General features: G+C 64.5%; 56 protein-coding genes, 1 tRNA gene and 1 other RNA gene (1 of these 58 running past the window's edge). 34 read left to right on the top strand and 24 right to left on the bottom strand.

Features of this window, described 5'->3' with window-relative positions; all coding sequences use genetic code 11:
- The first annotated feature begins 135 nt into the window (after window positions 1-135).
- The 4 genes from rplM (at window position 136) to BLV04_RS12455 (ending at window position 2,980) form a co-directional block, all read left to right on the top strand.
- Complete coding sequence (gene rplM / locus BLV04_RS12470; protein WP_007192299.1) at window positions 136-573, top strand: 50S ribosomal protein L13; 438 nt, start codon at window positions 136-138, stop codon at window positions 571-573.
- An 11-nt stretch (window positions 574-584) separates the two neighbouring features.
- Window positions 585-974 (top strand): 30S ribosomal protein S9, encoded by a 390-nt coding sequence (gene rpsI / locus BLV04_RS12465; protein ID WP_093032335.1) that lies wholly within the window; start codon window positions 585-587, stop codon window positions 972-974.
- Between the two features lie 146 nt (window positions 975-1,120).
- Window positions 1,121-1,194: transfer RNA gene (locus tag BLV04_RS12460), tRNA-Gln, on the top strand.
- Window positions 1,195-1,699: 505 nt separating this feature from the next.
- Entirely contained in the window at window positions 1,700-2,980 is a 1,281-nt protein-coding gene (locus tag BLV04_RS12455; protein WP_093032332.1) for a porin, read from the top strand.
- A 355-nt stretch (window positions 2,981-3,335) separates the two neighbouring features.
- Here BLV04_RS12455 and rpiA read toward each other — a convergent pair whose 3' ends face one another.
- Complete coding sequence (gene rpiA / locus BLV04_RS12450) at window positions 3,336-3,995, bottom strand: ribose-5-phosphate isomerase RpiA (protein ID WP_093032329.1); 660 nt, start codon at window positions 3,993-3,995, stop codon at window positions 3,336-3,338.
- A gap of 608 nt (window positions 3,996-4,603) precedes the next feature.
- On the opposite strand from rpiA, the gene ilvA reads away from it, so the two are divergent.
- The gene (gene ilvA, locus BLV04_RS12445; protein ID WP_093032326.1) at window positions 4,604-6,136 is read left to right on the top strand and encodes a threonine ammonia-lyase, biosynthetic; all 1,533 of its coding nucleotides are present in this window, start codon (window positions 4,604-4,606) and stop codon (window positions 6,134-6,136) included.
- Between the two features lie 213 nt (window positions 6,137-6,349).
- On the opposite strand, the gene BLV04_RS12440 is transcribed toward ilvA, so the two are convergent.
- The 4 genes from BLV04_RS12440 to BLV04_RS12425 form a co-directional block, all read right to left on the bottom strand.
- Complete coding sequence (locus tag BLV04_RS12440) at window positions 6,350-6,946, bottom strand: 5-formyltetrahydrofolate cyclo-ligase (protein ID WP_245731865.1); 597 nt, start codon at window positions 6,944-6,946, stop codon at window positions 6,350-6,352.
- Window positions 6,947-7,016: 70 nt separating this feature from the next.
- A non-coding RNA gene (gene ssrS, locus BLV04_RS12435) (6S RNA) lies at window positions 7,017-7,202 on the bottom strand.
- 15 nt (window positions 7,203-7,217) lie between these two features.
- Complete coding sequence (locus BLV04_RS12430; RefSeq protein ID WP_093032319.1) at window positions 7,218-7,547, bottom strand: cell division protein ZapA; 330 nt, start codon at window positions 7,545-7,547, stop codon at window positions 7,218-7,220.
- Window positions 7,544-7,753, bottom strand: a complete 210-nt coding sequence (locus BLV04_RS12425) for a TIGR02449 family protein (protein WP_093032316.1) — start codon at window positions 7,751-7,753, stop codon at window positions 7,544-7,546. The genes BLV04_RS12430 and BLV04_RS12425 overlap by 4 nt, the downstream gene beginning before the upstream one ends.
- A gap of 71 nt (window positions 7,754-7,824) precedes the next feature.
- Here BLV04_RS12425 and BLV04_RS12420 point away from each other — a divergent pair, with 71 nt between their 5' ends.
- From BLV04_RS12420 to yihA, 9 genes are all read left to right on the top strand, one after another.
- Window positions 7,825-8,457, top strand: coding sequence for a UPF0149 family protein (locus BLV04_RS12420; RefSeq protein WP_093032313.1), 633 nt, complete (start codon window positions 7,825-7,827; stop codon window positions 8,455-8,457).
- Window positions 8,454-9,758: a Xaa-Pro aminopeptidase gene (pepP, locus tag BLV04_RS12415; protein WP_093032310.1), complete on the top strand. Its 1,305-nt coding sequence runs from the start codon at window positions 8,454-8,456 to the stop codon at window positions 9,756-9,758. Before BLV04_RS12420 ends, pepP begins: the two co-directional genes overlap by 4 nt.
- 204 nt (window positions 9,759-9,962) lie before the next feature.
- Window positions 9,963-11,201, top strand: coding sequence for a 2-octaprenyl-6-methoxyphenyl hydroxylase (gene ubiH / locus BLV04_RS12410; RefSeq protein ID WP_093032307.1), 1,239 nt, complete (start codon window positions 9,963-9,965; stop codon window positions 11,199-11,201).
- Window positions 11,188-12,450, top strand: coding sequence for a UbiH/UbiF/VisC/COQ6 family ubiquinone biosynthesis hydroxylase (locus tag BLV04_RS12405; RefSeq protein ID WP_175534612.1), 1,263 nt, complete (start codon window positions 11,188-11,190; stop codon window positions 12,448-12,450). The genes ubiH and BLV04_RS12405 overlap by 14 nt, the downstream gene beginning before the upstream one ends.
- A gap of 279 nt (window positions 12,451-12,729) precedes the next feature.
- A complete protein-coding gene (locus BLV04_RS12400; RefSeq protein ID WP_093032303.1) occupies window positions 12,730-13,983 on the top strand; it encodes a 6-phosphofructokinase in 1,254 nt (417 codons plus the stop codon).
- 341 nt (window positions 13,984-14,324) lie between these two features.
- Window positions 14,325-14,873 (top strand): inorganic diphosphatase, encoded by a 549-nt coding sequence (gene ppa / locus BLV04_RS12395; RefSeq protein ID WP_093032299.1) that lies wholly within the window; start codon window positions 14,325-14,327, stop codon window positions 14,871-14,873.
- 135 nt (window positions 14,874-15,008) lie between these two features.
- On the top strand, window positions 15,009-15,584 hold the full coding sequence (gene moaC / locus BLV04_RS12390; protein ID WP_093032296.1) for a cyclic pyranopterin monophosphate synthase MoaC: 576 nt from the start codon (window positions 15,009-15,011) through the stop codon (window positions 15,582-15,584).
- A complete protein-coding gene (locus BLV04_RS12385; protein ID WP_175534611.1) occupies window positions 15,581-16,066 on the top strand; it encodes a bacteriohemerythrin in 486 nt (161 codons plus the stop codon). Before moaC ends, BLV04_RS12385 begins: the two co-directional genes overlap by 4 nt.
- A 23-nt stretch (window positions 16,067-16,089) precedes the next feature.
- Entirely contained in the window at window positions 16,090-16,734 is a 645-nt protein-coding gene (yihA, locus tag BLV04_RS12380; protein ID WP_093032290.1) for a ribosome biogenesis GTP-binding protein YihA/YsxC, read from the top strand.
- A 72-nt stretch (window positions 16,735-16,806) separates the two neighbouring features.
- Here the strand turns inward: yihA and BLV04_RS12375 are convergent, their stop codons facing one another.
- A complete protein-coding gene (locus BLV04_RS12375; RefSeq protein WP_139191924.1) occupies window positions 16,807-17,679 on the bottom strand; it encodes a hypothetical protein in 873 nt (290 codons plus the stop codon).
- 400 nt (window positions 17,680-18,079) lie between these two features.
- On the opposite strand from BLV04_RS12375, the gene BLV04_RS12370 reads away from it, so the two are divergent.
- Window positions 18,080-19,567, top strand: coding sequence for a phosphomannomutase (locus tag BLV04_RS12370; protein ID WP_093032284.1), 1,488 nt, complete (start codon window positions 18,080-18,082; stop codon window positions 19,565-19,567).
- 373 nt (window positions 19,568-19,940) lie between these two features.
- Here BLV04_RS12370 and ptsP read toward each other — a convergent pair whose 3' ends face one another.
- The 13 genes from ptsP to BLV04_RS12295 all read right to left on the bottom strand — a co-directional run bounded on the left by ptsP (window position 19,941) and on the right by BLV04_RS12295 (window position 30,779).
- On the bottom strand, window positions 19,941-21,683 hold the full coding sequence (ptsP, locus tag BLV04_RS12360; protein WP_093032278.1) for a phosphoenolpyruvate--protein phosphotransferase: 1,743 nt from the start codon (window positions 21,681-21,683) through the stop codon (window positions 19,941-19,943).
- Window positions 21,680-21,949 (bottom strand): HPr family phosphocarrier protein, encoded by a 270-nt coding sequence (locus tag BLV04_RS12355; RefSeq protein ID WP_093032275.1) that lies wholly within the window; start codon window positions 21,947-21,949, stop codon window positions 21,680-21,682. The genes ptsP and BLV04_RS12355 overlap by 4 nt, the downstream gene beginning before the upstream one ends.
- A complete protein-coding gene (locus BLV04_RS12350; RefSeq protein WP_093032272.1) occupies window positions 21,946-22,353 on the bottom strand; it encodes a PTS sugar transporter subunit IIA in 408 nt (135 codons plus the stop codon). The genes BLV04_RS12355 and BLV04_RS12350 overlap by 4 nt, the downstream gene beginning before the upstream one ends.
- Window positions 22,350-23,219, bottom strand: coding sequence for an RNase adapter RapZ (gene rapZ / locus BLV04_RS12345; RefSeq protein ID WP_093032407.1), 870 nt, complete (start codon window positions 23,217-23,219; stop codon window positions 22,350-22,352). The genes BLV04_RS12350 and rapZ overlap by 4 nt, the downstream gene beginning before the upstream one ends.
- Before the next feature lie 56 nt (window positions 23,220-23,275).
- Window positions 23,276-24,238, bottom strand: coding sequence for an HPr(Ser) kinase/phosphatase (gene hprK / locus BLV04_RS12340; RefSeq protein ID WP_093032270.1), 963 nt, complete (start codon window positions 24,236-24,238; stop codon window positions 23,276-23,278).
- A gap of 22 nt (window positions 24,239-24,260) precedes the next feature.
- A complete protein-coding gene (locus tag BLV04_RS12335) occupies window positions 24,261-24,710 on the bottom strand; it encodes a PTS sugar transporter subunit IIA (RefSeq protein WP_093032267.1) in 450 nt (149 codons plus the stop codon).
- A 247-nt stretch (window positions 24,711-24,957) separates the two neighbouring features.
- Window positions 24,958-25,293: a ribosome hibernation-promoting factor, HPF/YfiA family gene (gene hpf, locus BLV04_RS12330; protein WP_093032264.1), complete on the bottom strand. Its 336-nt coding sequence runs from the start codon at window positions 25,291-25,293 to the stop codon at window positions 24,958-24,960.
- Window positions 25,294-25,323: 30 nt separating this feature from the next.
- Window positions 25,324-26,808: an RNA polymerase factor sigma-54 gene (locus BLV04_RS12325; RefSeq protein ID WP_093032262.1), complete on the bottom strand. Its 1,485-nt coding sequence runs from the start codon at window positions 26,806-26,808 to the stop codon at window positions 25,324-25,326.
- A gap of 253 nt (window positions 26,809-27,061) precedes the next feature.
- Window positions 27,062-27,826, bottom strand: coding sequence for an LPS export ABC transporter ATP-binding protein (gene lptB / locus BLV04_RS12320; RefSeq protein WP_093032259.1), 765 nt, complete (start codon window positions 27,824-27,826; stop codon window positions 27,062-27,064).
- A gap of 89 nt (window positions 27,827-27,915) precedes the next feature.
- The gene (lptA, locus tag BLV04_RS12315; RefSeq protein ID WP_093032256.1) at window positions 27,916-28,437 is read right to left on the bottom strand and encodes a lipopolysaccharide transport periplasmic protein LptA; all 522 of its coding nucleotides are present in this window, start codon (window positions 28,435-28,437) and stop codon (window positions 27,916-27,918) included.
- On the bottom strand, window positions 28,434-29,060 hold the full coding sequence (lptC, locus tag BLV04_RS12310; RefSeq protein WP_093032253.1) for an LPS export ABC transporter periplasmic protein LptC: 627 nt from the start codon (window positions 29,058-29,060) through the stop codon (window positions 28,434-28,436). The genes lptA and lptC overlap by 4 nt, the downstream gene beginning before the upstream one ends.
- A complete protein-coding gene (gene kdsC, locus BLV04_RS12305) occupies window positions 29,057-29,578 on the bottom strand; it encodes a 3-deoxy-manno-octulosonate-8-phosphatase KdsC (protein WP_093032250.1) in 522 nt (173 codons plus the stop codon). Before kdsC ends, lptC begins: the two co-directional genes overlap by 4 nt.
- A 181-nt stretch (window positions 29,579-29,759) precedes the next feature.
- The gene (locus BLV04_RS12295; protein ID WP_093032244.1) at window positions 29,760-30,779 is read right to left on the bottom strand and encodes a KpsF/GutQ family sugar-phosphate isomerase; all 1,020 of its coding nucleotides are present in this window, start codon (window positions 30,777-30,779) and stop codon (window positions 29,760-29,762) included.
- Between the two features lie 175 nt (window positions 30,780-30,954).
- Between BLV04_RS12295 and BLV04_RS24440 the strand changes: the two genes are divergently transcribed.
- The 11 genes from BLV04_RS24440 (at window position 30,955) to BLV04_RS12240 (ending at window position 40,103) form a co-directional block, all read left to right on the top strand.
- The gene (locus BLV04_RS24440; RefSeq protein WP_175534610.1) at window positions 30,955-31,518 is read left to right on the top strand and encodes a DUF72 domain-containing protein; all 564 of its coding nucleotides are present in this window, start codon (window positions 30,955-30,957) and stop codon (window positions 31,516-31,518) included.
- Between the two features lie 92 nt (window positions 31,519-31,610).
- Window positions 31,611-32,543: an ABC transporter ATP-binding protein gene (locus BLV04_RS12285; RefSeq protein WP_093032238.1), complete on the top strand. Its 933-nt coding sequence runs from the start codon at window positions 31,611-31,613 to the stop codon at window positions 32,541-32,543.
- Window positions 32,540-33,322 carry a lipid asymmetry maintenance ABC transporter permease subunit MlaE gene (mlaE, locus tag BLV04_RS12280; protein WP_093032235.1) on the top strand — a complete coding sequence of 261 codons (783 nt, stop codon included), beginning with the start codon at window positions 32,540-32,542 and terminating at the stop codon, window positions 33,320-33,322. Before BLV04_RS12285 ends, mlaE begins: the two co-directional genes overlap by 4 nt.
- 5 nt (window positions 33,323-33,327) lie before the next feature.
- The gene (gene mlaD / locus BLV04_RS12275; protein ID WP_093032232.1) at window positions 33,328-33,792 is read left to right on the top strand and encodes an outer membrane lipid asymmetry maintenance protein MlaD; all 465 of its coding nucleotides are present in this window, start codon (window positions 33,328-33,330) and stop codon (window positions 33,790-33,792) included.
- Complete coding sequence (locus BLV04_RS12270) at window positions 33,792-34,409, top strand: MlaC/ttg2D family ABC transporter substrate-binding protein (protein WP_093032229.1); 618 nt, start codon at window positions 33,792-33,794, stop codon at window positions 34,407-34,409. The genes mlaD and BLV04_RS12270 overlap by 1 nt, the downstream gene beginning before the upstream one ends.
- A complete protein-coding gene (locus BLV04_RS12265) occupies window positions 34,406-34,720 on the top strand; it encodes an STAS domain-containing protein (RefSeq protein WP_093032226.1) in 315 nt (104 codons plus the stop codon). Before BLV04_RS12270 ends, BLV04_RS12265 begins: the two co-directional genes overlap by 4 nt.
- 307 nt (window positions 34,721-35,027) lie before the next feature.
- Complete coding sequence (gene murA / locus BLV04_RS12260; RefSeq protein WP_093032223.1) at window positions 35,028-36,308, top strand: UDP-N-acetylglucosamine 1-carboxyvinyltransferase; 1,281 nt, start codon at window positions 35,028-35,030, stop codon at window positions 36,306-36,308.
- A 32-nt stretch (window positions 36,309-36,340) separates the two neighbouring features.
- Window positions 36,341-37,027: an ATP phosphoribosyltransferase gene (gene hisG, locus BLV04_RS12255; RefSeq protein WP_093032220.1), complete on the top strand. Its 687-nt coding sequence runs from the start codon at window positions 36,341-36,343 to the stop codon at window positions 37,025-37,027.
- A 6-nt stretch (window positions 37,028-37,033) separates the two neighbouring features.
- Window positions 37,034-38,362 (top strand): histidinol dehydrogenase, encoded by a 1,329-nt coding sequence (gene hisD / locus BLV04_RS12250; protein WP_093032217.1) that lies wholly within the window; start codon window positions 37,034-37,036, stop codon window positions 38,360-38,362.
- 23 nt (window positions 38,363-38,385) lie between these two features.
- Window positions 38,386-39,462 carry a histidinol-phosphate transaminase gene (gene hisC, locus BLV04_RS12245; RefSeq protein WP_093032214.1) on the top strand — a complete coding sequence of 359 codons (1,077 nt, stop codon included), beginning with the start codon at window positions 38,386-38,388 and terminating at the stop codon, window positions 39,460-39,462.
- Window positions 39,463-39,506: 44 nt separating this feature from the next.
- Complete coding sequence (locus tag BLV04_RS12240; protein ID WP_093032211.1) at window positions 39,507-40,103, top strand: Uma2 family endonuclease; 597 nt, start codon at window positions 39,507-39,509, stop codon at window positions 40,101-40,103.
- Window positions 40,104-40,158: 55 nt separating this feature from the next.
- Here BLV04_RS12240 and BLV04_RS12235 read toward each other — a convergent pair whose 3' ends face one another.
- On the bottom strand, window positions 40,159-40,650 hold the full coding sequence (locus BLV04_RS12235) for a DUF192 domain-containing protein (RefSeq protein WP_093032207.1): 492 nt from the start codon (window positions 40,648-40,650) through the stop codon (window positions 40,159-40,161).
- Window positions 40,651-40,892: 242 nt separating this feature from the next.
- On the opposite strand from BLV04_RS12235, the gene BLV04_RS12230 reads away from it, so the two are divergent.
- On the top strand, window positions 40,893-41,537 hold the full coding sequence (locus BLV04_RS12230; RefSeq protein ID WP_245731864.1) for a CIA30 family protein: 645 nt from the start codon (window positions 40,893-40,895) through the stop codon (window positions 41,535-41,537).
- Here BLV04_RS12230 and BLV04_RS12225 read toward each other — a convergent pair.
- From BLV04_RS12225 to trxA, 3 genes are all read right to left on the bottom strand, one after another.
- Window positions 41,483-42,601: a hypothetical protein gene (locus tag BLV04_RS12225; protein WP_093032204.1), complete on the bottom strand. Its 1,119-nt coding sequence runs from the start codon at window positions 42,599-42,601 to the stop codon at window positions 41,483-41,485. The genes BLV04_RS12230 and BLV04_RS12225 overlap by 55 nt on opposite strands.
- A gap of 193 nt (window positions 42,602-42,794) precedes the next feature.
- Complete coding sequence (gene rho, locus BLV04_RS12220) at window positions 42,795-44,051, bottom strand: transcription termination factor Rho (protein ID WP_007192252.1); 1,257 nt, start codon at window positions 44,049-44,051, stop codon at window positions 42,795-42,797.
- Between the two features lie 220 nt (window positions 44,052-44,271).
- Window positions 44,272-44,598: a thioredoxin TrxA gene (gene trxA / locus BLV04_RS12215; RefSeq protein WP_007192251.1), complete on the bottom strand. Its 327-nt coding sequence runs from the start codon at window positions 44,596-44,598 to the stop codon at window positions 44,272-44,274.
- A 231-nt stretch (window positions 44,599-44,829) separates the two neighbouring features.
- Between trxA and BLV04_RS12210 the strand changes: the two genes are divergently transcribed.
- Entirely contained in the window at window positions 44,830-46,464 is a 1,635-nt protein-coding gene (locus BLV04_RS12210; RefSeq protein ID WP_093032201.1) for a DEAD/DEAH box helicase, read from the top strand.
- 34 nt (window positions 46,465-46,498) lie between these two features.
- Here BLV04_RS12210 and yrfG read toward each other — a convergent pair whose 3' ends face one another.
- Window positions 46,499-47,164 carry a GMP/IMP nucleotidase gene (gene yrfG, locus BLV04_RS12205; RefSeq protein ID WP_093032198.1) on the bottom strand — a complete coding sequence of 222 codons (666 nt, stop codon included), beginning with the start codon at window positions 47,162-47,164 and terminating at the stop codon, window positions 46,499-46,501.
- A gap of 69 nt (window positions 47,165-47,233) precedes the next feature.
- Here yrfG and nudE point away from each other — a divergent pair, with 69 nt between their 5' ends.
- The 6 genes from nudE to BLV04_RS12175 all read left to right on the top strand — a co-directional run.
- A complete protein-coding gene (gene nudE, locus BLV04_RS12200) occupies window positions 47,234-47,779 on the top strand; it encodes an ADP compounds hydrolase NudE (RefSeq protein ID WP_093032195.1) in 546 nt (181 codons plus the stop codon).
- A gap of 268 nt (window positions 47,780-48,047) precedes the next feature.
- On the top strand, window positions 48,048-49,094 hold the full coding sequence (locus BLV04_RS12195) for a thioredoxin family protein (protein ID WP_093032192.1): 1,047 nt from the start codon (window positions 48,048-48,050) through the stop codon (window positions 49,092-49,094).
- A gap of 329 nt (window positions 49,095-49,423) precedes the next feature.
- Window positions 49,424-51,562, top strand: a complete 2,139-nt coding sequence (gene pta, locus BLV04_RS12190; protein WP_093032189.1) for a phosphate acetyltransferase — start codon at window positions 49,424-49,426, stop codon at window positions 51,560-51,562.
- Between the two features lie 13 nt (window positions 51,563-51,575).
- Window positions 51,576-52,796, top strand: a complete 1,221-nt coding sequence (locus BLV04_RS12185) for an acetate/propionate family kinase (protein WP_093032185.1) — start codon at window positions 51,576-51,578, stop codon at window positions 52,794-52,796.
- A 246-nt stretch (window positions 52,797-53,042) separates the two neighbouring features.
- The gene (locus BLV04_RS12180; RefSeq protein WP_093032181.1) at window positions 53,043-54,968 is read left to right on the top strand and encodes an OmpA family protein; all 1,926 of its coding nucleotides are present in this window, start codon (window positions 53,043-53,045) and stop codon (window positions 54,966-54,968) included.
- A protein-coding gene (locus BLV04_RS12175) for an urease accessory protein UreD (RefSeq protein ID WP_093032178.1) crosses the window boundary here: on the top strand, window positions 54,952-55,463 show its 5' portion. 358 nt of this gene lie beyond the right edge of the window; only the first 512 of its 870 coding nucleotides appear in the window; its start codon is at window positions 54,952-54,954; its stop codon lies beyond the right edge, outside the window. The genes BLV04_RS12180 and BLV04_RS12175 overlap by 17 nt, the downstream gene beginning before the upstream one ends.

The following is a 55,463-nucleotide window of genomic DNA, read 5'->3' as shown; positions in this document are numbered from 1 at the left end:
TTCGCGGTCTTTCTCGACACAGAAAACGAAATCGACGGCCCGCGCGCGACTCGTCACTCGAACCATACCGGCTCAATGCCGTAACGTGAATTCGATGTCGGGGCAACGCGAGCACGGCATCCCGGAGCGAAGGACATGACGACGACAGTGAGTGCAAAACCGGCGGAAGTCCGCCGTGCCTGGTATCTGGTCGATGCCGACGGCAAGACCCTCGGGCGGCTCGCGAGCGAGTTGGCCCTTCGCTTGCGCGGCAAGCACAAGCCGCAGTACACCCCCCATGTCGACACCGGCGACTATATGGTCGTCATCAATGCCGAGAAGGTGCGGGTGACCGGGAACAAGCGCGAAGACAAGATGTACTACCACCACACCGGCTACATCGGCAATCTCAAGTCGACGAATCTTGCCAAACTGCTCGATTCCAAGCCCGAGCGGGCCATCGAGATCGCCGTGAAGGGGATGCTGCCGCGTGGGCCGCTCGGGCGGGCCATGTTCAAGAAGCTGCGTGTCTACGCCGGGCCGGAGCACGGTCATCAGGCGCAACAGCCGCAAGTCCTTGAGCTCAACGTTTAGGAATCAGACGCATGTCCGAGAGACAACACGCCATCGGTCGACGCAAGACGTCCGCCGCCCGTATCTTCCTGACCCTCGGGTCGGGCAACATCACGGTCAACGATCGCCCGCTCGATCAATTCTTCGGCCGCGAGACGGCTCGGATGGTCGTTCGTCAGCCGCTCGAGACCGCCGGGTTGCTCGACCGAGTCGACATCAAGGCTACCGTGGCCGGTGGCGGCAACACGGGGCAGGCCGGCGCGATTCGCCACGGCATCGCCCGGGCGCTGGTGCTGTTCGACGAGAACCTCCGTTCGCCGATGCGACGCGCCGGGTTCTTGACCCGCGACGCTCGCGAGGTCGAGCGTAAGAAGGTCGGCCTCCACAAGGCCCGTAAGCGTCCTCAGTTCTCGAAGCGTTAACAGATCGACCGAAGAGCGTTTGGTCCTTGTCGCCGGCTCGGCACGTCCGAGCCGCCTTCGCTGGGTACTGCAACAGCTTCACGCTCTCTCGGCGCTCTGCTCGCCGTGCATCGTGTTTCCCCGATGCCTGCGACACGTCCCGATTTTGGGGGATCGTCTAGTGGTAGGACAGCGGACTCTGACTCCGTCAACCTAGGTTCGAATCCTAGTCCCCCAGCCACATCCTGCTCGGCCTCATACCTGGTCCGGCACGCATCCAGAATGCTGCCGCTTCGCTGTCTTTCGCCGCTGTACACCTTACGCGACACCCTGTCGCTGTGGCATCGATGTCAGTCGCGGCCTTGCGGCCACGCTGCCCCGCCGGTTTAGGCGAGAATCGGGTGTTGTGCTTTTTCGATGCTTTTTCGAGCGTTCGATGCATGCAGAGCGCTCGCGGTGCTTGTCGCTGCGCCTGAGCACGGCAGTCAAGTGGAATCAAGTATTCAGGCTGGCCTCGTCGCCGGAATCAAAGCGACATTCTCACCGGCCGATCCCTTATGAGCATGCCGAAATGCGCCCGCCTCGCGTCGGGTCGATGCTAAAAAGCAACACATTCCCTGCGTGTGTCTTTTTTTGTCCCACTCTGTTGCAAAACACTCCGCCTTACACTATAGTTCAGTGCGCAAAGCATGATTGCGTTTGGTTTCTGCAGTCTACCTGACAAATTCACAACAGCGGAGAAGAGTATGAACAAGAAGATCCTTAGCCTCGCGGTCGCTGCCGCGATGGTCGCCCCGGGTGCCGCGATGGCCGAAGCTATCCTGTACGGCAAGCTGAACATGTCCATCGACTGGGCCGACGTCACCAACGTCATCTCCCAGGGCTCCGTGGTTCCCGAGATTATCGATCCGGAGACCGGGCAACAGCTCGTTGCTCCAATCCCCGATCGTGATCAGAACTTCCAAGGCTGGGGTCTGAACGGCGGCGGTTACATCCCCGGCGAGAAGCGCGCCAACCGCATCGGTGTCAAGGGCTCCGAGGATCTGGGCAACGGCCTGAAGGCGATCTACCAGGTCGAGTTCGGCATCCAGATGACGGAAGAGTCGCGTCAACTGGCCGCAACCGGCTCCAACAACTCGCCGACCATGCGTAACAGCTTCCTGGGTCTGGCCGGCGACTGGGGTACCTTCCTGGTCGGTCGTCACGACACCCCGGTGAAGATCTCCACCGGCAAGCTGGATCTCTTCTCCGACACCATGGCCGACTACAACGGCACCGTCGGCTTCAACGATGTCCGTGCCGACAACGTGGTCGCCTACATCAGCCCGAGCCTGAGCGGCTTCCAGCTGATGGCTGCGGTGCACGCGGGTGGTGGTTCGACCATCACCCCGAGCAACGGCAACATCTTCGCCGACAGCATTGCTGAAGGCTGGTCGGCTGCAGGTATCTACAGCAACGGCCCCTTCTACGTCTCGGCCGCTTACGAGATGTTCGGGAACGACCTGTACATGGATTCGACCACCGTGCTCCTCGGTGATCCGCTCTTTATCGATCCGGACACCGGCGAGGCCGTCGCAAATCCGAACTTCGTCGCCGATGATTTCAGCGTCTGGCGTATCGGCTTGGGCCTGCTCGACTGGAACGGCTTCACCTTGACCGCGATCTACGAAGACCAGGCCGATCGTCCGGCAGGTCAGTTGTGGAACCAAGGCAGCGGTGCTCCTGCTCCGGATGGCCTGAAGCTGTGGCAGGTGCAGGCCGGCTATGCCTTCGGCAACAACATGGTCAAGGCCATGTACGGCAGCGGCACGCGTGACAGCGACTTCGACACCTCCTTGCCGGAGATCGAGAAGTACAAGAACACCCTCGACGGCGATTACTACACTTGGGCGATCGGTTTCGATCACAACTTCAGCAAGCGCACCAAGGCGTATGTGCTGTACACCCAGGTGGACGACGATGCGTCTCAGGAGATCCGTGGCTCGCAGTGGGACGGCTTCTCGCTCGGTATGATGCACAGCTTCTAAGCCGATTCCGGCTTGGCATGGAACGCATGACGGGGCCTTCGGGCCCCGTTTTTTTGTCTCTCGGGAGCGCCGGGCTCGGATGTTGCCGAATGGTCTGCTTAGCCTGGATCCGGCCGTTGACCGCAGAAGCCGGCGTGACGGTCGGCGTGCGTGCCCGAGCCGTGGCGCAGGCTGCTCGATGAGCGACTCAGGGCCAAAAGATCGGGCTCAGCTCCGCATCCTGTTTCGATCAAGTCGTAGAGCGAACAATCGTAGCGCAGTCCATCAGCGTCGGCGCAGGGATCGGTGGACTTCGCTCTCGCTCGTCCATTGCCCTACCGGCCAGCGCTCCGAACAACGCCGAATGACCCTCGGATCAGGCCCGCAAGGTTTTGGGTCCATCCGGAGTGCCGAGGATCAAGACATCCGCCGGGCGCAGGGCAAAGATGCCGACGGTGACCACCCCGGCGATATTGTTGATCTGTTGCTCCAGCTTGGCCGGCTCCATAATCTCGAGATGCTGTACGTCCAGGATCAGATTGCCGTTGTCGGTCACGAAACCCTCGCGCCAGACCGGGGTACCGCCCAATTGGACCAGCTCGCGCGCGACATAGCTGCGCGCCATCGGAATCACCTCGACGGGCAGCGGGAAGGCACCCAAGACCCTGACCAGCTTGCTCTCGTCGGCGATGCAGACAAACTGCCGGCTCGCCGCGGCGACGATCTTTTCGCGGGTGAGTGCACCGCCGCCGCCCTTGATCAACTGGAGCTGCGCGTTGGACTCGTCCGCCCCGTCGACATAGAGCGAAAGCTCACCGACGGCATTGAGATCGTAGACCGGGATCCCGTGCCCCTTGAGTCGTTCTGTCGAGGCGACCGAGCTCGACACCGCGCCCTCGATCCGTCCCTTGATACCGGCGAGTGCATCGATGAAGTGATTCACGGTCGAGCCTGTGCCTACCCCGATGATACCGTCCTCGACATAGGCAAGCGCAGCCTCGGCGGCCTGTTTTTTCATCGCGTCTTGTGTGTTCATGTGTCCTCCGGTGTGTTGGTCGAGTGTGAGGCGTTAAACCGCGCTCAGAGCGATATGCGATGTTTTTCGATGGGATCGGCCCCGGCAGACTTGACGACCGCCGGAGTCGGCGCGCTTTAAGATATTAAAAAACAGATCATTTTAAACCGCGTCCCCGCTAAGGGCCGTGGATGCACCAATCGTCGAACTCACTCGAAAACGAGCATCTCGCTCTGGACGCGGTTTAGCTTCCAGTCGCCAGCCACCCAGCCAATGGCTGATGACCGAAAGCTGCTAGCTGGAGGCAGACGGCTGGCGGGCGGTTCAGCGCCGACGGTTGGTTGTGCCTCGTACGGTTCGGCACCTCCAGCTCCGCTCTTTTCCAGCTCCGGCAGTATCATAACAGAGCGCCGAAACCCCGCAGATCTGTCCGGAGCTAAACTGTGTCGAGAGCGAGATGCTTGGTTTCGAGTGCGTTCAGCACGGAGTTACCTTCCGGCCCTCGTCCGAGATACGGTATAAACGTTCATATTCTTAAAACTCTAAACCGCGTCAGCTCCGACGCTCCTGCATTCAATCGACACGGCTCCAATCCAAGAACAATGTATATCACTCCGGACGCGGTTTAGATGCCCGACGCCTATATCGAACGGATCCTGCGTGCTCGCGTCTACGATGTGGCGCACGAGACACCCCTGACGCATGCGCCGCAGCTCTCCTCGCGGCTCGACAACGCGGTCTTTCTCAAGCGCGAGGACTTGCAGCCCGTGTTCTCGTTCAAGCTGCGGGGCGCGTACAACAAGCTGATCCACTTGGATCCGGAGGTGCGCGCACGCGGCGTGATCGCGGCCAGCGCGGGAAATCATGCACAGGGCGTTGCGCTTGGCGCTGCCAAGCTCGGGGTGCCGGCGATCATCGTGATGCCGCGGACCACGCCTGCGATCAAGGTGCGCGCGGTGCGTAGTCTCGGCGGCAAGGCCGTCCTGCATGGCGACTCCTACGACGAAGCCTTCGCCCATGCGATGACCTTGGTCGCGGAGAAGGGACTGACCTTCCTGCACCCCTTCGATGACCCCGACGTCATCGCCGGTCAGGGGACGATCGGGATGGAGATCCTGCGCCAACATTCGGTCCCGCCCTATGCGATCTTCGTCCCGGTGGGCGGCGGCGGACTGATTGCGGGCGTTGCGGCCTACGTCAAATGGTTGATGCCGGAGGTGCGCATCATCGGTGTGGAGCCGCAGGATGCGCCCACGCTGCATGCGGCGCTCGCCGCAGGGCGGCGCGTCGAGCTGGCGCAGGTTGGGCTCTTCGCCGACGGCGTGGCCGTAAAACTGATCGGCGAGGAGACCTTCCGTATTGCCCGAGAGCGTGTCGACGAGGTCGTGCTCGTGAGCACCGACGAGATCTGCGCCGCGGTCAAAGACATCTTCGACGACACCCGCGGGATCGCCGAACCGGCCGGTGCACTCGCAGTCGCCGGCATGAAGCGGTATGTGGAGACGCACAAGATCAAGGGCGAGCATCTGATCGCGATCGAGAGCGGCGCCAACGTCAACTTCGATCGGCTGCGCCACATCGCCGAGCGCGCCGAGCTCGGCGAGCGGCGCGAGGCATTGCTTGCGGTGGAGATCCCGGAGCGCCCGGGCAGCTTTCTGGCTTTCTGCCGAGTGATCGGACGGCGTCAGATCACCGAGTTCAACTATCGCTACTCGGATGCGTCACGCGCGCAGGTCTTTGTCGGCGTGGAGCTGGCGCGCGGCGACGACGAGCGTGCCGAGCTGATCGGCCGCCTTGTGGAGAAAGGTTTCGGCGTGCTCGACATGACCGAGAACGAGACGGCAAAGCTGCATATCCGCTACATGGTCGGCGGGCACGCCGAAGGGATCGAGTGCGAGACCCTCGTGCGCTTCGAGTTTCCCGAGCGCCCGGGCGCGTTGCTGGATTTTCTCTCGGCACTGGGAAAGCGTTGGAACATCACGCTGTTTCACTACCGCAACCACGGCGCGGCCTACGGGCGCGTCCTGATGGGTGCCCAGATTCCGCCGGACGAAGCGGATGACTTTCGCGAGGCGCTCGATACCTTGGGTTATCAGTACTGGGAAGAGACCGAGAATCCGGGGTATCGGCTCTTTGCGGGATCTAAACCGCGCTTGGAGTGATTTGTGTGGGTGCGGCTGGAGCGCTGCGTCGTCGCGAACAATGGCCTCGGCGGGGCGCGGTTTAGATGATAAAAACGAAAAGGCGATTCAGGCGATTTCCGGGAACAAACTGCCTGCAAGGCATGTAGAGGCGACTTCAGTCGCCCCGATCATGGTGGTCGAAGCTTTCCGGTAAATCACCCGTAAAGAGCGTGTTCCGCAAGGCGATCAGGCTCAAGAGAGGTGCGAACGGTCCCGAAGCCAGATTTGTCGGTCGGGAGGCGATCCGACGTAGATGCGCCGCTCGGTCACGACGGCGTCGAGCGGGATATCCCAGGGGCGAGGCTCGATCCTCTCGATGCGCTGGCACTCATGCGCGAGGCCGATCAGTCGGGGTCGCCGCCAGTATCGGCGCGCCTTCAGAAAGGCCAGGGTGCGGTCGTAGTAGCCGCCACCCATGCCGATGCGGTTGCAGGCACTGTCGAATCCCACGAGCGGGACCAGGATCAGGTCGAGATGGCGAGCGGGGCGGATGTGCCGGCCGCGTCGCGTTGGCTCGGGGATGCCGAAGTGATTGGGACGCATCGTCTCGCCGGCGATCCAGCGCACGAAGCGGAGTTTGACCCGGGATCGCCCCCCGATCCTTTTGCCCAAGACCGGGAAATAGACGGCTTTTCCGTCCGTGAACGCGTCTTCCAGCAAGGGGCGTGGATCGAGCTCGCCATCGGCCGGCCAGTAGGCTGCGATCCGGCGGGCGCGCCGAAAGCGTATCTCGCGACGAAGCAGTCGGGCGACGAGACGCGAATGGTTGCGTTGCGACCGGCTGCTCAAGGCTCGGCGGCTAGCGCGCAGTGCTCGGCGGAGGAGTTTCGGATGTGGCATTGCGGGAGGAAAAAAGGGGACACCCCCCGCCTGTGCCGTTGCAGACCTTTGTTCTTGAACCAAGAGGTTCAAGTGGGGACACTCGGTTCGGCTTCAGGCTTCCCGCTCGAAGGCGGACTTGCACAACAGCCTCACTTCTATGTCCCCAGGGCAGCGATTAGGCTCAAGAAAATACCCAGGCCACGATCGGTCACTGCAGGGGGTGTCTTGAGAAAGGAGGCTATACCCTTTCGCCCGACGCGTCCAGCGCCTGTTCGGCTGCCAGCGCTTGCGCGACGCGCTCCTGCAGGAGCGTAAGCCGCGGGTCGATCTCGCCACCGTCGACGGTGCGGGATTTCTGAAGCTGAAACAGCTCATGGGCAATATTCAGAGCCGCCATCACGGCGATGCGGTCGGTGCCGATGACGCGTCCGGTCTTGCGGATGTCGCGCATCTTGCCGTCGAGAATGCGCGCGGATTCGCGCAGTCCCTGTTCCTCATGCGGCGCGCAGGCGATTCGGTAGTCCTTGTCGAGGATCCTGATGCTGACCTGAATCGGCTCGTCGCTCATAGACTCTCCTCCATCGCGCGCAAACGCGACAACATGGCTTCGACTCGACTGCGTGCCTGCTCGGTCTTTTCGATCAGCTCGCCGCGCTCGCCGACCAACGTCTCTTGGCGAGCCCGCAGGGATTTGTTTTCGTCGCGCAGGCGCTGGTTCAGGCGGATCAAGGTCTCCACCTGTTGTTCCAATTGGTCGAGGTCGAAATGTGCCAAAGTCCACGACTCCGTTGAAGTTCGTCGCACTATAGAAGGCGTGCGGAGGGCGGTCAATCGCGCGAAAGCGCATGGTATTATCGCATGGTCGCCGGGCTTTTGATCGTCCGGCGCCCATCCCCGTTTCCCGCCCTGTTCCCCGAGAGGAGGTCGCCACGAATATCGACGACGATCGGCTTGCCCGTTATCTGGCGGCGGGCGCACTTTGTGCGACGCCCAGCGAGGCCCACGGCATCCTTTGCGGCCTGATGTGCGGCGGCGATGCGAACCCTGAGGCCACTTGGTTGCGCCAGCTCCGGCCCGAGTCCGATGCGGGCGATCTGCCGATCGAGGAGGGGCGCGAGGCCCTGTCGGCGCTGGCGCGCCTGACGCGCGAGGAGCTCGAGGCGTCCGAGTTCGCACTCACGTTGTTCTTGCCCGATGACACTCGCCCCCTTGCAGAACGGGCGACGGCCCTCTATGACTGGGTTCGCGGGTTCCTCTACGCTTGGGGAACACTCGACCATACCGGTGCGGAGCCTTCGCCGGAGACGCGCGAGATCCTGCGTGATTTTACCGACGTGACCCGCATGGATCTCGACGGACTCGACGACGACGAGCAAAACGAAGAGGCATTGACCGAAGTGAGCGAGTTCATCCGGGTTGCGGCGATGACGATCTATCAAGAGTGCGTCGTCGCTCGCGCCCCCTCGTCCGAGTCATGACGGCGGCCGAATACAAGCGCCGCCGACGGGCCCTGGCCAATGCGATCGGCCCGAACGGCATTGCGATCCTTCCGGCCGCGCGCGAGGTCGTGCGCAATCGCGATGCCCACTACCCGTTTCGCCAGAACAGCGATTTCGTGTATCTGACGGGTTTCTCCGAACCCGACGCCTTTGCCGTCATTGCGCCGAAACGCAAAGACGGGGAGTACGTGCTCTTTTGTCGGCCTCGCGATCCGGAGCGCGAGCAGTGGGACGGCCGGCGCGCGGGCATCGAGGGTGCGACGGCGCAATTCGGAGCCGATCAGGCGTATCCACTGAGCGAGCTCGATACGGTCATGCCGACCCTGATCGACGGGCGCGAGCGGCTGTATTTCGCGATCGGCAGCGATGCGGCGCTCGACGCGCGTGTTATGGGCTGGGTGAACCGGGTTCGGGCCAACGTCCGCGCCGGCGCCTGTGCGCCCGAGATCTTCGTGACCATCGAGTCTGTCCTGCACGAGATGCGGCTTCGCAAGAGCCCCGCCGAGATCAAACAGATGCGCCGAGCGGCGGAGATTTCCGCCGCGGCCCACCGGCGGCTGATGCAGATCTGCGGGCCCGGCATGAACGAGTCTCGGCTCGAGGCCGAATTTCATCACGTCTGCGCCGTCTCGGGTGCGCGCGATCAGGCCTACTCCCCGATCGTCGGCGGCGGCGCCAATGCCTGCATCCTGCACTATGTCGAGAACCGGGCGCCGCTGCGCGACGGGGATCTCGTCCTGATCGATGCCGGATGCGAGCTCGGCGGCTATGCATCCGACATCACCCGGACCTTTCCCGTAAACGGGCGCTTCAGTGCGCCCCAGCGCGAGCTCTACGAGCTGGTGCTCGAGGCGCAGACCGCAGCGATCGGCAAGGCCAAGCCGGGCAATCTGTGGAACGAGCCACACGACGAGGCGGTCAAGGTCCTGACCAAAGGGCTTGTCCATCTCGGCCTGCTCAAGGGAAAGCTCGCCGAGCTGATCAAAGAGGAAGCGCACAAACCCTACTATATGCACCGCACGGGGCATTGGCTGGGGATGGATGTCCACGACGTCGGAAGCTACAAACAGAAGGGCGCGTGGCGGTCCTTCGAGCCCGGGATGGTGTTGACGGTGGAGCCCGGACTCTATTTGGCCGACTCGGACGAGATCCCGGAGCCCTATCGACAGATCGGGATCCGCATCGAGGACGATGTCTTGATCACGGAGTCGGGAAACGAGATCCTCTCGGCCGCGGCACCGAAGGATCCCGATGCGATCGAATCCCTCATGGCGGGCTGATTTAAACCGCGTCCGGAGCGTCATGCGTCATTTTCATGTTGCGTTTGGCTTTGGAGATGTCTTCGATCTCGGTGAGGCGCGGTTTAAAATTTAATATTTTTGAATACTTTAAACCACGCCAGCTCCGGCAGTCGTCGGAGCTGGCGCGGCCAAGCCACTCCAACAAATCACGCATACCGCACCGGGCGCGGTTTAAAGGCAGGCATGCACGAATACGATTTAGTGATCATCGGCGGAGGCTTGGTGGGCGGTAGCCTGGCATGCGCCCTATCCGGCTGCGGGCTGCGGATCGCGGTCGTGGAGGCGGTGCCGGCCGCCGCCGAGCACCAGCCGAGCTATGACGAGCGCGTCATTGCCCTGTCCTGGGGCAGTCGCCGGATCCTTGAAGCGATCGGTGTCTGGCCGGAGATCGCCCCGGATGCGGAGCCGATTCGGCAGGTCCATGTCTCCGATCGCGGGCATTGCGGGTTCACGCGGCTCGGTCCGGACGATGCGGGCGTGGAGGCCCTTGGCTACGTCGCCTCGGCGCGCGTGATGGGGGCCGCCATTCGCACCGCACTCGCTTTGTCTCCCGACGTGGAGCTGCTCTGTCCGGCACGGCTCTCGGAGCACCGCGTCGTGGCCGACCGGGTCGAGCTCGAGGTGCAGCACGGGGACGAGCGGCTGCGTCTGACCACACCTCTGCTGGTGGCGGCCGACGGAGGCGACTCTGCGGTGCGCCGAAAGCTCGATCTCGAGACACGCGACGAGCGCTACGAGCAGGACGCCGTCATTACGACGGTCTCGCCCGATCGCCCGCGCACCGGCGTGGCCTTCGAGCGCTTCACCGACACGGGACCCTTGGCCCTGCTGCCGATGACGGGAGGACGCTACTCGGTGGTCTGGACCTGTCGTCGCGACGAGACGAGCGTGCTGCTGGCGCTCTCCGACGAGGCATTCCTGGCTCGCCTGCAAGAGCGCTTCGGCTACCGGCTCGGGCGTTTTCTGCAGGTGGGCCCGCGTCGCGCCTACCCGCTGAAGCTGGTGCTCACGCGCAATCCGGTGCAGCCGCGTGTCGTGCTGATCGGCAACGCGGCACACACACTCCATCCCGTGGCCGGCCAAGGCTTTAATCTGGGCCTGCGCGATGTCGCCGCCCTCGCCGAGGTGATTGCTCAAAGCGTGCGTGCGGGCGCCGATCTCGGCGGTCCGGCTGCCCTGTCGGACTATCGAGACTGGCGCGGCTCGGATCAGCCGAGCACCGCGCGACTGACCGATCTGCTCGCCCGCGTCTTCGTCAACCCCTGGTCGCCGCTGCGGCTCGCCCGCAATGCCGCCATGTTGGGTCTGGATCTCATCCCCCCTGCGCGCCACCGCGTCGCGCAGCGGTTCATGGGCGTGGGCGGGCGCTTGCCGCGCCTCGCCTGCGGGGTCCCTTTGGAGAAGGCCAATGCACGAAACTGAGTCCATGTCGTCGCGCGTTCCGGACATGACTGCGTCGCAGGAGCCATCTTACGACCTGCTCGTGGTCGGCGGCGGTATGGTCGGGGCGGCACTCGCCCGTGCCTGTTCCGGGAAGGGGCTGCGGATCGCGGTCATCGAGACCCGCGCGCCGCAGCGCGACTGGCCCGCGAGCGAGATCGACCTGCGGGTCTCGGCCTTGAGTCGGGCGAGTCAGCGGATCCTCGCGCGCTTGGGCGCGTGGGAGCGCATTGCGGCGCTCGGTGCAAACCCCTATCGCAAGATGTGTGTGTGGGATGCACTCGGCGGCGGAAGCATCCATTTCGATGCCCAATCGCTCGGGGAGCCCGATCTCGGCCACATCGTCGAGAACCGGGTGATTCAGCTCGCACTCTGGGAAGCCTTGGAGTCCTCGCCCGACATCCGGCTCGTCTGCCCTGCAGCCATCGTCGAGATCGAACGCACGGAGACCGAGTCGCGGGTGGTGCTCGGTGACGGGCAGGTCATCGCGGGTCGGCTGCTGGTCGCCGCGGACGGGCGCGATTCACTGGTGCGCGAGCTCTCGGGTATCGAGACCGAAGGCCGGGACTACGACCAGCGCGCAATCGTCGCCAACGTCCTGCCGCAGGAGTGGCATCAAGAGACCGCTTGGCAGCGCTTCCTGCCGACCGGACCGCTGGCCCTGCTGCCCTTGGCCGACGGGCGCTGCTCGATCGTGTGGTCCGCCACCGACGAGCGTGCCGCCGAGCTGCTGGCGATGGGCGATGCCGCCTTCTCGGCGGCCCTCACCGATGCCTCCGAAGCGCGGCTCGGCGCACTCGTCGTGGAGGGTCCGCGCGCCGCCTTTCCGCTTCGACTCCAGCATGCCAAGCAGTATGTCCTGGCGGGATTGGCCTTGGTCGGCGACGCCGCCCACGCGGTCCATCCGCTCGCCGGACAGGGTGTGAACCTGGGGTTCCTCGACGCCGCCGAGCTGGCCGCGGCGATCGATCTCGCGCTGGAGCGGGGACGCGACATTGCCGGCCTCTGGGCGCTGCGCCATTACGAACGAGCGCGCCGCGGCGACAACACCGCCATGCTCGCCGCGATGGACTTGATCAAACGGACCTTCAGCAACGAAGTGTCGCCGATCGCTGCAGTGCGCAGCATCGGGTTGACCCTGACCGACCGAATCGGCCCGCTCAAGGCGCTCTTCATGGAGCGTGCGCTCGGTCTGGGGAGCGACCTGCCGCCGCTTGCGCGTCCCCTTTGAGTGCGGTCCGAGCGACATGCATGCCGGCGTGCTTTTTCCGCACCGATCGCTGACCTAAACCGCGTCCAGAGCGACATGCGTCGTTGTCATGTTGCGTTTGGCTACGGAAATATCCTCGATCTCGGTGAGACGCAGTTTAAAATGATTAATTTTTTAAATATCTTAAACCGCGCCGGCTCCAGCGGTCGTCAAGTCTGCCGGGGCCAATGCCATCGAAAAACAATGCATACCGCGCTGGGCGCGGTTTAACGACAAGCACCTAAAGACAAGGGGACAGACATGACAGCCAAGAATGCCTTTTACGCACAATCCGGCGGCGTTACCGCCGTCATCAACGCCTCGGCGTGCGGCGTGATCGAAACCGCTCGGCTTCACTCGGTGCGGATCGGAAACGTCTACGCCGGGCGCAACGGCATCATCGGTGCCCTGACCGAAGACCTGATCGATACCGGCCGCGAGTCCGACGAGGCCATCGCCGCGTTGCGTTATACGCCCTCGGGCGCGTTCGGCTCCTGCCGCTACAAGTTGAAGAGCCTGGAGGCCAACAAACGCGAGTACGAGCGTCTGATCGAGGTCTTCAAAGCCCACGACATCGGCTATTTCTTCTATAACGGCGGCGGCGACTCGGCCGACACCTGCTACAAGATCTCTCAGCTCTCAGAGACCATGGGCTACCCGGTGCAGGCCGTGCATGTGCCCAAGACGGTCGACAACGATCTGCCGATCACCGACAACTGCCCGGGTTTCGGCTCTGTCGCCAAGTACATCGCCACCTCGACCCTGGAGGCCTCGTTCGACGTGCGCTCCATGGCCAAGACCTCGACCAAGATCTTCGTGCTCGAGGTCATGGGTCGCCATGCCGGCTGGATCGCTGCAGCGGGCGGATTGGTCGAGGATCACGGCATCCCGGTGATGATCCTGTTTCCCGAGATCGAGTTCGACCAAGAGCGCTTCCTCGCCGCGGTCCAGCAGAAGGTCGAGCAGCACGGTTACTGCACCATCGTGGTCTCCGAGGGCGCGAAGTATCCCGACGGGCGTTTCCTCGCCGAGCAGGGCACGCGCGATGCCTTCGGTCATGCCCAGCTGGGCGGCGCGGCTCCGGTCGTGGCCAACATGATCAAGGATGTCACCGGCTACAAGTTCCATTGGGCGGTCGCCGATTACCTGCAGCGCGCGGCCCGTCATCTGGCCTCCAAGACGGACGTCGAGCAGGCTTATGCGATGGGCCGGGCCGCGGTCCAATTTGCCCTCGAGGGGCACAACGCCATCATGCCGACGATCAAGCGCGTCAGTCAGGACCCCTACCGCTGGGAGGTCGGCGAGGCGCCGCTGTCGGAGGTCGCCAACGTCGAGAAGTTCATGCCGCGTGAATTCATCTCCGAGGACGGTTTCGGGATCACGCCGGTCTGCAAGGAATACCTGATCCCGCTGATCCAGGGCGAGGACTATCCGCCCTTCGAGAAGGGGTTGCCCAAGTACGTCACGCTCAAGAACGTGGCGGTCGAGAAGCGGCTGCCGGCGTTCGAGATCTGAGGCGGCTCGGGGGGCGGGCCTGCGGCCTGCCGCCTGCCTCCAGCTTTTGCTTCTCGCTTTTAGCTTTTAGCTGTCAGCTATCAGCTATCAGCTATCAGCTTCAGCCTTAAGGCAGGAGGCAGGAGGCAGGAGGCAGGAGGCTCCGCTCAACGATCGAATGCCACCTCGATCTCGGGCGCGACCCCGGGCGCGGCTCGATCCGCGCACGATCATTGGGATTTCCCGGCATCCGATGGGCTACAATCGGGTGCATTCGACCCGACACCGCCAACGCGACCCGCCGTGCATCGGCGATCCGGTCGTGTCTCGGCGATCCCAATCCGAACCACAGAGGCTGACCCATGGATCCGAAGCGCGTCCCACGCGGCGATAATATCCCGAGCGAAATCAACGTAATTATCGAGATACCGTCGCACGCCGAGCCGGTCAAGTACGAAATGGACAAGGCGACCGGCGCCATGTTCGTCGATCGCTTCATGTCCACGGCGATGCACTATCCCTGCAACTATGGATATGTGCCGAACACCTTGTCCGCGGATGGCGACCCGGTCGACGTGATCGTGGTCACCCCTTATCCGCTGATCTCGGGCTCCGTCATCAAGTGCCGTCCGATCGGCGTGCTCAAGATGACCGACGAGTCCGGGGATGATGCCAAGATCCTGGCGCTCCCGATCGACAAGCTCTTCAAGGGTTACCGCGAGATCGAGAGTTTCCGCGATATGCCGGCCCATCTGCTCGATCAGATTTCACATTTCTTTGAGCATTACAAGGACTTGGATGAGGGTAAGTGGGTCCGCGTCATGGGCTGGGGCGGCCGCGAAGACGCGCGCGAAGAGATCATGAACAGTGTGAGGATGTTCGAAGAGGCACCGGAGAAGCCGGCGTTCTGATGTACCCGTCGCTCGCCCTTCCTCGGGGCGAGCGCTCCGAATGGCGTCTCGGTTGGGTCATTCTCCGAGACCCTTGTCGTCGCAACATGTCGGTGTCCTTGCCGACCCCTAGGCTCTCCACTCCGCGGATCGCAGATGCCGTTGACACATTTCGACGAGAAGGGTGCGGCCCATATGGTGGACGTGGGCGAGAAGGCCCTCACCAAACGCCGCGCCGTTGCGGAGGGGAGCATTCGGATGGAGCCGTCTACGCTTGCACTGATTCTGAGCGGCGAGCACCGCAAGGGCGATGTGCTCGGCGTTGCCCGGATCGCAGGGATCATGGGCGCCAAGCGCACCGCGGATCTGGTGCCCTTGTGTCATCCGCTGAGTCTGACTCGGGTCGCCGTCGAGCTGGAGCCGCGCGACGAGACATCGACCGTCTATTGTTCCGCTACCGTCGAGACCAGAGGCTCCACCGGGGTCGAGATGGAGGCGCTCTGCGCGGTACAGATCAGCCTTTTGACCATCTACGACATGTGCAAAGCGGTGGATCGGGGCATGAGTATCGAAGGTGTGCGCTTGCTCGAAAAGGAGGGAGGGCAGTCCGGCCGTTGGATCCGGGGTGTAGCGTCTGCCGGTGACTGCGATCCGGACGCGGGCGATCCCGGTACAGGCGATCCAGCTCGAGTCGACTCGGACGAGCGCCTCGCATCATGGAGAAAGCGATGACTCAATTCGTGGAATGGTCCGCAGCGCTCAGCGTCGGCATCGACGAGATCGACGCCCAGCATCAGGCCCTGATCGACCTGATCAACGAGGTTCAGGATGCCGTCGTCGGGGGCCTCGATCGAGAGCGCCAGCTCGATGCGCTCGGCAGGCTCGCCGAGTACACCAAGATCCATTTCGCCGTCGAGGAGAGCCTGATGCGCATCTTCGGCTACCCGGATTACGAGCGCCACAAGGTCCAGCATGAAGGGCTGATCCGCAGCATGCTGGATCTGCAACGTCGCCTCGCCGTCGATCGGGCTCCGCTTGACGATGGCCTGATGCGGCACCTCAAGCATTGGCTGCTCGATCACATCCTGCAAAGCGATCAGGATTACAGCCGATTCTTTCTCGCCGCAGGCGCCCTGTCGCGACACCAAAAGCCGTCCTGGGCGACGCGGATGTGGGATCACCTGCACTTTTGCGGCTCCAAGTGCTGGAGCTAAACCGCGTCCGGTCCCGGCTTACGATGAATCCTTTTTACCAACGCGCCCATTTCCTGACGGCTGCCGCACGGGTCGAGCAATGCCCCGCAGACGAGGGTCGCGAGGTCGCGTTCGCGGGGCGCTCGAATGCCGGCAAGTCCAGTGCGATCAATGCACTTTGCCATCAGAACGCGCTCGCCCGCACGAGCAAGACACCCGGACGGACGCAGCAGCTCATCTTTTTCGAGCTGGACGAGGCGCGTCGCTTGGTCGATCTCCCCGGTTACGGATATGCCAAGGTTCCGGATACGGTCAAGCGCGACTGGCAGCAGCACATGGCGGCCTATCTCGAGCAGCGCAACTCACTCGGCGGTCTCGTCGTCGTCATGGATATCCGCCATCCGCTGGCGGAGTTCGACCGCCAGATGCTCCACTGGGGCGGGCGCGCCGATCTGCCGATGCTCGTTTTGCTTACCAAGGCGGACAAGCTCAAAACGGGGGCGGCCCGCGCCACTCAGCATGCAGTCGAGCGGGCCGTCTCGGATATGGTGGGGCGGGTCGAGGTCATGCTGTTTTCCGCCCTGAAGCGCCAAGGCGTGGAGTCCGTCCAGCGATTGCTCGATGCCTGGCTTCAGGTGGGGGCCGAGATCGAGCCCGCGGATCCCTCGGAGATGCGGACAAGCGACTGACGCCGAAGCGGGCCGAAGGCGCCGACCGGACTGCGCCGGCGCTCCGTCGACCCGCGGCTGTGTCCCCCGATGTCAGTAACCCATGCCCTGCGGCGGCCCCTGATCGTAGCCGGGTGCGCCATAACCGGGTGCATCGTAATCGGGCATCATGGGCGGATGCCCCATACCTCCGCGCCCCGGATAAGGCATGCCGCCGGGATAACCGCCCTGCGGGCCGTAACCGTATCCATAGCCCTCGCGCTCATACCCGTCATATTGGGGCATACGCGGCATCTCGGGCATCGGAGGAGGGCTTCCGAACAGGGCGCGGGCCGCCTCGATCTGCTCCTCGCTCATCGCCTCGACGGTCTTGCGATACGTCTCGAATCGCTCCTCCATCTCCTTGCGACGCGCCTCGGCCTCGGCCCAGGGCGGCGTCTCTGGCATCTCGACTCCCCGTTCCGCCGCATCGGCCCGCATTTGCTGCCAATGCGCATCGCGCATCGCCCGGCGTTCTTCGGGGGTCATGGAGCGCATTTGCTCACGCATCTCTTGGCGTTGTTGGCGCATCGCTTCCATGTCCTCGGGCGACATGCCGCGACGCTCGGGCATCGGCGGCCGATCGGTCGACTCCCACGGCGGCATCTCGGGGAGTGCTAGGCCGATCTCGGCGGCACGAGCACGGAGCTCTTCGTAACGTTTCTCCCGTTCAGCCATCATGGCGGCGCGACGCTCCTCGGCCTTGGCTCGGGCCGCCTCCCCGGGTGTGGGCGCATCGCTCGATGCATCGGCAGGCGCATCGGCCGGAGCCGGAGCGGGAGCCGGGGCCGGCGCTGCTTCGTTCGTTGGCTCGGCCGGCGTTTGGCTCGCTTCCGTTGCCTGCGGATCGGCGAAGGCGCCTTGGCCGATGACGAGCGCCAGCGTTGCCGCCGAGACGAGCGGGATCATGCGAGACGTGTCGGGCATGGAGGTAGTCCTCGAAGTGGTGGTCGTCAGTGAAGTTCGGCGGATCCGTTGCCTTCGGCTCGGTGTTGCTTGACCGGGCAGGCGTTGCCGAGCCCATATCCGTGATCCTGCACCTGTTGCCGCCGTGACCGTCGGGAATCGACATCATTTTTGCTTTTGCAGGACAGGCCGATGCCCCGAGACGAACGCCGACAGCGCCTCCGAGCTTAACCGATCCGTGACCCCGAGGGACACCCCCCATCCGGAGAGTGATCGGGGTGATCGAGGTGAGCGAGCCGATCGGCAATCGTCTTCGGCCATGTAGCGAGTGTATGCGTCGACGGGCGCCACGCATGAGCCCCCCGGGTTAGGATTAGGCGGCGAGGGTTGCGATACCCCGAAATCGACGCGAGGAGCGTGTATGCAGATCGGCGACTTGATGAACATGAGCGGTGTGGCGTTCGGAACCAGCGGTGCCCGCGGGCTGGCGCATGCGATGACCGATCGGGTGTGCTATGCCTACACGGCCGGCTTTCTCGGCTATCTTCGCGCGAGCGGCCTGCTCGCACAGGATGCCGAGGTCGGCTTGGGCGGCGATCTGAGGCCAAGTACAAGCAGGATACTCGTCGCCTGCGCCCGGGCGGCGCTGGATCTGGGCTGCCGGCCGCGCTATCTCGGGCGTATCCCGAGTCCGGCGGTTGCTGCCTGGGGGCTGGCGCGCTGCGCTCCGAGCCTGATGGTGACCGGCAGCCACATCCCGGACGACCGCAACGGCATCAAGTTCAACCTGCCGACGGGCGAGATCCTCAAGCGCGACGAGGAAGGCATCCGCGCGCAATCGCTCCAAGTCGCCGAGACGCTCTTCGACGCGGCCGGCGTCTTTGTCGAGGACCAGTCCGCCGCGCTTCCAGAGGAGGATCCGGTGGCCTATCGCGACTACTGCGATCGCTATCTGGACTTCTTCCCGTCGGGCTGTCTGAACGGGTTGCATGTCGGTGTCTACGAGCACTCGAGTGTCGCTCGCGGCGCCTACGTCGAGGTGCTGGAAGGGCTCGGAGCACGCGTGACGCGATTGGGATTCTCCGAGATCTTTGTCCCTGTCGATACCGAAGCGATTCGCCCCGAAGACGTCGCGCTTGCGCGCGACTGGGCCACGGCGGGGAACTTCGATGCCTTGGTTTCCGCCGACGGTGACGGCGACCGTCCGCTGGTCGGCGACGAGACCGGAGACTGGCTGCGCGGGGACATCGCCGGGATCCTGTGCGCGCGTCAACTCGGCGCACGCGGGGTGGTGACACCCGTGAGCAGCAACACGGCGGTCGAGCGGTCGGGCTGGTTCGAAACCGTACTGCGCACCCGGATCGGATCGCCCTTCGTCATCGAAGGGATGCAGGATCTGGTCGACCGAGGCATGGAGCGGGTCGTCGGCTACGAGGCAAACGGCGGCTTCCTGCTCGCGACCGATATCGAGCAGGACGGTCGAAGCCTGTCGGCCTTGCCGACCCGTGATGCCGTCTTGGTTGCGGTCGCCATCCTGCGTGCCGCCGCGGCGCAGGGAAAACCCGTGTCGGCCCTCTCCGCCGATCTTCCGCGTCGCTTCACGCGGAGCGATCGTCTGAAGGATTTCCCGACCGAGATCGCTCGGGCGCGTCTTGCCGAGATCCATCGGGGTGATCCCGCCCGGGATAGAGCCGCTGCGCAGGCCGTTTTCGGCGCCGCGTTCGGGCCGGTCGCCGATCTGGATGTCACCGACGGTCTCAGGATCACCTTCGTCAGCGGCGAGATCGCGCACCTACGCCCGTCGGGCAATGCGCCGGAGCTACGTGCCTATACCGAGGCGGACAGTCCGGAGCGTGCGGAGGAGATGAATCGGATCTGCATGGAGATCCTCGCCCGTTGGCGTGCTTAAACCGCGTTCGGCATGACCCTGCGCGCTTTGTCGCTCGATGCGGCCTCGCAGCAGCCAACAGCCGTCGGCGCGGCGCAGTTTAAGGAGTTTCGGGAAAAATTCAAGAATAACCGAAGCATGTAGGATGGGTAGAGCACGGCGAAACCCATCCACTCCGCGCCGAGGGCATCAGACTGAAGTCCGACAACTCGGCGGTTTGGAGGATGGGTTTCGCTGCGCTCTACCCATCCTACGGGTGAATCAAGGTGTTCACCTCGATTCTGCATCGTCTCTTTAGATTTTCCTTTTCTTAAACCGCGTCAGGGAAAAGGTCTTTGATGGCCTCGATGGTGCCGTTTTCATGCCGACATCGATTGAGACCGTCGGACGCGGTTTAAGCGGCGTTGAGCTCATCGATCAAGGCACCCGGGTCCCTGTCGTCGAGACGGGCATACAGCGCGGCGGTTCGGCGTTTCAGGTCGAACGTGTCGGCCTGAAGTACGACCTCTTTGACATCCAGGATGGCGCCGGGCTGCATGCTGAATTCGCGTAGCCCCATTCCGAGAAGCAGACGGGTGAAGCGCGGATCGCCCGCCATTTCGCCGCACATGCTGACCGGTCGATTCACCTCGCGCGCGGCATCGATGGTCATGCGGACCAGGCGCAGGATGGCCGGGTGGGTGGGGTCGAAGAGATAGTTGACGCTGTCGTCGAGTCTGTCGATCGCCAGCGTGTACTGGATGAGGTCGTTGGTGCCGATCGACAGAAAATCCAGTCGGCGCGCGAGCGCGCGTGCGCAGAGGGCTGCAGCGGGAACCTCGATCATGGCGCCGATCGGAAGGCTCGGGTCGTAATCCAGCCCGTCGCGGTCGAGCTGAGTCTTGATCTGCCGGATCAGCGCGAGAACCGTATCGACCTCGTGGACGTTGGAGACGAGCGGCAGCATCAGACGGATTGGGCCGATCGCGGAGGCACGCAGGATCGCACGCAGCTGCGGTCGGAAGAGATCGGGCTCCTTCAGGCAGAGTCGGATCGCGCGTAATCCCAGCGCCGGGTTCGAGACCCCAGGGCCCGGCTCGAACAGGGTATCGACGCGCTTGTCGACCCCCAGGTCCAACGTCCGGATGGTCACGGGGAGCCCGCCGAGCCCGGCGACGATCTCGGCATAGCTCGCCAGATGCTCCTCCTCGTCGGGGAGATCCCGGCGATTCATGTAGAGGAATTCGGTCCGGTAGAGTCCGACCCCGCTGGCCCCGTTGGCCTTCGCAAGCTCGACGTCCTCGGGGAGCTCGAGATTCGCGAGGAGGCCGATCTCGACCCCGTCGCGTGTGACCGAGGCTCGTCCAACCAGACCGCGCAGGCGCACCTGACGGGCTTCTGCTGCGCGCAGGCGGTCGCGGAAAAAAGTCAGGGTCAGGGGGTCGGCATCAGCAAGAACCGTGCCGGTCTCGCCGTCGACCAGGATGAGCTCGCCCTGGCGCAGATAGCGTGTGATGTTGTGGATGCCCATCACGGCGGGCACCCCCAGGCTGCGCGCCAGGATGGCCGTGTGGGACATGGGGCCGCCGAACTCGGTCACGAATGCGACCGCACCGCGATGACGCAGGAGGATCGCATCCGCGGGCGCGAGGTCGCGCGCCACCACGACCCGGCCCTCCAGATCCCGAGTCGAGGGCTCGCTTTGCACGGCCGCGCCCTGCAGGAAGGTCTGAATCTGCTGAACGACATGCTCGACGTCGTCGCGGCGGGTGCGCAGATAGGGGTCGTCCATCTCGTCGAAGACCCGCACCAGGGTGTCGCGTTGCCGTTGCAGCGCCCACTCGGCATTGCACAGCTGCTCGGCAACGATGCGGCGCACCTCCTCGACCAAGGCGGCGTCCTCGAGCATCAGAAGGTGCGTGTCGATGAACTCGGCGATGTTGAGCGGCGTGTGATGCGGGATCTGGTTGCGCACCGCCTTCAGGGCCTGGCGGGCCGCCATGACGGCCAAGTCGAGACGTTCGATTTCGGCGGCGACCTGGTCGGCCGTGATGGCGGATTGCGACACGGTATGGCCGCCGCGCCCGTCCACGAAGGCGGGCCCGAGGGCGAGCGAGCGACTGGTGGAGATGCCGATCCCCTGAAAGGCGGTGGTCATTCCGACTCTCCGAAGCGATCGCCGATCAATGCCTCGATCGCCGCCATGGCGGCATCCTCGTCCTCGCCGGCGGCCTCGACCGTGATCCGGGTGCCCTGACTCGCGGCCAGCATCATCACGCCCATGATGCTCTTGCCGTTGACGCTTTGACCGCGCCGCTCGATCTCCACATGGCTCGCGAAACGCCCGGCGCATTGCACGAGCTTGGCCGCCGCACGGGCATGCAGACCCAGCTTGTTGAGGATCTCGATCTCTTTGCGAATCATGTGCGGTCGTCTCGTCGCGAGCAGAGCAGGACGCCGTCGCGCCCACCCTGCAGGGCCTTCTCGGCCACGGCATCCAGGTCGAGCGCGGCATAGGTCAGGGCACGCAACAACATGGGTAGGTTCAGTCCTGCGATGACTCTCGACCGCTCATGGATCGCGAGCAGCGATACCGCGACATTGGCCGGTGTCGAGCCGTAAAGATCGGTCAGGATCAGGACACCCTCGCCCGTGTCCAAGCGCTCCAGGCGCTCGGCGGCTTCCGCTGTCACGATCTCGCAGGGCACATCGTTGACGACCTCCATCGCCTCCACCCCCGGCGGGCGTCCGCCGAGAATCGCCGTTGCGACCCGTAGCAGATCCTCGCCGCACGGATGATGGGTCATCATCAGGATGCCGACGCTCAAGGCAGATCCCGATGACGGACCATCACCTGATGGCCGTCGGCCTCGAAATGACGCCGCAGTGATTCGGTCATATAGACCGAGCGGTGCTGACCGCCCGTGCAGCCGATCGCAATCGTGAGATAGCTGCGCCCGTCCGTCTCGAAGCTGGGGATCCAGCGATCGAAAAACCCCTGGATATCGGCGCGCATTCGGCCAAAGGCTTCGGCGGAATCGAGGAATTCCATTACGGGTCGATCGCGTCCGCTCAAGCGTCGCAGCTCGGGTTGCCAATGCGGATTGGGCAGGCTGCGCAGGTCGAAGACGAAGTCCACATCGTGCGGGACCCCGTGCTTGAAGCCGAAGGACTGCAGCAGTATGGACGCCTTCGGCGAGGCGCCGCCCACCAGACGTCCGCGCACGAGATCGCGCAGCTCGTGGACATTGGTCTGGGTGGTGTCGATACGGATATCGGCGCAGCTTCGGATTGGCTCGAGGAGTCGGCGCTCGAGCGCGATCGCCTCCGGCAGCGAGCGGTCGCCTCGGGTCAACGGATGCTTGCGACGAGTCTCGCTGAAGCGCTTGATCAGGGTTTCGGTCTGGGCGTCGAGAAAGAGGACATCGCATCCGATGCCGCGCTCGCGTGCCGAGCGAACCAGCTCGGGAAGGTGTCGGAGCTCGTCCGGGCCGGTGCTCGGGCTGGTGCGGGCGTCGATTCCGACCGCGGTCATGGTGAAGACGTCGTCGAGTCCCTCGTGCAGTCCGAGGGCGAGATCCTGCAGGAGGAAGAGCGGCAGGTTGTCGATGCAGTAGAAGCCCACGTCCTCGAGGGTATGGAGCGCAACGCTCTTGCCCGAGCCGGAGAGGCCGCTGAGGATGACGAGCCTCATCGGTTTGCCGACGTTCCGCGGTCGTTCGCGCGCCTGCTCCTCTGCCGGTGGTTGCGTCATGACGGTGATCTCGGCGGGTCGGGGCGATCGATGCTGATGGCGCGGGCCTGGCGGTCGACGAAGTCGACTCCGGCATCGTAGCCGCGGATACGCAGAATCTGGTGTCGCACGGCCGCCTCCACCAGGATTGCCAGGTTGCGGCCGGGTGCGACCGGCATCGTGATCTTGGGGACGGCGACCCCGAGGATGTTGCGCACCGAGAGGCTGCCGCTGAGCCGGTCGATACACTCGAGCTGTTGTTTGTCGAGCGGCTGAAGATCGATGATCAGGTTCAATGTCTTGCTGCGCACGACGGCGCCTTCTCCGAACATGGCGCGGATGTTGAGAATCCCCAGGCCGCGGACCTCGAGGAAATCGCGCAGGGCTTCGGGGCAGGTGCCTTCCAAGGTCTCCGGGGCAATGCGTGCGAACCGGGGTGCGTCGTCGGCGATGAGCCGATGGCCGCGCGCGATCAGATCGAGCGCCAGCTCGCTCTTGCCGACGGCCGGATCGCCGACCAGGAGGACGCCCATGCCCAGAACCTCGATGAAGACCCCGTGCACCGTACGACGCTCGGCGAGCGCATGGGTGAGGAAGTAACGCAGATGATTGATCAGCTCCTCGTCGCCGAGCGAGGAGCCGAGCAGCGGCGTACGTGTCTGCTCGGCGGCCTCGCGGAAGGCGGGCTCCGGGTCGATGCCGTCGGAGAAGATGACGGCGGTCGGATGATCCGAGAAGAGTTTCTCCACGGTCTCGCCGAAGGCGGTCCGGCCCAGATCCGCCAGGTAGAGCAGCTCCGCGTGTCCGATAACCTGCAGACGATTGGGATGGATGCAGTTCAGGGAGCCGATAAGAGACTGCCGCGAGCGACCCGGATCGTCGCCGCGCAACGGTCGCGGGGTCGCCGGCTCGGGCGTGAGCCAGCGCAGCTTGAGCCGCGGCCCGGTCTGCGAGATCAGAGATTGAAGGGTTTCGATCATCGCCGGCGGCCGCACTCGAGTGCTAGGTCGCTTTCAGAAGGTCCAGAATGGCCGTGGGCGAGCCCGCATCGCGCAGGCGTGCGCGGGTTGCCGACTCGCTGAAGCGACTTGCCAAATGGGCGAGCAGTTGGAGGTGCTCCTCGGTCGCGGTCTCCGGAACCAGGAGCGCGAAGGCCAGATCGACCGGCTCGCCGTCGGCTGCGTCGTAATCCACCCCTCGTGCGGTTTGCACGAAAGCCCCGATGACCTGAGAGACCTCCTTGATCCGCGCATGGGGCAGGGCAACACCGTGACCGAGCCCGGTGCTGCCGAGGCGTTCGCGCTCCAGGAGGCGCTCGAAGACGCTCTCCGTGCTCAAACGGGGGTGATCGTTGGCGAGCAGCTCGGCAAGGGTTTCAAGCAAACGCTTCTTGCTGGAAATCTCGAGCCCCTGACCGATCCGGGCCTCGTTGATCAGATCGGGGCTGAGCATCGGTATCGGCTCCCGTGCGCTGCGGGCGCGCAGCGCTGCAGCTGGTGGCTCTTGGATCGATGCCCGCGCAGCGACGGCGGGCGAGGGTGTGTGGTCATGGATGCTGAATATCCTCGGATGTCTGGCCGGGGCCGGCGATCCCGCATACCGGCCTTCATGCCCGATCCCGTTCGTTGAATGCCTCCGACGGGGCAAAGACGCTCCATCGGAGGTTTTCCCGGCGTTTGCGCGACGCCCGCCGGGGGCGTCAGCTCTGATCGGACTCCTCGGCCTCGCTCACCTTCGGGCTTGCGGCGCGATGATCGCTCTTTTTCTCCTTGTGGCGCAGCACTTGGCGATCGAGCTTGTCGATCAGCCCGTCGATCGCGGCATACATGTCCTCGTGGACCGAGTCGGCAAAGACCTTGCTGCCGTTGATATGCAGTGTGGCTTCCGCCTTTTGGGCAAGCTTCTCGACGCTCAGAATGACGTGAGCGTTGATGACGTGGTCGAAGTGCCGCGCAAGGCGCTCGAACTTCGTGTCGACGTAGCCTTTCAGCGCGTCGGTGACGTCGATGTGATGACCCGTCAGGTTGATCTGCATCTTGTGACTCCTTATGGTTCAAACGGCCTGTCAATCCAGGCGCTTGCGCTCGTTCGAGGGTGGAACCCCCATGGCCTCGCGGTACTTGGCGACGGTTCGCCGCGCGACATTGATCCCCTGGTCGGCGAGCTCCAGGGCGATCTTGCTGTCGCTCATGGGCTTTCTCGAGGACTCGCCGGCGATCAGCTTGCGGATCAGGGCACGAATGGCGGTCGACGAGCATTCGCCGCCGGAAGCGGTGTTGACGTGCGAGGAAAAGAAATACTTGAACTCGAAGGTCCCCCGCGGCGTGTGCATGTATTTCTGCGTGGTCACTCGAGATACGGTCGACTCGTGAAGCTCCAACGCCTCGGCGACATCGCGCAGCACCATCGGCTTCATTGCCTCGTCCCCGTGCTCGAAGAACTCCTGCTGCATCTCGACGATCTTCGCCCCGACGCGCAGCACCGTGTCGTTGCGGCTGGCCAGGCTCTTGATGAACCAGCGTGCCTCCTGCAAATGGCTCTTCAAGGTGACGCCGTCCGCGCTTTGATCGGCGCGACGGATCAGGCGCGCGTAGTCGGCGTTTACTCTGAGTTTAGGCGTCGACTCGGGATTTAGCTCGACCGACCATCGGCCCTCGCGTTTGCGCACGAAGATATCCGGGACGACATACTGGGCCGGCGTGCCGGCGATCAGGCTGCCGGGGCGCGGATTGAGTCCACGGATCAGTGTCAGCGAGCCTGCGACGGTCTCCTCGGATTCCTTCAGCTGACGCACCAGGGAGGCGACGTCGCGCTTGGCCAGATGCTCGAAACCGTCGCGGCAGATCGCCGTCGCGGCGCTTCGCCAAGGCGTTTGAGGGGGCAGCTGGCTCAGTTGGATCAGCAGGCACTCGGGGAGGTTGCGCGCACCCACGCCCGGCGGGTCGAAGGACTGAATGCGGTGAATGACCGCCTCCACCTCCTCGGCACTGATCTCGGGATGGTCGATGGTCAGGAGCAGCTCTTCGACATCGATGCGCAGATAGCCGTCGGCGTCGATCGAATCGATCACCGCTTGGGCGATCATGTTGTCGCGCTCGCTCAGTTTGCAGAGGTTGAGCTGCCAGGCAAGGTGGTCGAGCAGGGTCTGAGGGCGGCTCTGTTGGGCAAAGGGATCGTAATCCGAGCCGTCGTCCGAGCCGTGCGACGTGCTCGGCAGGTAGGAGTCGAAGACGTCGGTCCAGAGCGTGTCGACCGGCAGCTCCTCGGGCATCTCGTTGGATTCGGCATGGATCTCGCGGTCGACGGATTGCTCGACCGAAGCTCGCGGTGTTTCGATATCCTCGCTCTGGATCGTGCCCGACTGCTGCACCTCGCCGGTGTTGAAGCGGTCCGCTTCGTCGCCTTCCTCCAACATCAGGTTGGTGTCCAGCGCCTCCTGAATCTCCTTCTGGAGCTCCAGTGTCGAGAGCTGCAACAGACGGATCGCCTGCTGCAACTGAGGCGTCATGGTCAGGTGTTGGCCGAGCCGAAGCTGGATGGATTGCTTCATGAATCGCGGATGCGCTTTTCGAGGTGTTCGATCAGGTGGCCGCCGTGGCCAATGCTGCTCGATTCTAGCCGTTTCAGTCCGGTGAAGGCGTCATCAGCCGAGGCAGGATCTCATCTTACACCCAAGATCTCGGAAAGAGCAGCCAACCGATGCGCGTTCCCATCTGCATGCCGTTTCGCCGAGGCTTCGGGCGCTGGGAGCTGAGGGCCGAGCATCAACCGATGCGCGTTCCCATCTGCATGCCGTTTCGCCCCTACATGGAAAAGTCCGCGCCGAGGTAGACATCGCGTACCTGCTGATCGGCCAGCAGCTGCGCCGGGGTGCCTGCCGCGATCACGCACCCCGAGCTGATGATGTAGCCTCGGTCGCAGATATCGAGCGTCTCGCGCACGTTGTGATCGGTGATCAGCACGCCGATCCCGCGATCCCGCAGATGCGACACGATGGCCTTGATGTCTCCGACGGCGATGGGGTCGACGCCTGCGAAGGGCTCGTCTAGCAGCATCACCAGGGGGTCGACCGCGAGCGCGCGCGCGATCTCCAAGCGCCGTCGCTCCCCGCCCGAGAGGCTGAGCGCGAGCGATCCGCCGACATGGGCGATCCCGAGCTCTTCGAGCAGGCGCTCGCAGCGCAGGTTCCGCTCGGCCCGGGACAGGTCACCGCGAGCCTCCAGGATGGCGAGGATATTGTCGCGCGCGCTGAGCTTGCGAAATACTGATGGCTCCTGTGCCAGATAGCTCAGGCCGGCGCGTGCGCGGGCGTGCATCGGCTTCAGGGTGATGTCCTTCCCGCTCAGCGCGATGCGGCCCTCGTCCGCCGGAATGAGTCCGACGATCAGATAGAAACAGGTGGTCTTGCCTGCGCCGTTCGGTCCGAGCAGGCCCACGACCTCGCCGGCGGCCACGCTGACGCTCACATCGCGCAGGACCTGACGGCCGCGATAGCTCTTCTTCAGATGCTCCGCGCGCAGTGTCGTCGAGCCCGAGCCTAAGTCGGAATCCGCAACAAGATCGTTCATCCTAAACCGCGTCTCCGCCGAGGCTCTTTGGATCGTTCAAGGGTGGTCTCCGATCGGAGGTTATCGGTCGCATCGGACGCGGTTTAGCCTCATTCCTCCTCCGGCGTGATGGTGATCTTGACCCGTCCGCTGCCCCCTGCGCGGAAATGGGCGCGGGCGCGATCGTAGACGATGCGCTCGCTCGCGACGCGGTCGGCCCCCTGAATCAGCAAGGCGTCCTCGATCAGGGTGAGCTCGTCCTTGTCGGCGTCGTATTCCATGCGCTTGGCGAAGGCCAGGACCTCGCCCTCGTCGTTGTCGAGGAGCTGCTTGAAGCTGGCCGGCGCGCCGAGTGCGATGATAAAGCGCGGTCGACGGTCGCTGCGATGATAGACGGTCACATGATCGCCGAGGAGCCGCATGCTCCCTTGGTCGACCTGGACATTGCCGACATAGATGCTGGTGTTCTCCGCCTCCAGGACCTCGACATCGTCTGCTTCGATCAGGATGGGTTGGCTCGCATCCTCCTCGAGCGCCGCCGCCGGGGCGCACGCGAAGGCGATGACGAAGGCCAAAGGCGCGGCCAGGGCGAGGCCCCGGCGCCGACGTTCGTAGAATCCTCTGCCGCTCATGGCTCCTCGATCTGCTCGGGTGCGATAAAGATATGTGCGCGTCCGTCGAACTGGGCACGCACCGGCTCGTCGTACCAGAGACGCATCCCGGTCGCGGTCAGCCGATCCAACGCGCTGGTGACTTGGACCGGCCGATCGGTCTCGGCGAAGGCCCGCTCGTGCCAGATGCGCATCAGCTCGGTCTCCATACGGGTGGCGGGCCGACTCGCGTCGCCCTTGCGCTCGAGCTCCACCGCCCCCTCGAGCCGTACCTCCTCGCCGCCGGGCAGGACCAGGCCGCTGGCCGCACGCGCGCGCCAAGGCTCGGCTTCGGTCTCGCCTTCACGCTGATAGAGTGTCATGCGCGGGCGATCCAGCTCCGAGACATCCTCCTCCACATACTGGCGCAGCTCGTCGGCGACCAAACGCCGGCTCGGTTTGCCCGTGTCGTCGGTCTCCATGGCCGTGAATCCGGCAACGACATAATCCGGAAGTCGCGCGCGCTCGATCTCGGGCGCGGGCGGCTCGGGTTCGGGGCGCAGCTGCCACCACCCCAACAGCCCGGAGGCCACGAAGAAGGCGGCGAGCATCCACTGACGTGCGGACCAGATCGGTAGGTCGCTGACCCGAAGACGCCCGCTCATCCTGCACCGGCGAGGATCCGTTCCCAGGTGCCCTGCGCCTCCATGATCAGCTCGCAGACCTCGCGCGCAGCCCCCCGACCGCCGCGGGCTTGGGTGCAGAGATGGGCGTGGCTGCGCACCAGATGGTGCGCGTCGGCGACCGCAACGGCGAGTCCGACCCGCCGCATGATAGGTAGATCCATGAGGTCGTCTCCGACATAGGCGATGGCCTCGTCGTCGAGGGACAGGTCCCGTTTGAGCGCCTCGTAGGCCGGGAGTTTGTCGCGGCAGCCTTGAAAGAGGTGTTCCACGCCGAGACTCTTCATGCGGAGGCTGACCACCTGCGAGGTACGGCCCGTGATGATTCCGATCTGCACCCCGCTCTCCTGAAGCATCACCATGCCGTGTCCGTCACGCGAGTTGAACGCCTTGTACTCCTGGCCGTCGTCGCCGAGATAGAGGCTGCCGTCGGTCAGCACCCCGTCGACGTCGAAGATGACCAGGCGGGTCCGGGCGGCGCGTTCGAGGATGTCTTGCATGGGGGCGGTCCTCTTCGGTGTCGAGTCGGGGGGCGCGGGGGAGCCTCCGGTTTTTAGCTTCCAGCTTTCAGCCTCCAGCTTCCTGCTAATCGCTATCAGCTTTCAGCCTTCAGCTTCCGGGTGTCAACTTTTGGCTGGCGGCTGGCGGCTGGCGGCTGGCGGCTGGCGGCTGGCGGCCTCCTCACATGACCCCGGCGCGCAGTAGATCATGCATGTTCAGTGCGCCGACGGGTCGGCCGGTGTCGTCGATGACCAGCAGCGCGTTAATGGATCGGGACTCCATGAGGCGCAGTGCCTCGGCGGCGAGGGCGTCGGCCTTGATCGTGATGCAGTTGCGGGTCAGAACGGTGTCGATCGCGGTGCGATGGACATCGATCCCGCGGTCGAGCGCGCGTCGCAGGTCGCCGTCGGTGAAGATTCCGGCAAGGCGGCCCTCGTCGTCGACCACGGCGCTCATGCCCAAGCCCTTGCGTGACATCTCTTCCAGGGTCTCGCGCAAGGTCGTGCCCAACGGGACCGACGGCAATTGCTCGTCGTGATGCATCACCTCCCCGACATGCAGCAGCAGCCGCCGTCCCAGACTGCCGGCCGGATGGGAGCGGGCGAAGTCCTCGGCGGTGAAGCCGCGGCTCTCGAGCAGCGCGATGGCCAGCGCATCGCCCATCACCAGGGTTGCTGTGGTGCTCGAGGTCGGGGCGAGGCCGAGCGGACAGGCCTCGCTGGCGACGCTCACGTCGAGATGGACGTCGCCCTCGCGCGCCAAGGTCGATTTGGGCTTGCCGGTCATGCTGATCAGCGGTACGCCGAGCCGCTTGAGTAGAGGCAGCAGCATCAGCAGCTCGGCCGTTTCGCCCGAGTTGGACAGGGCCAGGACCACGTCGCGGGGCGTGATCATACCGAGGTCGCCGTGGCTGGCCTCGCCCGGATGCACGAAGAAGGCGGGGCTGCCCGTGCTCGCCAGGGTCGCCGCGATCTTGCCGCCGATGTGGCCGGACTTGCCCATCCCGAGCACGACGATGCGGCCCTCGCAGGCCAGCATGTAGCGGCACGCGGCCACGAAGTCGTCGTCGATCCGCTCGGCCAGGGCCGTGACCGCGCCGGCCTCGGTCTCGATGACGGCGCGCCCGAGCGCCTTGATCTTGGCCGATTCGCCAAGCTCGAGCTCAACCGGCGGGCTGCCGAGTCTGCGTCGATCTGTCATGCTGCTCCGAGGTTTCCCATCGCGCCGTTTCGCGCATCGGCAATGGCGCAATGCAAAATACACCAACGAGCGCCCCGGTGTCCCGCCGGGCGATCCCGGCATTGCGCCGGCCCGGCGTCGCATTGAAGGGCCTCTCTACCGGAAAATACGATCCAATCGGAGCCACGTCGAGACCATGAGTCGCATTCTCCCCGTTAGAACCGGATGGGATCCGTCGCCCGGCGACGCCGACTTCTATCCCGACGACCTCCCCGAGGATTGGCGATTGACCTATTTCGCCAACGCGCTCGACGCCGTAGCGCTCGACGCCGATGTCTGGGGACAGGCCGATGCCGGGCGCATCGCGCAATGGTGCCGCGATGTGCCGGCATCCTTCGCATTCTATCTCCGCCATGACCCCGGCGCAGTTGCGGTCTCGGCGTCTGCCCAGGTTCAAACGCTTCTCGGCGAGCGTTTCGGCGGCTGGATCCTATGCCCGGATCAAGGCGGCGAAGACGACCTTCCCGAGGCCGCCTACGTGCTGCTCGGATCCGTGTCGGCCGCAGCGTGGTCGCGCGCATCGGCCCTTGCGTGCGCGGTGCCCGCGGGGCTCGAGACCGACCTGCGCGCGGCACGCCGCTGGCTGGAAGGGCTCGCCGCAGCTGCGCAAGGGCGACCGACGCTAGCCATGATGGGTGCCGCGCGATTCGAAAACGTGCGCCGCTGGCGGTCACTCGTGGAGTTGCTCGGTTTGGGTTGAGGATCCGGCGGTTGGTGCTCCGGCGGTTGACGCTCCGGGGCAAGCCCGCCAGAATGGCGTGTTTTCCACCCGCGCCGACAGCGATACGATCTATGGGAAGTCGACGCCCCCGAGCGACGCGCCCCGCCGCAGTCTCCGCGATCGGCTCCTCCGAGCCCGCGGCTAAGCCCGATGCTGCACGCCCCGGTCCTTCGCCGGAGAAGCGCTCGCGCCCCGGCGGCGAGGTCTTGGTGAAGATCCGCGGGCTGTGCTTTCGACGCGGCTCGCAGGTCGTGCTCCACCGGGTCGACATGGATATCCGGCGCGGCGCAGTGACCGCCGTCATGGGGCCGAGCGGCACGGGCAAAACGACCCTGCTCAAGCTGATCACCGGGCAGCTGCGCCCGGACGCCGGCAGTATCGAGGTCGACGGCGAGCCCGTTCACACCCTTGGAAAATCGGCGTTGTTCCGGCTGCGTCGGCGGATGGGAATGCTGTTTCAAAGCGGCGCCCTGCTGACCGACCTGAATGTCTTCGACAACGTCGCCTATCCGCTGCGCGAGCATACGGACCTGAATCCATCGATGCTGCGCAAGCTCGTGCTGTTGAAGCTCGAGGCGGTCGGTCTGCGCGGCGCACGTGACCTGATGCCGAGCGAGCTCTCGGGCGGGATGGCTCGTCGCGTGGCCCTGGCACGCGCGATTGCGCTGGATCCCGACATGATCCTCTACGACGAGCCCTTCACGGGCCAAGATCCCATCTCAAAAGGCATGTTGGTGACCCTGATCCGACAGCTCAACGACGCCGCGGGCCTGACGAGCATTTTGGTGTCACACGACGTGGACGAGACGGCGAGCATCGCCGACCACATTTACGTGATCTCCCACGGGGAGATCATCGCGCAGGGAACGCCGCAGGAGATTGCCGCGGACCGCTCGGCCTGGGTGCGTCAGTTCATGGACGGCTTGCCGGACGGACCTGTGCATTTCCACTATCCGGCACTGCCGTTGGCGGACGATCTGCTGCCGCGGGGTGTCGCCCGATGATTCTGGAGGGCTTGGCGCGGCTGGGACGCAGCGGCCTGGGTTCGCTCGAGCGAATCGGTCGTGCGCATCTGCTACTCGCCGGCATGGTGCTGGGCATCGGCGAGATCCTGCGACGCCCGGGTCTGCTGATTGCGCAGCTCTTCAATATCGGCGTGCTCTCGATGCTGATCATCGGGGTGTCCGGGTTGTTTGTCGGCATGGTGCTGGGTCTGCAGGGTTATTACGTGCTTGCCCAGTTCGGGGCAGCGGAGAGCCTCGGCGTCATGGTCGCGGCCTCGTTGGTGCGAGAGCTCGGCCCGGTGGTCACGGCCCTTCTGGTGGCCGGGCGTGCCGGCTCTGCCCTGACCGCCGAGATCGGCTTGATGAAGGCAACCGAGCAGCTCTCGGGTCTGGAGATGATGGCGGTCGATCCGGTGCGCCGCATCCTGACTCCGCGCTTTTTCGGCGGCGTGCTCGCAATGCCGCTGCTCGCGGCCATGTTCAGTGCGGTCGGTGTGCTCGGCGGCTATTTCGTCGGTGTCGGTCTACTCGGCGTGGATTCGGGATCCTTCTGGAGTCAGATGCAGTCAAAGGTCGACTTCCACGAGGATATCGTCAACGGCGTGATCAAAAGCGTCGTTTTCGGGGTCGTGGTGACCTGGATCGCGCTCTTTCAGGGGCATGACTCGGTTCCGACGTCCGAGGGCGTGAGCCGGGCGACGACCCGCTCCGTGGTCCACGCCGCACTCGCAGTGCTGGGACTCGATTTCGTTTTGACGGCCTTGATGTTCGGGGAATGACAGGTATGGGAAAACAACGCGGCATCGAGATCTTGGTCGGCCTCTTTATGGCGGTGGGCTTCGTGGCCCTGTTCTTCCTGGCGATGCAGGTCAGCAATTTGAGCGCGGCGGTCAACAGCGACGGCTATCGCTTGACGGCGCGTTTCGCCAACGTCGGCAGCCTCAAGGCGAGGTCGCCGGTGAGCATGGCCGGTGTGCGCGTCGGGCGTGTCGAGGCCGTGAGTTTCGACAAAGACACCTACGAGGCGGTGGTGACCATGCGCATCGATGCGGCCACGGATACCATCCCGGACGACACCTTCGCGAACATCTTCACCGCCGGTCTGCTCGGTGAGCAGTACATCGCCCTCGAGCCGGGCGGGAGCATGAAGTATTTGCGCGACGGCGACGAGATCGCCCACACCCAGTCGGCCCTGATCCTGGAGCAGATGATCGGACAATTCCTATTCAGTAAAGCCGGAGGTGACTAATGCCGTACCGACGTTCCTTCTTTCTTCTTTTTGCCCTGCTCGGAGTTCTCTGGACGAGTGCGTCTTTCGCCTATGCCGACGACGCGACGGCCCTGGTCAAGCGGACCACCGAGAACATGCTCAAGACGCTCGAAGCGCGTCGCTCGGAGGTCGACCGCGATCCTTCGCTGATCTTCGGGATGATCGAGAGCGGGGTCGCCCCGCATTTCGATTTCGAGCGCATCACGCAAGGCGCGGTCGGTCAGTCCTGGCGCGATGCGACACCGGCGCAGCAGCGCGCACTGATCAACGGCTTCAAGCAGGTCCTAATCCGGACCTATGCGCGCTCGATCCTGAGCTACTCGGGCGAAGAGATCCGCTACCTGCCGATCAAGCCGGGTCGCCAGCCCTCCACCGTCACCGTCTCCACCGAGATCCTCTCGCCCGGTGCCGCGCCGATCCCGGTGGACTATCGGATGCACAACAACGCCGGAGGCTGGAAGGTCTACGACGTGGTTATCAACAACGCCAGCCTGGTCGGGAACTACCGCACGAGCTTCTCCAACGAGATCCGCCAAGGCGGGATCGACGGTCTGATCGCCAAGCTCGGCGAGATGAACACCCGGACGCGCGAATGAAGGAGGCGCGTCTGACGCCCCTCGGCGAGGGGCGTTACTCTCTCGACGGCGTGCTGGACTTCTCGACGGTCAACCGTGTCGCCGTGGGCGGGGTCGCCTTGTTCAAAAGGGATGCCTTGGTCGATATCGACCTCGCCGGCGTGGAGTCCGCGAACAGCGCAGGGCTCGCCCTCTTGTTGGAATGGCTGGACGTCGCCCGCGCGCGCGGCGCCCGTCTGACCTATCGGAACCTGCCGGATTCGCTGGTGCGGATCGCTGCCGTGTCGAACCTCGCCGCACTCTTGCCTATGGAAACCGCCATCGGTCGCTGAAGCTCCCGTGTCAAGGAGTGTCGTTGCCCGGATGTCGACGCGCCTGCGCGGTCCCGCCGTCGATCACATCAACCCAACCTTTTCCGGGCCTTCATCTCCTAAGAAACGGTTCAAAGTCCGGAGCGAGAGGCTCACTTTCAAGTGAATTCGACGTTTTGTGTCTTCATCGCTTTTGGCGGGGGCGCGGTTTAAAATGATATATTTTTTAATATCTTAGGCCGCGCCAACTCCGGCGGTCGTCAAATCTGCCGGGGCCGACCCCATCCAAAAACATCGCATACCGCTCCGGGCGCGGTTTAAGGTCTTCATGGATAAGCTTCTCATCACTGGCGGTACCCCGTTGCAGGGTCAGGTTCGGGCATCCGGCGCGAAGAACGCCGCCTTGCCGATCCTCGCCGCTACCCTCCTGGCCGATGCGCCGGTGACGCTCGGCAACATCCCGCGTCTGCGCGACATCAGGACGACCCTGGATCTGCTCGGGCGCATGGGTGCCTCCTTGTCGCTCCAAGACGGCTGTCGGGTCGAGGTGCAGCCCCGCGAGCTGACCAGCTTCGCCGCGCCCTACGAGCTCGTGAAGACGATGCGTGCCTCGATCCTGGTGCTCGGGCCGCTGATCGCGCGCTACGGTCAGGCGGATGTCTCCTTGCCCGGCGGCTGTGCGATCGGTGCGCGGCCGGTCAACCTGCATATCGACGGGCTGCGCGCCATGGGCGCGGAGATCCACGTCGAGAGCGGCTACATCCGTGCGCGTGCGCAACGTCTGCACGGCGCGCGTCTGGTGATGGAGATGGTCTCGGTCACGGGCACCGAGAATCTGCTCATGGCCGCGACACTGGCGAAGGGCGAGACGGTGATCGAGAACGCCGCGCGCGAGCCCGAGGTGATCGATCTCGCCGATTTCCTGATCGCCTTGGGTGCGCGGATCGAGGGCGCCGGAACCGACCGGATTTATGTGCAGGGCGTGGACCGCCTCGGCGGCGGCAGCTATGAGGTGATGCCCGATCGGATCGAGACCGGGACCTTCCTGGTCGGTGCGGCCATGACCGGCGGCTGTGTCACGGTCACCCACACCCGGCCGGATTGTCTGGATGCCGTGCTCCAGAAGCTGCGCGAGGCCGGCGCCGAGATCGAGGTCGGCACGGATTCGATCCGCCTCGACATGCAGGGCAGGCGCCCCCGCGCCGTCGACATCCACACGGCCCCGCATCCCGCCTTTCCGACCGACATGCAGGCCCAGTTCTGCGCCTTGAACAGCATCGCCGAAGGGGTCGGGACCATCACCGAGACCATCTTCGAGAACCGTTTCATGCACGTGCTCGAGCTACAGCGCATGGGAGCCGACATACGCATCGAGGGCAATGTCGCGATCTGTCGAGGTGTCGAGCGTCTGACCGCCGCGCCCGTCATGGCCACGGATCTGCGCGCATCCGCCGGTCTGGTGCTGGCCGGGCTGGTCGCCTCGGGCGAGACGCTGATCGACCGCATCTATCACCTCGACCGCGGTTATGACAACATCGAGGCAAAGCTCTCGGACCTGGGTGCGGCGATTCGCCGGATCCCGGGCGCCGGCACAGGTACGAGCCGATAGGGGCTATTCGCAGCCAACAGGACAGCGACATCATGAGTCTCGACACGCCGCTTACCATCGCGCTCTCCAAGGGCCGGATCTTCGACGAGACCCTGCCGCTCCTGGCGCATGCCGGGATCGCGCCGGTCGACGACCCCGAGACCAGCCGCAAGCTGATCCTCGAGACCAACATGGCGCACGTGCGCTTTCTCATCATCCGCGCGAGCGACGTGCCGACCTATGTCCAATACGGCGCCGCGGATCTGGGCGTCTCGGGCAAGGATGTGCTGCTCGAGCACGGGGGCGAGGGTCTCTACGAGCCGCTCGACCTCGGCATCGCGCGCTGTCGTCTGATGGTCGCCGGTCTGCCGGACGTGGCGGCACCGACGACGCGGCGGCTGCGCATCGCGACCAAGTACGTCAAAAGCGCCGAGCGCTACTATGCCTCCAAGGGCGAGCAGGTCGAGATCATCAAGCTCTACGGCTCGATGGAGCTGGCTCCCCTGGTCCATCTGTCCGATCGCATCGTCGATCTGGTGGAGAGCGGCAACACCCTGAAGGCCAACGGGCTCGTTCCGCTCGAGCACATCGCCGACATCAGCTCGCGCCTGGTGGTCAACAAGGCCTCCTGGAAGATGAAACATGCCGCGGTGACGTCCTTGCTGGACGCGCTGCGCGAGGCCGTCGCCGGCCGATCGACACCGACACAAACGGCCCAGGCGCGCGGGCCGGGGAGCTGAGCATCCATGAACGCCATGAGACGTCTCTCGACGACCGACCCTGACTTCCATGCCGACTTGGACGGCCTGCTCGCCTGGGATTCGGTCTCGGACGACCGGGTCCAACAGACGGTCGCCGACATCATCCGCGACCTGCGCGCGCGCGGCGATGCCGCGCTGCTCGACTACACGACGCGCTTCGACCGTTGGATACCCGCCTGCGCCGCCGATCTGGAGATCCCGCGGGCGCGATTGGAAGCGGCCTGGGGACGCATCCCGGCGGCGCAGCGCGAGGCCCTGCAGACGGCCGCCGCGCGGATCCGCGCCTATGCCGAGCACCAAAGACTCGAGAGCTGGAGCTACACCGAGGCCGACGGGACCCTGCTGGGGCAGCAGGTCACGCCCCTGGATCGCGTCGGGCTGTACGTGCCCGGCGGCAAGGCGGCCTATCCCTCCTCGGTCCTGATGAACGCCGTCCCGGCCAAGGTCGCCGGTGTCGGCGAGCTCATCATGGTGGTGCCCACACCCGACGGGGAGCTCAACGAGCTGGTCCTGGCCGCGGCCCATGTCGCCGGAACGGATCGCGCCTTCGCCGTCGGCGGAGCGCAGGCGGTCGCCGCACTCGCCTTCGGAACCGAGACCATCCCGGGTGTCGACAAGATCGTCGGACCCGGCAACATCTATGTCGCCACGGCCAAACGGGCGGTCTTCGGGCAGGTCGGCATTGACATGGTCGCTGGTCCCTCCGAGATCCTGGTCGTCTGCGACGGCGGGACGGATCCGGACTGGATCGCCATGGATCTCTTCTCGCAGGCCGAGCACGACGAGGACGCCCAATCCATCCTGGTGAGCTGGGATGCCGACTTCCTGAATCGGGTCGCCGCGAGTATCGAACGGCTGCTCCCGAGCATGGAGCGCGAGACCATCATCGCGACCGCCCTGCGCGGGCGCGGGGCCATGATCCAGGCACGCGACCTGGAGGATGCCATCGCCGTCGCCAACCGGATCGCGCCCGAGCACCTGGAGCTGTCTGTGGAGGACCCTCAGGCCATCGTGGGTCGGATCCGCCACGCCGGCGCCATCTTCATGGGGCGCTACACCGCCGAGGCGGTCGGCGACTATTGCGCCGGCCCCAACCATGTCTTGCCGACCTCGCGTACGGCGCGGTTTTCGTCCCCGCTGGGGGTCTACGACTTCCAGAAGCGATCCAGCCTCATCATGGCCTCGGCCGCCGGTGCGGCACAGTTGGCGAAGACCGCTTCTGTTTTGGCCAGAGGAGAGGGGCTCACCGCACATGCACGCTCGGCGGAATATCGCGGCGAGGCGCAGTCGCCGGTCGAGCCCAGGTTATCCTAAACCGCGTCCAGAGCGAGATGCTCATGCATGACCTGATCAGCCAGCTCATTCGTCCCGATATCCGTGCACTGACGGCCTACCACGTCCCGGATCCGGCGGGACTGGTGAAGCTCGATGCCATGGAGAACCCCTACGGTTGGCCCGAGGCACTCAAGGCCGAGTGGCTCGAGGTCCTGCATGAGCTCTCTCTGAACCGCTATCCGGATCCGCGGGGTACGGCAGTCCAGGTGGCCTTGCGCGAGGCGATGGGCATCCCGCCGGACATGGGGTTGCTCCTGGGCAACGGCTCCGACGAGCTTATCCAGATGCTCGCCATCGCCGTCGCGCAGCCCGGACGCAAGGTCCTGTCGCTCGATCCGGGCTTCGTCATGTACCGCATGATCGCCCGCTTCGCCGGTATGGACTATGTCGGTGTGCCCCTGCGCTCGGACGACTTCTCGATCGATCTGCCGGCGACGCTCGACGCCATCGAGCGCGAGCAGCCGGCATTGGTTTATCTGGCCTATCCGAACAACCCGACCGGCAATCGCTTCGATGCCGACGACATGGTGCGCATCATCGAGGCGGCGCCCGGCCTGGTCATCGTCGACGAGGCCTATGCGCCCTTCACGGATTGCAGTTTCCTGGGGCTCCTCGGCGACTGGCAGAACCTCTTGGTCATGCGCACCGTCTCGAAGATGGGGCTGGCCGGGATCCGGCTGGGGTATCTGGTCGGTCCGCCGGACTGGCTCGAGCAGATCGACAAGGTGCGCCTGCCGTACAACATCAATGTCTTGACCCAGGCATCCGCGGCCTTTGCGCTGAAGCATAAACCGCTCCTCGACGAGCAGGCACGGATGATTCGAGCGGAACGTCAACGTCTACAGACCGCGCTCTCGACCCTGAACGGCGTCCACGCCTATCCGAGCGAGGCCAATTTCATCTTGTTGCGTGTCGGCGAGGATCGCTCCGACGCCATCTTCAACGGGCTGAAGGATCAGGGTATCTTGATCAAGAACCTCAACGGCGCGCACCCCATGCTGGATGAGTGTCTGCGGGTGACGGTCGGTCGGGCCGAGGAGAACGCTGCCTTTCTGAGTGCTCTGACTCGGGTTTTGTAGCCTGACGGAGCAGGCGGCGCAGCATCCCGAACGGGACAAAATCGATGACGCTGAAGACCCAACCGCAGTATGGATTCGAGGACTACCTCGCCGCCGAGCGTGCGGGTCGCGACGTCAAGCATGAGTATGTGAACGGCGAGGTGTTCGCCATGACGGGCGCCTCCTTCAATCACAACCTGATCGTGCTCAATCTAGGAAGCGAGCTGCGCGCCCGGCTCAAGGGCAGACCCTGTCACGTGCTGCCGAGCGACATGCGGGTTCGCATCGAGTCGGCGAACGCCGCAAAATACCCCGATCTGACGGCGCTCTGCGAAGCGCCTCGTTTCCACGACGATCGACATGATGTGCTGCTGAACCCGGCGCTGATCGTCGAGGTTCTGTCCGCATCGACCGAAGCCTACGATCGCGGCGGCAAGTTCGCGACCTACCGCCGACTGCCGAGCCTCGAAGAATACGTCCTGGTCAGCCAGGATCATCCGCTGGTCGAGGTTTTTTCCCGCCAGCCGGACGGCCGTTGGGTGCTGAGCGAGACCGAAGGTCTCGATGCGGAGGTGGTGTTTGACTCTCTCGGGTGCCGGGTCGCGATGCGGGAGATCTACGATAAGGTGGATGTCGAGCAGGGGAACGATCGAGGCGACTGACCGGGGCGGTCGCACCCGGATCAACGCTCCCGTGAGTCTGGATCGGCCTTCCTTTCTACGGTGCCGTGTCCGTGATTCGAATCGGATCGCCCGGACTGAGCCCCAACTCCGCGGCGCGCCCCGCGCGCAGCTCGAGCACCTGATCGACCGCTTGCTTGAAGGGACCGTAGCTCGGGCAGGACGCCTCGAGGCAGGGCGGGACCTGCTCTGCCAATGCCACGACCCGACCTTCGTACATGAAGACGAGGTCGAGCGCGACCGGGACGTTCTTCATCCACATCCGGATCGGGCGCGAGGGATCGGCGGGGAACAGCATCCCGCGATCGTCCGCAAGTGCCGGTCTGAACATGAGCCCCAGTGCGCGCTCCTGCGGCGTGCGCGCGACCTCCAGCACGATGGTTTCCGAGCCCACCTCGGCCTTGGCCGAGATCGGCAGGTATTGGGGCTCGCTCGCAGGCGTATCCCCGAGTGCGAGCGTCATGGAGAGCCAAAGCGCCGCAGCGGCGGCCGGGAGGGCGAGATGGAGATTGCTCGGTCGGGCGATCATGGGTTCATCCGGTCGCGTGATGTCAAGGATCACCTATCGTTGAATGGTTAAACCGCGCCCGGCGCAGTATGCGATGTTTTCGGATGGGATCGACCCCGGCAGACTTGACGAACGCTGGAGTCGGCGCGGTTTAAGATATTAAAAATATTCAAATTTAAACCGCGTCCCCGCTAAGGGCCGTGGATGCAAGATAACGTCGAGCTCACACGAGAATTTAGCATCTCCCTCCGGACGCGGTTTAAATGTACAAAGGTCGCTCTCTCGGTTCCATCATCGCGGGGTCGCTGCTCATGCTTGCCAGCCTCAATCCATCCATCGCGGACACGGGTCTGATCGACGATTTCACCCGCGCGGACGGTCTCTCCGCGCTGGGTACCCCCTGGCGAGCCGTGACCGACCAGGTCATGGGCGGGCGCTCGGAGGGGGCCATCACGCGGCGTGTCCTCGACGGGCGGCAGGCGCTCTGTCTCGCCGGCGAGGTCAGCCTCGCGAACAACGGCGGATTCGTGCAGGCGATGCTGGATCTGACCCCGCCGGGCGCTCCCGACAACGCGTTGGATGCGAGCGCGTTCGACGGGGTTCGGCTCTTGGTGCACGGCAACCGCGAGGTCTACAACCTCCATCTGAAATCCACTGCAACCCTTTTGCCCTGGCAGTCCTATCGCGCCACCTTTGTCGCCGGACCCGAGTGGCGCGAGGTGCATCTTCCTTTCGAGTCCTTCGAGCCGCATCGTCTGGTCCAGCGGCTCGATACCCGTCGACTGACCAAGCTCGGGATCCTCGGTATTGGTCGTGTGTTTCACGCCGATGTCTGTGTCGCCGAGGTCGGCTTCTATCGTGAGATGGATGGATCCCGACGACCGGCCTCGGCAAGTCCGTCTCGGTGAGTCGGTTCCGAAACCCAAGCATTCTCGGGTAGAGGCCGCGGTAACGGCGGGATCTTCACGCTCGGCGTCTCGTGTCGCGCGATTAGAACGAGGATCAGGAACGCGGGCATCACGAACGACAAGAGGCGCAGCGGCGAGCCCTCCGGGGCGCCGAGCATCAGGATCCCCGGACCGACGGCCAAGAGGCCGGCGATCGTCATGAGTCCGAGCGTGCGTCTCGCCAGCGCGGACCAGCGCTGCCGCAGCCAGGTGCGGTGAAATTGCGCGGGCGGCGCGCCGAGCGTTACGACAAGATGCCCCAGGGTTCGTGCGAGCTTGGCTTCGACACCCGGCGTGCGTGCCGGCTCGGCAGCCGGGATGCGCAGATGGGCGCGCCAACCCCCGTCGAACGGACGTAAGGACCGCCAGGCCCACCCCAAGACCGACAGCAGATCCCCCGGCGGACGGAACGTCCGCTGCGGGGTCGGAAGGAGCCGGATCTCGGCAGGCATCCCATGCCCGACCCGTGCGTCGAGCTCGACCGCGATCCCGTCGAGGTCCGTGGAGGCAAACAGGAAGACGAGACGGGTCGTCCCGGGCGAGCCGCCATCCGCACCCGGGTCGGTCTCGACACGATAGCTGCAGGCCACGCAAACGCCGCCGAGCGTCGGGAATTGACGCCTCGGATCCACCGCATCGACCCGCTCGATCAGGACCTTCGGGTCCGGCCCGTCGCTGCGCAGGGTCGCGACTCGGCCTGCCGCGTCGGTCAGTGTCCGGATCAGGCGGAAATGTTGTCTACCCGGGTTTTCAAGGACGAGGGTCTCGGTCAGCGCGTCCGGACCATCCTGCGTGCCAGGGTGCTCGGTCGGTCTAAAGAGGATACGGCGCGCCAGTCGGTCGCTCCCCGCAAGCTCGACATGTCGCCCGCGGCGCGTGAAGGGCTCCGCAAGGGCCAGGATCTCATGATGCGTGAGCGGGATTCGCGGCTGACGCCGGGCGTCCGCGGTGTGCCCGGACTTGCGGGGCTTGTCCCGCTTGAGCCACGGCGGCCAAAGCGGACGCATCGGCTTCGGCGCGTACATGCTAAACCGCGTCCCGAGCGAGCCTTGATCTCGCGTGTGAAATGGCCGTCTGGCGGACCCCGAAAGATCCGAGTCGGACGCGGTTTAGAACAAAAGAAAATAGAGACTTAAACCGCGTCGACTGCGTCGTTTGTTGGTTCGCGCGAGGCGTACGGACCTGCGCAGCGCGTTTCATGTTGCACCGAGACGCGGTTTAACCCTTCATGGACGAGAAGAACTCGTCGTTGGTCTTGGTCGCCTTGAGCTTGTCGTGCAGGAATTCCATCGCGGCCAGCTCGTCCATCGGGTGCAGGATCTTGCGCAGGATCCACATCTTCTGCAATTCGGCGGGGTTCATCAGCAACTCTTCGCGGCGCGTCCCGGAGCGGTTGATGTTGATGGCCGGAAAGATGCGGCGCTCGGCGATGCGGCGATCCATGTGGATCTCCATGTTGCCCGTGCCCTTGAACTCCTCGTAGATGACGTCGTCCATGCGCGAGCCGGTGTCCACGAGCGCGGTGGCCAGGATGGTCAGGCTGCCGCCTTCCTCGACGTTGCGCGCGGCACCGAAGAAGCGCTTGGGACGCTGCAATGCGTTGGCGTCGACACCGCCGGTCAGGACCTTGCCCGAGGAGGGGACGACGGTGTTATAGGCGCGAGCGAGACGGGTGATGGAATCGAGCAGGATGACCACGTCGCGCTTGTGCTCGACCAGACGCTTGGCCTTCTCGATGACCATCTCGGCGACCTGCACATGGCGTGTCGCGGGCTCGTCGAAGGTGGAGGAGATGACCTCGCCGCGAACCGAGCGGGCCATCTCGGTGACCTCTTCCGGGCGCTCGTCGATCAGCAGTACGATCAGGTAGCAATCCGGGTGATTGTGGCCGATCGATTGGGCGATGTTCTGCAGCATCATGGTCTTGCCCGCCTTTGGCGGCGAGACGATGAGTCCGCGCTGGCCCTTGCCGATGGGGGCCACAAGATCGATGGTGCGCGCGGTGATGTCCTCGGTGCTGCCGTTGCCGATCTCGAGGGTGAGTCGTTTGTTGGCGAACAGCGGGGTGAAGTTCTCGAACAGGATCTTCGACTTGGCGTTTTCCGGCCGGTCGAAGTTGATGTCGTTGACCTTGAGCAGCGCGAAATAGCGTTCGCCGTCCTTGGGTGGACGAATCTTTCCGGAGATGGTATCGCCGGTGCGCAACGCGAAGCGGCGGATCTGGCTCGGGGAGACATAGATGTCGTCCGGCCCGGCCAGATAGGAGGCGTCGGCCGACCGCAGGAATCCGAAACCGTCGGTGAGGATCTCCAGCACCCCGTCACCGTAGATGTCCTCGCCGCGTTTGGCCTGCGCCTTGAGGATGGCGAAAATCAGGTCCTGTTTGCGCGACCGCCCGACGCCTTCGATCTCCATCGACTGGGCCAGTGCGACCAGCTCGGGTACGGGCGCTTTCTTTAATTCGGTTAGGTTCATCACATTTTTTGTCGTCGGCGGAGGTGAGGGGGTGTTCGGCAACGCCCCGGGGCAGGGCCCGTGTTGCGGGGGAACGCGGTTGGGGGTGGTCGCTTTACGGGGACGGGGCGCCTTGGCGGCGGCCCCTCGGGAGTGTCGATCGGTGGCCATGATTGCCGGTATCGGATCCGGTCCGCGGGGGCGGCCGGGAGATTGAACCGGATACCGTTGCCGGTGGCCTTTAAAGATTGCTGTCGATGAAAGCCGTCAATTGAGACTTGGACACCGCGCCGACCTTAGTTGCTTCGACCTCGCCTTGACGGAACAGCATCAGGGTCGGGATGCCGCGAATACCGTAACGTGGCGGGGTGTTGGGGTTCTCGTCGATGTTGAGCTTCGCGACCTTGATGCGGCCGGCGTACTCCCCGGCGATCTCGTCGAGCACTGGTGCGATCATCTTGCAGGGTCCGCACCAGTCGGCCCAGTAGTCCACGAGCACGGGTTCGAGGGATTTCAAAACCTCGTCTTCGAATGAATCATCGGTCACATGGACGATGCTATCGCTCACTGAAGTGATCTCCCATAGGGTGGTTGCGGCACGGGCGGTTGTTTCGATATCACGTTCGGCGGATGACGGCGGAGCGGGGTCGCTGGGGCGCGGCGCGAACGGATCGAGGAGCAGGCGGGCGAATTGGCGTTGGAATGTGCCCTTGAGTAAGATGCTATTTGATCCAAAGCGAAGAGAATTTGCAAGCCTTGCCAATCCGCGAGGCGCGTAGCTCCAGGGACTCCCCACGGCATGACCGACAAACACCTCACTCAGACCCGCTTCGACAGCTTCGCGCTCGATCAACGGATCATCGACGGACTCGACGAAGCGGGTTTTACCCGCTGTACCCCGATCCAGGAACAAACCCTGCCGATCGCACTGTCGGGACGGGACGTCGCCGGTCAGGCCCAGACCGGTACGGGCAAGACCGCCGCCTTCCTGATCGTCCTGATGCAACGCTTGCTGACCAATCCCGCGCCCGCCACGGCACAGATCGCGCGTCCGCGGGCGCTGATCCTCGCCCCGACCCGCGAGCTCGCCGTTCAGATCCATCGGGATACGGAGCTGCTGGCCAAGCACACGGGGCTGCGCATCGCCGTGGTTTACGGCGGCGCGGGCTACCAGGAGCAGCGCGACCAGGTCGCCGGCGGCGTCGATATCCTCATCGGCACGCCCGGGCGCCTGATCGACTATTTCAAGCAAAAGGTCTTCGATCTGCAGGCGATCGAGGCGGTGGTGCTCGACGAGGCCGACCGCATGTTCGACCTCGGATTCATCAAGGATATCCGCTTCCTCCTCCGGCGCATGCCGCCGCCGGAGAGCCGTCAGGGGCTCCTCTTCTCGGCGACACTCTCCTATCGCGTCACCGAGCTTGCCTACGAGCACATGAACCACCCGCAGCTCGTGAAGATCGAGACCGAGACCATCACGGCCGATCGCGTGCGCCAATGCTGCTACATGACCTCCAACGAGGAGAAGATCGCCTTGCTGCTCGGCCTGGTCCGCGGCTGGGACGATGCGCGCATCATGGTCTTCGTCAACACCAAACGCGAGGCCGATCGCGTCTGGGGTTTCCTCCAGGGCAACGGCATCAACACCGCGGTGCTCTCCGGGGACGTACCCCAGAAGAAACGCCTGAAGCTCTTAAAGGACTTCACCGAGGGCAAGCTTCCCGTGCTGGTCGGCACCGACGTGGCCGCGCGCGGGCTGCACATCCCGGACGTGACCCATGTGGTGAACTACGACCTGCCCGAGGATCCGGAGGACTATGTCCACCGCATCGGGCGGACCGCGCGTGCCGGTGCCGCCGGGGACGCGATCGGCTTCGTCTGCGAGACCTATGCCTTCTGTCTGCCGGACATCGAGGCCTTCATCGGTGCGAAGATCCCCGTCGAGCCGGTCGATCCGGCGCTGCTTGCCGAGGTGAATCCGCGCAGCCGGATGCGTCCGGATCGCGAGGATCGGTGCGAGGCGCGGCCTGCTCGTACGCCCCGCGGCGGGAGTGGCGGCGGGGGCGGAGCCGGTGCCGGGCGCGGCGAGCGCCGTCCGCGCGCGGGCGGGGAGCGTCGGTCGCCATCCGGGTCGTTATCCGGGTCGCCATCCGGGTCGCCATCCGGGTCGCCATCCCGGCCGAGGGCTCAGTCTGCGGAGACTCCGGCCGAGACCCCTGTCGCGGCACCCCGGAGACAGCCCGAGATCGCCGCGCTGACCGACCCGTCGGCGGTGTCCTCGGGCCCGGCAAGGGGTGCTCCTCACGCGGATTCCGGAACCTCGGAGACCTCGACGGTAGAGTCGAAGAAGCGCCGCCGGCGCCGCTCCAAGAAGCCGGACGCGGAGGGCGCGAATCCGCAGACAAACTCTCCTGTGCCCGAGCCGGTCGATTGAGCAACGAAGCCGCGCTCTGCGCCCCCTGCGTCCCTCAGTCGGAATGCAGACTCGGAAGCAGATCGCCGAAATGAGCGATCGCCGGAAAGTCGGCGACCTCACGCCTCGGCCCCGTCGAGTCGGGTTCGACGACCGCCATCAACCAGTGAAACCCGAAGTCGCGCGCCGCCCGCAAGACGCTCGTGCTGTCGTCGATGAAGAGTGTCCGCTCGACGTCGAAGGGCTCGATCGCGTGCACCAGCGACCAGAAACCCGGCGCCTCCTTGGCGACCCGCAGGTCATGCGAGCAGATAATCCGCTCGAAGTGTCCGCCGAGCCGGGTCCGCGAGAGCTTGAGCGCGAGCGCCTTCTGATGGGCATTGGTCACCAAGACGCGCCGCTTGCCGCGTCGTTCGAGCGCCTCCAGAAAATCGAGCACATGCGGATGGACCGCGATCAGATGCTCGACCTCTTGCTTGAGCAGGGCGATATCCAAACCGAGCTCGCGGCTCCAGTGGTCGACGCAATACCACTCGAGTGTGCCCTCGATATTGCGATAGCGGGCGAGCAGCTGGGCCTTGGCGACCTCGGGCGCGAGCCCGCGGGCTTGCGCGTATCGCTCGGGGACATGCTCGAGCCAAAAATGATTGTCGAAATGCAGGTCGAGCAGGGTGCCGTCCATGTCCAGGAAGACGGTGTCGATCCGATGCCAGTCGATCATGCCATACCCCTTATCGCCTCGTTGTTCCAGCGTCGCTTCGCAGCGACTTGACCCATCGGAGTCTCGTTCATGCTTCGCAAACCGAAAATACTGGATCGGCGGATCGTCGCCCAGAGCCGCTTGTTTCGGGTTGAAGAGGTCGATCTGGAGTTTGCGAACGGCGCGCGACGCACCTTCGAGCGGGTGCCCGGCGGTACGGATTCGGTCATGATCGTGCCCATGCTCGACGCCGAGACGGTGCTCTTGATCCGCGAATACGGTGCCGGCAGCGACCGCTACGAGCTCGGACTGCCCAAGGGCGTTGTGGAAGCCGGCGAGGATCCCTTGGCCGCCGCGGACCGCGAGATCCAGGAGGAGATCGGCTACGGCGCCCGGGACCTGCGGATCATCAAACGCGTCTCGCTGGTCCCCGGCTACATCGAGCATCATAGTCTCATTGTGCTGGCTCGCGAGCTCTATCCCAAGTCACTTCCCGGCGACGAGCCGGAGCCGATCGAGGTGGTGCCCTGGAGACTCGATGCGCTCGACGAGCTGCTTGCTCGCGAGGATTTCAACGAGGCCCGGTCCGTCGCGGCCCTATTCATCGCCTTGCGTATCATGGATCGCAAGCCCTGACCGGGGCCGATCCGAACCCGGTGGATCCGGACGTGTCCCGGACGGCGTTGACGATTAAAACGCGCCCGGTGCGGTATGCGTCGTTTGTTGGATTGGCTTGGCCGCGCCAGCTCCGACAGCTGTCGGAGCTGTCTCGGTTTAAGATATTGAAAATTATTAAATTTTAACCGCGTCTCCACGGAGGTCGGAAAAATCCTTGAGCCCGACACAACATGAAAATGACCCATTTCACTCTGGACGCGGTTTAAACCCCCAACGGAGATCACGCATGTTTCGCTTTTCCGCCGCCTCGGCGATCGTCTTGACATTGGGCCTGCTCACGTGCGCACCGGCGGGCATCGGCGGCGCGAAGGCCCAAGACATGCCTGGGCCCGACGATTCCGTCTACAGCTTCGACGACTTCCCCCGCGAGGATCTGCTCGAGCATCCGGATTGGTTCAAGACGGGTTTCCTCGATCTTCCGAGTGATCTCGAAGAGGCGATCGCCGACGACAAACAGGGGCTCATCGTCTATTTCGGCCAGAAACATTGCGCCTATTGTCACAAGCTCCTGAACGAGAATTTCGGTCTTTCCGATATCCTCGAGTACACCCGGCGCCACTTCGATCTGGTTGCGATCGATGTGTGGGGTGTCGAAGAGGTCACCACGATCGACGGCGAGGTGATGACCGAGCGCGACTTCTCGGTCCGCGAGGAGACCAACTTTACGCCGTCTCTGCTCTTCTACGATGCCGAGGGCAAGCTCGCCCTGCGCTTGCGCGGCTACTATCCGCCCTATCAGTTCCGGGCCGCGCTCGAATATGTCGCCGACGGGCACTACGCCCGCGAGACCTTTCGGGATTATCTCGCCCGCGGCGAGAACCGGATGGTGTTCGAGCCGGAGGATCTCAATGAGCAGCCCTTCTTCGCGAAGCCCCCGTACAACCTGGATCGACGCTTCCCGAGCGAGCGCCCGCTCGCGGTCTTCTTCGAGCAGGGCGATTGTCATGCCTGCGACGTGCTGCACGGCCAAGCCCTGAAGGAGCCCGCGATTACGGGCTATTTCGGCAACTTCGACAGCGTCCAGCTCGACATGTGGTCCGACACGCCCGTCGTCACGCCCTCCGGCGAGCGCACCACTGCGCGCGAGTGGGCCGCCGAGCTCGGACTCTTCTATGCCCCCTCGATCCTCTTCTTCGACGAGCGCGGCAAGGAGCTGCTGCGGGTCGACTCGGTCGTGCGCTTCTACCGACTGCGCAACGTTCTGAACTACATCAGCAGCAAGGCGTACTTGACCGAGAGTTTCGGGGAGTGGCGCCTGTCCGAGGCCCTTTGAACCGCGTCCGGCGTGACATGGACGGTACTGGTTTTGCCTCGATCTCGTGGATACCGACAGGCGTCGACGTCGACGCGGTTCAAGATGATAAAAATTTTAATGACTTAAGCCGCGTCAGGGATAAGGCATTTGGTGCGCTCGACGGTGCGAACCTGATTCGCACATCCACATGTCGCGCGGACGCGGCTTAATGCGAGGTCGCGGCCGGTAGGCGTTATCTGGTATTTTTGCGCAGTGCAGCATTCGGCGCGTTCGTCGTGCCGAATCATCCAACTATTCGATCGGGTCGCTCGACCCCGTCCAGCCTGTTTCGCGCAAGAGGAAGATCCATGCAAAGCGTCTACATCGCCGGTGCCGGTTCCGGCAGCGGTAAGTCCGTCGTTGTTCTGGGCTTCATGGAGATGCTCTACGCCGTCAACCGGAAGGTGGGGTTCTTTCGCCCGATCGTCTCCAAGGGCGTCGAGCAGGACAACCTGACCACGCTCATCCGCAGTCGTTATGACCTGCCCTTCTCTCCGGAGATGCTCTACGGCTGCACGGCGGAGACCGCCAGTCACCTGGTCGCAGCCGGGCATTACGACGAGCTGCTCAAGATGATCTTGAACAAGTTCAAGATGCTCGAAGAGTGTTGCGACCTCGTCGTCTGTGCCGGGACCGACTTCGACGGGTTGGTGCCCTCACTGGAGTTCGACTTCAACGCCGACCTGGCCAACAACCTCGGCTGCAACGTCGTGGTCGTGGTGAAGGGCTTCGGGCGCAGCCCGGAAGAGGCGCTCGAGGCGCTCTACATGGCGCATGAGTCGATGCGCAATCGCGGCGGAGACTTCCTCGCGAGCGTCATCAACGGTGTCGACCCGGAGCATGTGGAAACGGTCAAGGCCCGTGCCCGCAAGCTTTTGCCGGAGCGCGAGAACGTCTATGTGCTGCCGCGACAGGCCGCACTCGGCATGCCGACCGTCGGCGAGATCCGCCAGGCTTTGGACTGCGAGTGTCTCTGCGGCGACGGCGACGCCATGAACCAGGTCGTCTCCAACTACAAGATCGCGGCGATGGAGGTCCCGGACTTCCTCAGCTACATCGAGGACGGCTGCCTCATCATCACCGCGGGCGATCGCTCCGACATCATCCTCGCGAGTCTCGCGGCCGATGTGTCCTCGTCCTTCCCGCGCGTGGCCGGGCTGCTGCTGACCGGCGGACTGCAACCGGCCGAGAATGTCCAGCGTCTGCTCGAGGGGCTACGCCGCACCAAGGTCTCGATCCTGCGGGTGCCGACCGATACCTTCACCACTGCCATGAAGGTCAACGGTATCGAGGCGACCATCCTACCCGGCGACGAGCGCAAGATCGCGGCCGGTCTCGGCGTCTTCGAGGGTCATGTGGACGTCGAAGAGCTGCGCGCTCGGATCGCGGTGCGACACTCCGACCGCACCACGCCGTTGATGTTCGAGTACGAGCTGGTGCGACGCGCCAAGACGCGCCGTCAGCGCATCGTGCTGCCCGAGGGCACCGACGAGCGGATCCTGCGGGCGGCAGAGATCCTCACGCTGCGCCAGGTTGTGGATCTGACCCTGCTCGGCGACCCCGAAAAGATCCGTCGCCGGATCGGCGAGCTGGGACTCAAGCTGAACGGAATCCCCATCATCGACCCGACGACCGCCCCGGATCGCGAGCGCTATGCGCAAACCTATTTCGAGCTACGCAAGCATAAGTGCATCTCCGAGCAGATGGCGCGCGACGCCTTGGAGGACGTGAGCTATTTCGGCACCATGATGGTCCACACGGGCGATGCCGACGGGATGGTTTCGGGTGCCCTGCACACCACCCAGCACACCATTCGACCGGCCTTCGAGATCATCAAGACCAAGCCGGGCGTGAAGCTCGTTTCGAGCGTTTTCTTCATGTGTCTCGCCGACCAGGTGCTGGTCTACGGTGACTGCGCCGTCAACCCGAACCCGACCTCCGAGGATCTGGCCGACATTGCCATCACCTCGGCCGGAACCGCCGCCGCGTTCGGGATCGAGCCGCGTGTGGCCATGTTGTCCTATTCCAGCGGCAGCTCGGGCAAGGGTGCCGACGTGGAGCGCGTGCGCGAGGCGGTGCGGATCGCACGCGAGCGTCGCCCCGACCTCAAACTGGAGGGGCCGATCCAGTACGACGCGGCGGTCGACATCGGGGTGGCGCGCTCGAAGATGCCCGACAGCGAGGTCGCCGGACATGCCACCGTGTTTATTTTTCCGGATCTCAATACGGGCAACAATACGTACAAGGCGGTGCAGCGCAGCGCCAACGCCGTGGCCATCGGCCCGGTGCTTCAGGGCTTGAACAAGCCCGTCAACGATCTGAGTCGAGGCTGCACCGTGACCGACATCGTCAATACCGTGACGATCACCGCGATTCAGGCACAAAACGATCATGCGCTCGCCTCGGCGCGTGCCGACAGCGATACCATCGGCGTGACTCGGGACTGATCAGGAGACTCAGGTGAAGGTACTCGTCCTCAATTCAGGCAGCTCGTCGATCAAATATCAGCTCTTCCGCAGCGAGGATTGGGTTGCCCTCGCCTCGGGCTCGGTGTCGCGCATCGGCGAGCCCGAGGGCGAGATCAAGGAGGAGTGGTTGGATGCCTCCGGGAACCAGCAGTCGGGCCGCGCCCGGGTGCCGATCCCGACCCACCAAGAGGGTATCGATCGAATCGTCAAGGCGCTGCATGAGACCCGGGTCCTGGGCGATGTCTCGGAGCTGGCCGCCATCGGTCATCGCGTCGTCCACGGCGGCGAGCATTTCAAGCGCCCGACCATCGTTGACGATGCCGTCGTCGCCGCCATTCGGGGCGTGGTGCCCTTGGCGCCGCTGCACAATCCGGCCCATCTCGCCGGCATCGAGGTGGCCCGCCGGCTCTTCCCGACGGTGCCCTCGGTCGCCGTCTTCGATACCTCGTTCCACCAGACGATGCCGCGGACCTCGTATCGCTACGCGATTCCGGAGTGGCTGTATCGGGAGCACAGGATCCGCCGCTACGGCTTCCACGGCACATCGCACTACTATGTCGCCAAGTGCGCCGCCGCGATGCTCGGCCGGCCTTTGGAGGGCTGCAACCTGATCACGCTGCATCTGGGCAACGGGTGCAGTGCGACGGCGATCCGCGACGGCAAGAGCGTGGACACCTCCATGGGTCTCACCCCGTTGGAAGGTCTGGTCATGGGTACGCGCTGCGGCGACATCGATCCGGCCGTTCTCTTCTACCTTGCGAAGAACCTCGGCCTTGATACGGACGCGATCGAGGACCTCTTGAATCGCCAGAGCGGTCTCCTGGGGATCTGCGGCGTCAACGACATGCGCGAGATCGACCGTCTGGCCGAGGAAGGCAACGACGGCGCCGAGCTGGCCATCGGCATCACGGCCCATCGGATCAAGAAATACATCGGCGCCTATTACGCCGAGCTTGGCCGGGTCGATGCCGTCGTCTTCACCGGCGGGATCGGCGAGAACGCCGCCGAGATCCGCTGTCGCGCCTGCGAGGGTTTGGAGAACCTCGGGATCAAGATGGACGACATCGCCAACTACGCCCTCGAAGAGCGCGGCGAGCGCTGCATCAGCACGCCCGAGAGTGCCGTGCAGGTGCTGGTGATTCCCACCAACGAGGAGCTGGAGATCGCGCAGCAGTCGCTGGCTGCCGCTTCGGAGACGCCGGTCGACGGATGAGCCTCGAGGTTCGCCGCCGCAGGTCGAGCGTCGCCTGCTGCACGTGTCCCGGCGCACCCGAGTTAAACTCGGATTGCGGGGGGTCGCGCCGTCATCCCAAGCGGACGATCGATTGCGCCAAGGCGTCTTGGCGTGAGAACCGCTGTTTTCAGGACCATCGGCTCGCGGCTGGCGGCCTGCGCGCCTTTCCCGGATAATCGCCCGGGCTCGAATACCTAATAACAACGACCGCCTTAGGAGATGACGATGCCCGATTCCAATTCCTCGTTGGTGCGTCCGCTTGTCTGGGTTCTGCTGGCGGCGCTGATCGGCGTCTATCTGCTCTACGATTGGTATTCGGCTCATCTTTCGGAACAGCTCGCAGGAAAGGACGAGCAGATCGCCGAGGCGGCCGCGCAAATCAAGGAGCGCGATGCCCGCATCGGCGACATCCGCAAAGAGGTTACGCAGCTCGAGGAACGGATCGCGGAGCTGACCGAGCGGCACTCCGGGGAAAAACAGCAGCTGTCCGACCAGCATTCGGATGAGAAGCAGGGTCTGACGGAGCGGATCGCCGCCCTCGAGCAGAGCAACGCGAAGCTCGAAGAGGACATCAAGGTGCTGCGCCTGACCGACGCGAGTGCGCTTGCCGCCGAGCAGGACAAGACCGCCGCGGCGATCGAAGAGCGCGACCGAGGGATCGCCGCCTTCAAGGCCCTTCAAGGCCAGTACGAGATGGCCGTCGCCAAGGTCGAGGGTCTTCAGACCGAATTGAGCGGGCTCCAGCAGGTGATCGCCGACTCGACGATGGAGCATCGCGCGCAGATCGAGGAGCTCGAGCGCCACCTCAACGAGCGGGTGAAACTGGCGAAGGCCACACCGAAAGACAGCGAGTTGATGCGTGCGGCCCAGAAGGCCGGTTTGCTCCCCTCCGACGTCGCCTTGGATGACGAGACGGCCGCGTTCTGCACCGAGCTGGCCGAGACATCGGCATCGGCTCAGACGGAGCTCGAGGCATTGCAGGCCGAGTTTGCGACCCTTCGCGACCAGCAGGCCGAGCGGATTGCTGCACTGGAAGGCGAGTTGACCGAGGCCCGTGCGGCGCTTGCCCAGTCCGGCGAGCAGGCTGAACGGATCGCAGCGTTGGAAGGTGAGTTGACCGAAGCCCGTGCGGTGCTTGCGCAGTCCGGCGAGCAGGCGGAGTCGACCGCAGCCTTGAGCGCGCTTCAAGAGCGGCTTGCCCAGACCGAAGCCGAACTCGAGACGGCGAGAGGCGAGGCGACCGCGGCGCTGGAAGACGCCAAGGCGACCGCCGCCGCGCAGTTGGCCGATGCGCAGGCGCGTATCGAGACCCTCGCCGCTGAATTGGAGCAGTCGGTCGCGCCGGATGCCCTGTCTGCGCTGAAGGCACGAAGCGAAGCTGCCGAGGCCGCGCTGGCGCAGGCCAAGGAAGAACTGACAGGTCGCATGAAGGAGGGCGAGGCGCAGATCGCCGCGCTCGCCGAGCAGCTCCGGAGCGAGCAGGCCGAGAAGGCGAAGGTGGCCGAAGAGAAGGACGCGTTGGCCGTCGAGCTCACTGCTGCGCTCGACAGCGCGAGGTCCGAGCTGGCCGATCTGCAGACCGAGTTGACGCAGGCCCGCGAGTCCGCAGCGCAGACCGGCTCGAAGGCGTTGGACGACGCCACGGTCCGGATTGCCGCACTCGAGGCGACGATCGCCGAGGAACGCAGCAAGGCCGAACAGGTGCGCACGTCCGTGCAGCAGGAGGCCGATCGGCTGTTGGCCGAGGTCCGCGACCGTTACCGGCGCTACTCCGAGCTGGGCGGTTCCTATACGGAGCGCGGTGTGCTGCTCGAGCTGGCCGATACGGAGCTGCGTTTTCAACCCGCGATGGCGACCCTGACCACCGGCGATCTCCCGAGCCTGGATCGGATCGCCGCACTGCTCGATGCTTATCCCGACCTCAGCATTCGTATCGAGGGGCATACCGACAGCCTCGGTGACGCGGCCGCCAACCTCGCCCTGTCGCAACAACGCGCCGAGGCCATCCGGCAGGCACTGATCGAGCGCGGTGTGCAGCCCGATCGCTTGACGGCCCAGGGCCTCGGATCGGAGCGCCCGATTGCCGACAACGCGACGTCCGCGGGGCGTGCTCAGAATCGCCGCGTGGAGGTCTATGTCAGCGAGGACTGACCCCTCGACCACGGGAACGGTCGCGCCGACCCTGCCCGCGGACGCCGGCTGGCAGGCCAACCTGAAGCTCGAGATCGCCCTGCGGCACGGGCGCAGCCGAGTCGTCGGCAAACATCAGCTCGGCCCCTTGGCGATCCAACGCCCCTTTTATCCCGAGGGTGCGCCCTGTCATCTCTATCTACTTCATCCGCCCGGCGGCGTGGTCGGCGGCGATCGACTGGAGGTCGAGATCCAGGTGGCGGGCGGCGCACATGCCTTGGTCACGGCGCCCGGGGCTATCAAGTTTTACCGCAGTGCTGGACCTCTCGGTGTGCAGACACAACGCCTGCTGGTTGCCGCGGGCGGCGTGCTCGAATGGTTTCCGCACGAAAACATCTTTTTCCCCGGCGCCTCATGTCGCCTGAGCACGCAGGTTGCGCTTTCGGGCGATGCCCGTTTTATCGGTTGGGAGATCCAGTGTCTCGGACGGCCGACGATCGGCGAACGCTTCGGCGA

It is taken from the genome of Thiocapsa roseopersicina (assembly GCF_900106925.1).
Taxonomy (GTDB): domain Bacteria; phylum Pseudomonadota; class Gammaproteobacteria; order Chromatiales; family Chromatiaceae; genus Thiocapsa; species Thiocapsa roseopersicina.
The sequence above is the reverse complement of the archived record's forward strand: the minus strand, read 5'-3'. Positions and strand labels throughout refer to the sequence as shown.

Coding starts and splice junctions, on each gene's coding strand:
- rapZ (WP_093032407.1), bottom strand. CDS start 23,219: ATGAGGCTCGTCATCCTCAGCGGCCTCTCCGGCTCGGGCAAGAGCGTT.
- BLV04_RS12295 (WP_093032244.1), bottom strand. CDS start 30,779: ATGACAGATCGACGCAGACTCGGCAGCCCGCCGGTTGAGCTCGAGCTT.
- BLV04_RS12335 (WP_093032267.1), bottom strand. CDS start 24,710: ATGCTCAGCCCCGATCTGATCAACGAGGCCCGGATCGGTCAGGGGCTC.
- BLV04_RS12270 (WP_093032229.1), top strand. CDS start 33,792: ATGCCGTACCGACGTTCCTTCTTTCTTCTTTTTGCCCTGCTCGGAGTT.
- BLV04_RS12375 (WP_139191924.1), bottom strand. CDS start 17,679: ATGCCCGACACGTCTCGCATGATCCCGCTCGTCTCGGCGGCAACGCTG.
- ubiH (WP_093032307.1), top strand. CDS start 9,963: ATGCACGAATACGATTTAGTGATCATCGGCGGAGGCTTGGTGGGCGGT.
- hisG (WP_093032220.1), top strand. CDS start 36,341: ATGAGTCTCGACACGCCGCTTACCATCGCGCTCTCCAAGGGCCGGATC.
- BLV04_RS24440 (WP_175534610.1), top strand. CDS start 30,955: ATGAGTCGCATTCTCCCCGTTAGAACCGGATGGGATCCGTCGCCCGGC.
- rplM (WP_007192299.1), top strand. CDS start 136: ATGACGACGACAGTGAGTGCAAAACCGGCGGAAGTCCGCCGTGCCTGG.
- pta (WP_093032189.1), top strand. CDS start 49,424: ATGCAAAGCGTCTACATCGCCGGTGCCGGTTCCGGCAGCGGTAAGTCC.
- murA (WP_093032223.1), top strand. CDS start 35,028: ATGGATAAGCTTCTCATCACTGGCGGTACCCCGTTGCAGGGTCAGGTT.
- ppa (WP_093032299.1), top strand. CDS start 14,325: ATGGATCCGAAGCGCGTCCCACGCGGCGATAATATCCCGAGCGAAATC.
- mlaD (WP_093032232.1), top strand. CDS start 33,328: ATGGGAAAACAACGCGGCATCGAGATCTTGGTCGGCCTCTTTATGGCG.
- BLV04_RS12430 (WP_093032319.1), bottom strand. CDS start 7,547: ATGAGCGACGAGCCGATTCAGGTCAGCATCAGGATCCTCGACAAGGAC.
- moaC (WP_093032296.1), top strand. CDS start 15,009: ATGCCGTTGACACATTTCGACGAGAAGGGTGCGGCCCATATGGTGGAC.
- BLV04_RS12325 (WP_093032262.1), bottom strand. CDS start 26,808: ATGAAGCAATCCATCCAGCTTCGGCTCGGCCAACACCTGACCATGACG.
- nudE (WP_093032195.1), top strand. CDS start 47,234: ATGCTTCGCAAACCGAAAATACTGGATCGGCGGATCGTCGCCCAGAGC.
- BLV04_RS12370 (WP_093032284.1), top strand. CDS start 18,080: ATGCAGATCGGCGACTTGATGAACATGAGCGGTGTGGCGTTCGGAACC.
- BLV04_RS12225 (WP_093032204.1), bottom strand. CDS start 42,601: ATGTACGCGCCGAAGCCGATGCGTCCGCTTTGGCCGCCGTGGCTCAAG.
- BLV04_RS12385 (WP_175534611.1), top strand. CDS start 15,581: ATGACTCAATTCGTGGAATGGTCCGCAGCGCTCAGCGTCGGCATCGAC.
- mlaE (WP_093032235.1), top strand. CDS start 32,540: ATGATTCTGGAGGGCTTGGCGCGGCTGGGACGCAGCGGCCTGGGTTCG.
- yihA (WP_093032290.1), top strand. CDS start 16,090: ATGAATCCTTTTTACCAACGCGCCCATTTCCTGACGGCTGCCGCACGG.
- rpsI (WP_093032335.1), top strand. CDS start 585: ATGTCCGAGAGACAACACGCCATCGGTCGACGCAAGACGTCCGCCGCC.
- BLV04_RS12210 (WP_093032201.1), top strand. CDS start 44,830: ATGACCGACAAACACCTCACTCAGACCCGCTTCGACAGCTTCGCGCTC.
- rpiA (WP_093032329.1), bottom strand. CDS start 3,995: ATGAACACACAAGACGCGATGAAAAAACAGGCCGCCGAGGCTGCGCTT.
- pepP (WP_093032310.1), top strand. CDS start 8,454: ATGACGGCGGCCGAATACAAGCGCCGCCGACGGGCCCTGGCCAATGCG.
- rho (WP_007192252.1), bottom strand. CDS start 44,051: ATGAACCTAACCGAATTAAAGAAAGCGCCCGTACCCGAGCTGGTCGCA.
- ilvA (WP_093032326.1), top strand. CDS start 4,604: ATGCCCGACGCCTATATCGAACGGATCCTGCGTGCTCGCGTCTACGAT.
- BLV04_RS12240 (WP_093032211.1), top strand. CDS start 39,507: ATGACGCTGAAGACCCAACCGCAGTATGGATTCGAGGACTACCTCGCC.
- BLV04_RS12455 (WP_093032332.1), top strand. CDS start 1,700: ATGAACAAGAAGATCCTTAGCCTCGCGGTCGCTGCCGCGATGGTCGCC.
- BLV04_RS12195 (WP_093032192.1), top strand. CDS start 48,048: ATGTTTCGCTTTTCCGCCGCCTCGGCGATCGTCTTGACATTGGGCCTG.
- yrfG (WP_093032198.1), bottom strand. CDS start 47,164: ATGATCGACTGGCATCGGATCGACACCGTCTTCCTGGACATGGACGGC.
- lptC (WP_093032253.1), bottom strand. CDS start 29,060: ATGAGCGGGCGTCTTCGGGTCAGCGACCTACCGATCTGGTCCGCACGT.
- BLV04_RS12265 (WP_093032226.1), top strand. CDS start 34,406: ATGAAGGAGGCGCGTCTGACGCCCCTCGGCGAGGGGCGTTACTCTCTC.
- hisD (WP_093032217.1), top strand. CDS start 37,034: ATGAACGCCATGAGACGTCTCTCGACGACCGACCCTGACTTCCATGCC.
- BLV04_RS12355 (WP_093032275.1), bottom strand. CDS start 21,949: ATGATTCGCAAAGAGATCGAGATCCTCAACAAGCTGGGTCTGCATGCC.
- hprK (WP_093032270.1), bottom strand. CDS start 24,238: ATGATCGAAACCCTTCAATCTCTGATCTCGCAGACCGGGCCGCGGCTC.
- BLV04_RS12400 (WP_093032303.1), top strand. CDS start 12,730: ATGACAGCCAAGAATGCCTTTTACGCACAATCCGGCGGCGTTACCGCC.
- lptB (WP_093032259.1), bottom strand. CDS start 27,826: ATGAACGATCTTGTTGCGGATTCCGACTTAGGCTCGGGCTCGACGACA.
- kdsC (WP_093032250.1), bottom strand. CDS start 29,578: ATGCAAGACATCCTCGAACGCGCCGCCCGGACCCGCCTGGTCATCTTC.
- BLV04_RS12420 (WP_093032313.1), top strand. CDS start 7,825: ATGGTATTATCGCATGGTCGCCGGGCTTTTGATCGTCCGGCGCCCATC.
- hpf (WP_093032264.1), bottom strand. CDS start 25,293: ATGCAGATCAACCTGACGGGTCATCACATCGACGTCACCGACGCGCTG.
- BLV04_RS12180 (WP_093032181.1), top strand. CDS start 53,043: ATGCCCGATTCCAATTCCTCGTTGGTGCGTCCGCTTGTCTGGGTTCTG.
- BLV04_RS12285 (WP_093032238.1), top strand. CDS start 31,611: ATGGGAAGTCGACGCCCCCGAGCGACGCGCCCCGCCGCAGTCTCCGCG.
- hisC (WP_093032214.1), top strand. CDS start 38,386: ATGCATGACCTGATCAGCCAGCTCATTCGTCCCGATATCCGTGCACTG.
- BLV04_RS12230 (WP_245731864.1), top strand. CDS start 40,893: ATGTACAAAGGTCGCTCTCTCGGTTCCATCATCGCGGGGTCGCTGCTC.
- BLV04_RS12235 (WP_093032207.1), bottom strand. CDS start 40,650: ATGATCGCCCGACCGAGCAATCTCCATCTCGCCCTCCCGGCCGCCGCT.
- lptA (WP_093032256.1), bottom strand. CDS start 28,437: ATGAGCGGCAGAGGATTCTACGAACGTCGGCGCCGGGGCCTCGCCCTG.
- BLV04_RS12405 (WP_175534612.1), top strand. CDS start 11,188: ATGCACGAAACTGAGTCCATGTCGTCGCGCGTTCCGGACATGACTGCG.
- ptsP (WP_093032278.1), bottom strand. CDS start 21,683: ATGACCACCGCCTTTCAGGGGATCGGCATCTCCACCAGTCGCTCGCTC.